Raw genomic sequence first — 57554 nt, 5'->3', positions numbered from 1 at the left:
TGCCGACCTCACCCGACTTTCTGCCGCGTCTCTTGGTGAACTACTCACGGCCCGCGAGATCTCGAGCGTCGAGGTCACTCGCGCACACCTCGACCGCATCGCCGCGGTCGACGGTGACGTGCACGCCTTCCTCCATATCTCGAAGGACGCGATCGACACTGCGGAGGGCATCGATGTGCTCCGGCGAAGCGGCGATCAGCTCGGTCCGCTCGCCGGCGTGCCCATTGCCATCAAGGATGTGCTCTGCACGCTGGATATGCCCTCGACCGCGGGATCGCGCATCCTCGAGGGCTGGATACCACCCTACGACGCGACGGTCGTGAGCCGACTGCGCCTCGCCAACCTGGTGCCGCTCGGTAAGACCAACATGGATGAATTCGCTATGGGGTCGTCCACCGAGCACTCCGCCTTCGGGCCAACCCATAACCCGTGGGACCTCGACCGCATCCCCGGTGGCTCCGGCGGTGGTTCGGCTGCGGCGGTCGCCGCTTTTGAAGCGCCTCTCGCACTGGGCTCCGACACCGGTGGATCCATCCGCCAGCCCGCTGCCGTCACCGGTTCGGTGGGTGTCAAGCCGACCTACGGCGGGGTGTCCCGCTACGGCGCGATCGCCCTCGCCTCCTCGCTCGACCAGGTCGGTCCCGTCGCCCGCACCGTTCTCGACGCGGCACTGCTGCACGATGTGATCGGCGGCCACGACCCCCGCGACTCGACCTCTCTTCGCGACGAATGGCCGAGTTTCGCGGCTGCCGCCCGCGCGGGCCAGCTGAAGCGTAACCTCACCGGCGTGAAGATCGGGGTCGTGAAAGAGCTCGACGCCCCCGGCTTTCAGCCAGGGGTGCATCAGCGCTTTCACGAGACGCTCGAGCTGCTCGCCGACAATGGCGCCGAGATCATCGAGGTGTCCGCGCCCAACTTCGAGTATGCGATCGCCGCGTACTACCTGATCCTGCCCGCCGAGGCGTCGAGCAACCTCGCGAAGTTCGACTCCGTGCGATTCGGGCTGCGTGTCAATCCGATCGGTGGCGGCACCGTCGAAGACGTAATGTCGGCCACCCGAGAGGCGGGCTTCGGTGCGGAGGTCAAGCGCCGCATCATCCTCGGTACCTATGCGCTCAGCGCGGGGTACTACGACGCATACTATGGCAGCGCGCAGAAGGTGCGCACGCTCATTCAGCGTGACTTCGCGGCCGCCTTCGACCGGGTCGATATCCTCGTGAGTCCGGCTGCGCCCACCACCGCCTTCAAGATCGGTGAGAAGATCGACGACCCGCTCGCGATGTATCTCAACGATGTGACGACGATCCCGGCCAACCTTGCGGGAATCCCCGGCATGGGCCTGCCGATGGGACTCGCCCCCGAAGACGGTCTACCCACCGGCCTTCAGCTCATGGCGCCGGCTCGAGCGGATGCCCGGCTCTACGAGCACGGGGCCGTCATCGAAGCCCTGCTCGAAGACAGCTGGGGCCACACCCTGATCAGCCGGGCGCCGGAGCTCGCGACGCGCTAGTCGGGATGGGTGCAGACCAACTCGGCCGGATCAGACAACGGCCGCGCGCTCACGGAACGCGACCATGTTCATCCGGTTGCCGCAGCGCACGCTGCAGTAGCGCTTCGAGCCATTGCGCGAGAAGTCGATGAGCACGCCAGCACAGTCCGGTGCTTCGCAGGTGCGAAGGCGGTCAGTGGCGTTCATGCGGATGACGTCGGCCAACGCGAGCGCCACCTCCACCCGAATACGCTCGGCGAGCGGCGCATCGGCGGCGGTCGCGTGCCAGTGCCAGCCGGATCCGTTATGCCGAGTGAGCTGGGGCAGGGCATCGGCCTCGTTCAGCATTGCATTCACCTCGGTGACCGCATCGTCTCGGCCGAGAGTCCAGATCGACCGGAGTTTCTGCCGGGTGAGGGCAACCTCGGCCCGTTCCGGCTCGTCGTGATCGATGCGACCGGAGTAGCGGAAGCGGGTGAGGATCGCATCGAGATCATCGACGGTCGTGAGTTCGTCGGCCCCGCTGCGCGAGGCGCGGGGATCAGTGTTGGCGAGCGCAACGGTGAATTCCAGCGTCTCTTCTGTGTCAGGGGCAAAATACAATTTGACTCCTTACTTTCGACCAGACTACCGTCAGCAGAATGAAGCGATCGTCCCCCTCCCTCGGCCTGGTCATCGCCGTGATCGCGGCGGCGACTTTCGGCATGTCTGGGGCTTTCATCAAGCCCCTTCTCGAGGCGGGCTGGAGCCCAGCCGCCGCAGTCACCGCCCGGGCGCTCCTTGGCGGTGTCGTGCTTCTGCCAATCGCCCTGGTCTCCCTTCGTAAAAAGTGGAGCGCGCTCTGGCGTGCCCGCTGGCGCATTGTGGCGATGGGACTCATCGGCGTCGCCGCCACCCAACTCGTGTACTTCGCCGCGCTGGAGCGCATCCCCGTGAACACGGCCATACTCATCGAATACATGGCCCCCCTTCTGCTGGTCGGCTTTGTCTGGGCCACCAGTCGGCGGATGCCCTCCGTCGTCGTGCTTATAGGCTCCGTCGTGGCCGTGGTTGGCCTCACTCTCGTGGTTTCGCCCGGTCGAAGCGGCAGTTTCGACCTCCTCGGCCTCGGCTTCGCGGCCCTCGCGACGGTGGGATGCGCGATCTATTACGTCGTCGCTGCGCGCCCGAGCGACGGGCTACCGCCGGTCGCCCTCGCGGCGTGCGGCCTGGTACTTGGCGGGCTCGTGCTCGGAATCGCCGGCCTCAGCGGAATCGTTCCGTTCACCGCAACCTTCGGCGCCGTGCACCTGCTGGGCACGACGGTGGCCTGGTGGTTTCCGCTGCTGGTGGTTGGAGTGCTCGCCACCGCGGTCGCCTACGCGACGAGTATCACCGCGACGGAGATGCTCGGCTCTCGCCTCGCCTCCTTCGCCGGTCTCCTCGAGGTGGTGGCGGCCGCTCTCTACGCCTGGATCCTCCTGGGGGAGAGCCTCAGCGCACTCCAGCTGATCGGAGGAGTTCTCATCCTCGTCGGCATCGGGTTCGTGCGCGCCGAGAAGAGGGGTGCTGCGACCATGCTGGAGCCGGGGGCGATCCCCGAGTCCGCTCCGGTGCACACCGCCCCGCTCCCCGCCGAACCCACCGTCACGCGCCCGTAGAATCGTCAGGTGGCTAAAGCTGAATTGATGGACTATGACCGAGCGATAGAACTCTTCGAGCCGGTGCTCGGTTTCGAGGTGCACGTCGAACTGAACACGAAGACCAAGATGTTCTCTGACGCGCCGAACTTCTTCGGCGGGGAGCCGAACACCAACGTGACGCCGGTAGATCTCGGTCTTCCGGGCAGCCTCCCGGTGGTGAACGAGCAGGCCGTGAAGTACTCGATCAGCCTGGGGCTGGCGCTCGGCTGCAGCATCCGCCCGTCCAGCCGGTTCGCGCGCAAGAACTACTTCTATCCCGACCTTGCCAAGAACTACCAGATCAGCCAGTTCGACGAACCGATCGCCTTCGACGGCAGCGTCGAGGTCGAGCTCGAAGACGGCCGACTGTTCCAGATTCCGATCGAGCGCGCTCACATGGAAGAGGATGCCGGCAAGCTCACGCATGTCGGAGGCGCGACCGGTCGCATCCAGGGCGCCGAATATTCGCTCGTGGATTACAACCGTGCCGGGGTTCCCCTCGTGGAGATCGTCACGAACATCATTTACGGTGCGGAACGCGATGCCCCGGAGCTGGCGAAAGCCTACGTCTCGACCATCCGCGATATTGTGCGCTCGCTGGGAATCAGCGACGCGAAGATGGAACGCGGCAACCTCCGCTGTGATGCCAACATCTCGCTCTCCCCGCGGGGGTCCGGAAAGCTCGGTACCCGCACCGAGACGAAAAATGTCAACAGCCTGCGCAGTGTCGAGCGCGCAATCCGTTATGAGATCCAGCGCCAGGCGGCCATCCTCGCCGACGGCGGCACGATCACCCAGGAAACGCGACACTGGCATGAGGACACCGGCGAGACCTCCGCGGGTCGCCCCAAGAGCGACGCGGATGACTATCGCTACTTTCCGGAGCCCGACCTTCTGCCGGTGGAGCCGTCGCTCGAACTGATCGAGGAGCTGCGGGCCGCGCTGCCAGAGGCGCCCGCCATCCGGCGACGACGCCTCAAGGATGCATGGGGATTCACCGACCTCGAGTTTCAGGATGTCGTGAACTCGGGCCTGCTGGTGGAGATCGAGGAGACGACCGCGGCCGGAGCTTCTCCGGCCCAGGCCCGCAAGTGGTGGACCGGAGAGATCGCCCGCCTCGCCAATGTCTCGTCGGTCGACCCGTCGACGCTGATTTCTGCGCTCGATGTCTCGGAGCTGATTGTGCTGATCGAGAATGGGGAACTCACCGACCGCCTCGCACGCCAGGTACTCGAGGGGGTGATCGCCGGGGAGGGAACTCCGTCCGCGGTCATGAAGTCCCGTGGGCTCGTCGTGGTGTCGGATGACGGTGCCTTGATCGCCGCGATCGATGAGGCTCTCGCGGCGCAGCCTGACGTGCTCGAGAAGATCCGCGAGGGTAAGGTGCAGGCGGCCGGAGCGGTGATCGGTGCAGTCATGAAGGCCATGAAGGGCACAGCGGATGCCGCGCGCGTGCGCGAACTGGTGCTGGAGCGCGCACAGCAGTAGAGCTCGAGCTCGTGCTCGTGCTCGTACTCGTACTCGTGCATCCGCTCCTGCTCGTGCTCGGGCATCCGCAAATCGACTTGGTAGTTGTTGCGACTTCGGGGGCCACCCAAGTCGCAACAACTACCAAGTCGATTGCGGGGGCTTCATCGGGCGGGAACTGTTCGCGGGGGGAGTGGGTATCTCCTGTGGTGTTCGTTTCTGGCGTTCGTTTCTGCGGTCGAAGACGCGCGCTCGTGCTCGCCGATTGCGTCACTTACAGTGGTGGGAGCACTCTTCACCCCGAGAATGGAGCCCCAGTATGACTGTTACCGCAACGCTTGAACTCGCCATCAGGCCCGAATCGGCGGAGGTTGCCACGGCGGTGATCCACGAGGTGCTCGAAGCGACGCGTGCGTTCCCCGGTAACCAGGGGGTCGAAGTGCTCGTCGATACCGAGAACCCGTTGCGGATCGTGCTGCTCGAGCGGTGGGAGTCGCTTGAGGCCGATGCCGCCTATCGCGCCTGGCGAGCCGGCGACGGCACGTCCAATCTGGGCAGCATCCTTAGCGGTCCTCCAGTTCTCGGGCTGTTCACCACCGCCTCAGGCGTATAGCAGTCACGCAGGCTGCCTTTCTCCCTGGACTTCGGGGATGATTCTGGAACACGTCGTCCTTCCCGTTAGCGCGGGCCGCAGCGCCGAGTTCGAAGTGGCTTTCGCGGAGGCGCGGCCGCTGATCGAAGCGTCCGCAGGATTTCTCGGGCTATCGCTCACACGCGGTGTCGAACATCCCGATACGTACCTTCTGCTCGTGGAATGGACCTCCCTTGGTGCCCACGAGACCGGGTTTCGCTGCGGGCCGCGTCCCGTGACATCCACCGATGGGCCGCATCGTCAGCTCTCTCAGCGAGCGACGCCCGCGCTGTGGGGGCGACTTGTTGCGAGTTCCTTCGCGCTACCCGGGGTTGTCGAGGGGCACAGCGCGGTCTCTCCTGCGAGTTCGCGCGCGGTGCTGCTTGCCTCGCGCCCGGAACTCCTCGCGCCCGGAACTTAGCTCGCGCCGCCGGGGAATGCGGTGGAGCCTGTGCACCTGCACGGGATGGATGACACGAGCATCCACCTCTGCATCCCGCCGGAGCGCGCCGCCGAACTCTGCGATCGAGGCTGGGCCGAGCCGCACCAGTATGCCGACCACGGCAGCGAGATCATGGTTTACGGCCCCCGCGACGAGTTCGAATGGGAGTTCGTGGTCGGGTTGATATCCGAGAGTGTCGGGTGGGCGACGGAAAGAAACGCCGAGGAGTCTCACCACTAAGCCTGTGCTTTAACGCTTGTACTTTCGTTCATAAAGATATATCGTAAACACATCGCAGAAGTTCTGCGATGGCTCACTATAAATTTCGACGCACCGCGTTCGACTGACACGAGCACAACGAAAGGCACTGCGATTATGAACCGTAATCATTCACACCCCCCTCACGTTTCCGATCACCATCCTCACCGATTCCACCATGTGCCGGGAGGTCACGGTCACGGCTTTCCGGGCGCTGGCTTCCCCGGCGGTTTCGAGCGTGGCGCATTCCCGGGAGGCGCCGGATTCGGGGGTTTCCCCGGCGGTCCGGGCTTCGGCCCACGCGGACCGCGCCGGGCAGGCAAGGGCGACATCCGTTCCGCGATCCTGTCCCTGCTTTCCGAAGCGCCGTCGAACGGCTACGGCCTGATCAAGGCTATCGCCGAGAAGACCGGCGGAGCCTGGCGCCCGAGCCCCGGATCGGTGTATCCCACGCTGCAGCAGCTCGTCGACGAAGAGCTCATCCTCTCGAACGGAGACGGTCGTAAGACTGAATTCGATCTCACGGATACCGGCCGTACCTATGTCGCAGAGCACGCGGATGACTTCGCGAAGGCCTGGGAGGCAACCCCTGGTCGCTCCGAAGCTGGCGGCGCATTCTTCGAGAGCGTCGGAAAACTGATGGGCGTCGCCCAACAGTTCCGTCACTCGGCGACCGATGCCCAGCGCGTTGCCGCGATCGCGAAGATCGACGAAGCGCGTCGAGCCCTCTACCTGATCCTCGCCGACTAGTGCACCCGACCAGTGGCCTGCCGCAATCGTGGTGGGCCACTTCGTCGTCAACGACGACTACCCTGTGAGCATGCGCTTGCTGCACTCCTGGTTCTTGGCTTCCGCGGCCGCGGCTGTCCTGGCCTACTCCGGTGTGCAGGCCGATCCATTCTCGATCGTGTTCGTCAGTATCGCCGCCGCCGCGATTGCCGCCATCGTGGCAGTGCGTTTCGCGGTGCTCGCTATCCGACATCGCGAGTTGACCATCGGTGCTCGCGCCCGTGCACACCGGCAGGCGCTGGGCCGTATCCCTGCGCCGCAGCATCCGCGCACGGCTGGCCGCCCGCGCCCCCGCGCCCCCGCGCAGTCGATCACGGTCACGTAGCGGTCCTGCCCTCGAGCGGATGTCGCGTGACCACACGGTCACCCCATCCCTTTCGACTGCAAGGACTTCTTCGTGGATCCATTTTCATTTCCTCCCTTGGCGGCTGTTCTCGAGGCCGCGTATCGCTTCGTCGAGGGCCTCGCCGCCCTGCTCCAGCCGATCGCCGGTGTCTCGAGCGCGGCACTGGCCATCCTCGTAATCACCGCCCTGGTGCGGACACTTCTCATACCGGTCGGGGTGTCCCAGGTGCGGGCCGAGTGCACCCGTCGTCGGCTCCATCCGCAAATACTCGCGCTGCAGCGTAGGCACAGAAAGGACCCGGTCACGCTTCAGCAGAAGATGGCCGAGCTGTACCGGGCCGAGAATACGTCCCAGTTCGCCGGCATCCTTCCGGCGCTTGCCCAAGCTCCGGTGCTGTCTGTGGTCTACACCCTGTTCGTAAGAAACACCATCGACGGGCACGCGAATGCGTTGCTCGCACAGCAGCTTTTCGCCGCCCCGCTCGGCGGGTCATTCCTGCACCTTCTTGCCGGCGGGGGCGTGGGCATCCTTGTTTATCTGGCGTTGTTCTGCGAGTTGGCTGCTGTCGCCTGGATCTCACGGCGAATTGCGCTCCGCCTCCAGCTTGTCGATACGCAAGCCCCGGCCTCCGCGGCCACACTCGCCCGAGCACTCAGTTGGCTGCCATTCGCGACGATCGTGTTCGCCGGGTTCGTGCCGCTGGCCGCGGCCCTGTACCTGGCAGCATCCGCAACCTGGACTCTCGGAGAGCGGATGCTGCTGCGCCGCTGGTACTGGCGCGGTCCCGAAAGAGCGGCACCCGTGGCGCCGATCCCCACCCGGTGACCGGGAATGCCAGAGTGCTGAACCTCAGCCGATTTTGCGCAGCAGTACAGTGAGCTGCGAGATCTCGTCAGCATCGAGGACTCCGTCGAGCCAGGCCTCCGAACGATTCGCGGCGAGTCCGGATGCCTCGAGCGCCAGAGCTCTGCCGTGGGAGCTCAGTCGGAAGTTACCGGCTTCGGTGCGCGCGATCCAGTCGAGCTTCTCCATCGGTTTGACGCGACGGAGGGTCTGCGACTGCGATTGGGAGAGCGCTGTGGCCAGGTCGGCGCGCGACAGTCCCTCCGCGCCAGCATCCCGGAGCAGCCCGAGTAGAGACAGGTCATTGAGCCACAATCCGACGCGTGACAGGGCCTTGTCGAGCGCCGACGTTGCCTCGGCATTGACTCGAGTGATCAGGATCAAAGCTTCGAGGGCGGGGGATGAGGAAGTCACCCTGTGATCGTACTTTCACCGGCAGCACCACCGACCGTGAGAAGTGGTCGATCACGGCCGACCGCGCGCTCGTCTTCGTAGAGTTCAGCGACCAGCGGCTCTATCGGCCGGATGACGGCGGCTCGACACCCGTGTCACTCACGCCGGCCAGCCGTGGCTTTCGATTCGGCGACATCAGCATCCGTGGGTCTCAAGTCATTGCGGTGCGTGAGGCTCACACGGAGGGCGCGGTCACGCGCGACATCGTGGCGGTGCAGCTCGATGGCACCGATGCGGATGACGAGGCCGGCATCCGCTCGCTTGCCTCTGGATCGCATTTTCTCGCTTCAGGCCCGACGGGGCCCGTCTCGCCTGGATCGGGTGGGAGTATCCCCAGATGCCGTGGGACGGCACCGAACTGCGGGTGACCGACCTGGAGAGCGGAGCGGTGACAACCCTCGCGGGATCAGTCTCGGAGAGCGTGCTGCAGCCGGAGTGGGTCGATGACGCCACCCTCACGATGATCAACGATCGCAGCGGCTGGTGGAACCTTTATTCCGTCACCCTGCAGGGCGAAGGTGCGGTGCTTCACCCCGAGGATGCCGAGTTCGGCGGTCCGCTCTGGCAACTCGGCGCGCGCACCTACGGGGCACTCGATGAGGCGCGTATCCTCGCGGTGCGTACCGTCGGAGACGACAGCCTGGTAATTCTCGATCTGGCCGTCGGAACTTCCGAGACCATCGACCTGCCACTGACCAGCATCCGGCTCGGCCCGCAGAGCGGAAGCCGGGTACTGCTCACCGGTGGCAGTTCGTCACTGGCCGGGGGGCTTCGCATGCTTGACCTCTCCGATGGGTCACTCACCGATGTGCGCCTCGATGTCGACGCCATGCCTGATCTCGCGTATGTGCCGCTCGCCGAAGCGCGCACCTTCCACGAGGCACGTGACGTCCACACTTTCGTCTACCCGCCCCGAAACGGCGAGTTCACGGCACCCGAGGGCGAGTCGCCGCTGCCTGAGGCATCCGCGGTGTATCAGGAGAGGTCACCGCTCACCCACGTCACCAGCCTGACAACCCCCGTTCTGCTGCTTCAGGGTCTCGACGACGAAATCGTACCGCCCACCCAGGCCGAGCTGTTTCGCGATGCGCTCGCGGCGAAGCGGCTACCCCATGTCTACCGGGCCTACAAGGGCGAGTCGCACGGATTCCGTCGTGCGGAAACGATCATCGACGCCATCGAGAGCGAGTTCTCGTTTTACGGCCAGGTGCTGGGCTTCGAGCCACCCGGCGTGCCGAGGCTCACCCTGTCGTAAAGGATTCGATCAGGTGCCGCTCAGCCCCGGCTCACCGATATGGCGTGAGTGTGCGGCAGGTCGCCGAAGGCCACGTTCTGGATGATGTCGAGGGTCACAGCGTCGGTCGTAAAGGCGAGCGTGTAGGTGCGAGAGAATGGCGTGCCGATATTGTGTGCCCGGATCACCAGGCTGTTCGGGGAGACCCAGGCTCCGCTCGCCCACACGCGGGCATCGGCGGATTCCACCCACTCTCCGTGCCCGAAGGCGAGCGGCGTGCCTCTGCCCTCACTGCCCTGTCGGGTAATCGTGAGCGCCCCCGTTTCCAGAGTCACCGAACTGAATTTCGGGTCATCGAACGAAAAGCGGATGCCGGCAACCCGGTCTGCCGTCGGTGAGATGGCCGCCCCCGCGATTGTCGGCAGAGTGAGAGCCGCCAGTGCGTCCCCAAGGGAGCTGGCCAGCGGGACCTCGGCCGGTGGCAACGGCGCGTCCCCGAACGCGGGAAGCAGGTGCTCCCACACGAGGTCGAGTGCGAGCTGCGCGACCGGAAGAGCAGAGGTGAGCACGACAACGGCATCCTGCTCCGGCAGCACGATGCAGAATTGCCCGAACGCCCCATCGGCGCGGTAGCCGGAAAGTCGATTTCGCCAGAACTGGAAGCCGTAGCCCTGCCGGCCATCGAGATCGTGATCGGTGCCCGAGGTGTCGACCTGTGCCGCAGTCGCCTCGTCTATCCACCCCGCGGGAACCAGTTGTCGGCCATTCCACTCGCCGCGCTGCAGCAGGAGTTGGCCGAAGGTCGCGAGATCTTCGGTGGTGATGCTGAGCCCCCAGCCACCGGCATCGATGCCGCGCGGACAGCTTTGCCAGGAGGCGCTCGTCATTCTGAGGGGCTCGAAGAGCCGCGGGGTGAGGTAGTCGAGCAGCCGCTCGCCGGTGAGCCGCTGGACGATCGCAGACAGCAGGTAGCTCGTGCCACTGTTGTAGACGTAGTGGGTGCCCGGCGTGAACACGAGTGGCTGGGCGAGGATGGCCCGAGCCCAGTTCTCCCCGTGCGACTCGTCGGCAAGAGACACCGTGTCGGTGGCGTGCCCGGTGGTCATGGTGAGCAGGTGGCGCACGGCCAGACTGGCGAGATTCGGGGTGATCTCGGTGGGGAGGTCGTCGGGCAGCAGGTCGACGATGCGGTCGTCGAGTGTGAGACGTCCCTCGGTGATCGCCAGTCCGACAGCCATCGAGGTGAAGCTCTTACTCACCGAGAACATCAGATGGGGATGCTCCGCCGCGTACGGCTTCCACCAGCCCTCGGCGATCACCCGACCGTGCCGCACGATCATCATGCTGTGCAGGCTGTCGAGCTGGGCATCCGCCTCGCGCAGGAAGTCGAGGATGGCGGAGGACGTGATGCCCTCGGCCTCGGGCGTACTGCGGGGAAGAAACGTCATGGCACCATTCTCGCGCCGGATCCGCCGACTCAGCGTCAGCCGACCGGCGAGGCCGCTGGCCTCAGGCGAATACGGCGGGAATTGTTGGGCCCGTGGTCATCCATCTCTATCTGGCCGTTGCGCGACTTGACAAACTCGGTGAAGGTCTTGTATCCGAGGGCCGACTCGTTGAATGCCGGGTCCATTCGGCGCATCTGGTTTTTGACCTCCGAGCTCGGCATCCACTCGCTGTCACTCTTGGCAATGCCGAGTCGAAGGGCCCGCATCATCAGGTTCGTGGCCGCTTTGGGAGAAAGCTTGATGGGCGCGTCATCGTCGGGCAGCTGGGTCTTCGATTCAGCCGAGGTGGCAGGCGGGCGCTCGGCTTTCGGAGGAGAATCAGATGCGCTTTTCGCGATCTCAGGTGCTCGATCCGTCGCCACCGGCACCTCCTCGTCCACTCCGGAGCTCGCGAGCCCGGGGAGGTCGTCGTAGTCCTGAAACTCGTCACAGGCGGCGACGAGCGATCGACTGGTGGCGCCGGCGACCCCGATTCCCACGACATAGCGCCCGAGCCGCTTGCAGCGCTGGGCGAGCGCGATGTAATCGGAATCCCCGGCGACGATCACGACGTGGGTCAGGTCGTCCAGACGAAACAGGTCTTCCACCACGTCTACCGCGAGCCGGATATCGGCGCCGTTCTTCATGGCCTGCGTGGTCGGGAAGAGTTGGGTGAGGTCCACCGCACGATCGATGAGCTGCTTCTGGTAGCTCGCATTCGCCTTGGCCGACCAGTCTGCGTAGGCGCGGCTGATCACGATGGACCCGAACGAAGAGGCGTAGTCGAGCACCGCGCCGAAGTCGACGGTCGCATCGCGCAGTCGAATGCCGACAACTCCCGCCGACTCTGGCCCGAAATTGCGGGCACCGTCGATGCTGAATTTGCGGGCACCGTGAAGCTGGTTGTACCGCGAGACGACGATGTTATCGAAGTCGATGTAGACGGCTACACGGGTGTCGCTTGGTTCAGGCATTCGGTGCCTCTCGGCTCGGTAGTGGCCAGTCTCGTAGCCCATATGTTAGAGGCCGATTTGCGCCGAGGCCAGACCGTTGGCTCACTTTCCTCTGATCTACTGGGAGTGAGGAAGGGCGTGGAATGACGGATGCACGAGCGAGTGCGCGCGCAATGACGCCCGATCCTCGTCGCTGGCGCGCTCTCGGAGTGCTGCTTCTCGGCCAGTTCGCCGCGCTACTCGATGTGAGCGTCACGAACGTGGCACTTCCGTCGATTGGTCGCTCGACCGGTTCAAGCCCATCCGAACTGCAGTGGATCGTCACCGGTTATGTGCTTGCCTTCGGCCTGATGCCGATCATCGGCGGTCGGCTCGGGGACATCGGTGGCCGGCGTCGCATCTTCATCATCGGCCTCGTCGGGTTCGTCACAGCGAGTGCGGCCGTTGGACTCTCGCCCGATCCGGTTTTCATCATCGTGGCCAGGGTGGTGCAGGGCCTTTTTGGGGGAGTGCTCGGACCTCAGGTTTCTGGCTACATCCAGAACGCCTTTCCCCGCGAGGAACGCGGGCGGGCCTTCGGGCGCCTCGGGCTCGCACTCGCCGCAGCGACGGCACTCGGTCCTGTTGTCGGTGGGCTACTCATTGCCCTCGGTGGACCGGAGTTCGGCTGGCGGCTCGTATTCTTCATCAATCTGCCGATCGGAATCACCGCCATCGTGCTGGCACTGGCCTGGGTGCGGGAGGCACGAGCTCCCACGGGAGCGCAGCGCCAGAAGCTGGACGTTCCCGGCGCGATCCTGCTCGGAATTGCCATCCTCTGTGTGCTCTTCCCGATCGTGGAGTTCAACACCCTCCGCTCGGGATGGATTTTCCTGTTGCTCCTGCCCGGTGCGGCCTTCGCTGCCCTGTTCCTGCGGAGAGAGGCGAGACTCACCGCCGCCGAAGAGTCCCCGCTGCTCGACCTCCGGCTTTTCCGCCAGCCGTCATTCACGATCGGGGTCACCTTCATCCTGCTCTATTTCTGCGGTTCCACCGGGCTCCCTCTCGTGCTCACGCTCTACTTGCAGCAAGGGATTGGGTTCGAGCCACTCCAGGCAGCCCTCGCCGTGACCTCCCTCGCCGTGGGCTCTGCGGTGTCTGCGCCGATCGCCGGCCGACTGGTGCCTCGCATCGGCCGGCCGCTGGTTGTCGTGGGGGTCACCCTTTTCATCATCGGCGCGGCCTGGATCGCGGTTGTTGTCGGGGCAGCGCCCACACTCACCGACCCGAGCGCGATCATCCTGCGTCTGGCCCTCCCGCTCTTCCTCATCGGGGTCGGTGGAGGTGCTGTGATCACGCCAAACCAAACACTGTCGCTGGCGGATGTCGACAGGCGAATCGGCGGATCGGCCGGCGGCGTGCTGCAGACCTCCCAGCGCGTCGGAGCCGCCATCGGGCAGGCGTCAATCGGGGCTGTGTTCTTCGCGCTCGTCGCTGGCAGTGCAGCTTCGACCGGGCCGGGCTCCCCAGCGCAGCATCCGCAGGACTTCTCGATGGCGTTCGTCGCCGGAGTCGTTGCGGCCACCGTGTTCTCACTTCTGGCACTTGGCTTTGGACTGTTGGATCTGCGGGCCACGCGCCGACGGCGATTCGCCGCGGAGCGCCGAGGCTGACCGCAGGGAATCGCCGGAGGCCAGTGCCGACCGGGCTCACCCTTGGCAGGCTCGTCATCGTCATTGCCATCAAGCCACAGTGCCGGGATGAGCGTACGGTGAGCGATATACGTCGCAAGCAGGGAGTCTCATGGACCAGCACTGGATCGCCACCGACTTCGGTGGACTCGACGTTTTTGAATTCGTTCCCGTGGAGGTTCCTGCCCCGGGCAGGGGCGAAGTGACGATCTCGGTGCGAGCCGCGGGCATGAATCCCGCCGATTTCAAGCACATCGCGCGCGGATCGGATCGGGCACTCCTGCCGATCCCCGTCGGTTACGAGGTTGCCGGTGTCCTCAGCGCGATCGGTGCGGATACGACGATCGCGTCGGGTGGCGGTGTGCTCGGTGATGAGGTGATCGCCTTCCTCGTGCAGGGCGGGTACTCGACGGCGATGACGGTCGACGCGAAAAACGTGTTCGCGAAGCCGGCCTCGCTTGGGTTCCCCGAGGCGGCGAACCTGCTGCTCGCGGCCACCACCGCCTCCGAGATGCTGCACGTAACCGGAGTAACCGCCGGAGAGACCGTGCTGGTGCACGGTGCGTCTGGAGCGGTGGGGGTGAGTGTCATCCAACAAGCGAGACTTTTGGGAGTTCGCGTCATCGGCACAGCGAGCCAGAGCAGCTTCCCGGTGCTCGAGCGCTTCGGCGCCCAGCCGGTCGTCTACGGGAGCGGACTCCAGCAGCGCGTGAGCGACCTTGCACCCGAGGGCATCGCCGCCTGTCTCGACACGGTGGGAACCGATGAAGCGGTGAATGTCTCGATCGCGCTGGTCGCGGATCGCAGCAGGATTGTCACGATAGCCGCAATGCAGCGGGCGGAGGGGGCGGGCATCCGACTGATCATGGGGGCCTTGCCCGCGAGTGCGGCGTATCGCCGCACCGTGCGCGCCGAGCTCATCGCGCTCGCGGGAGACGGCGGGCTGGTAGTTCCGATTGCCCGGACGTTTCCGCTCGCTGAAGCGATCGAAGCCCTCACGCTGCTCGAGGCCGGGCATCCGGGCGGCAAGATAGCGCTCATTCCGTAGCGGAGCAGCGGTGCAAATAACAGGCGCCGCGCGCTGCGGAGCCCAGGACCTGCGCAATCCCGAACGGCCGCGGCTCCGAATCATCCGTCACGATCAGGAAATGAGGAATCGAATGCCCGGACGCAGCGTGAGCGCCATTACGGAACTGATTGCCACCGCGTCGCTCGATCGCACCTGGGATATCGCAACGATGCACACACCGGTGGGCCTCTACCCGAGGGCCGGATTGCTCCCCGCTGTTGTGGAGGTGCGCAATCAGACTGGCGACTGGGACGGTGTCGGACAGACCAGGCAGCTCATGCTCTCCGATGGTGGCAGCGTGATCGAGCAAACGACCAACGTCGATCGCCTCGAATTCTTCGCCTACAACCTCACCGACTTCCAGAAGGTCTTCGGCGTCATGGTGGAGAGTGCACGGGCAGAGTGGACCTTCACCCAGGCGCCGAACGGCACCCTCATCCGCTGGCGGTACACCTTCCACTCGAAGCCGGGCTACGGCCTGCCGCTCGTCGCGATCATCAAGTTCCTCTGGGGCCCCTATATGAAACGCGTGCTTCCCGGGATCGTCCGGGAGATCGAGCGCTCGCGTTGATTACCCGCCTGTGCGCCGGGCAGCGCGCCGGCGGGGATGGCACTGCGGTTCGACGTCTAACCTGAGCGAGTGAGAGTAGTCCATCCGCTCGACCGCGAAATACTGCGCCTAGCGGTTCCGACACTCGCCGCTCTCGTCGCGGAGCCGCTCTTCCTGCTTGTGGACACCGCACTCGTCGGTCATCTCGGCAGCGTACCGCTCGCCGGACTCGGTATCGCAAGCGTGGTGTTGCAGACGGCGGTCGGATTGCTCGTCTTTCTCGCCTATGCCACCACCCCTGCTGTTGCGCGCCTGCTCGGAGCCGGAAATCGGACTGCTGCCGTGCGAGCCGGAGTGGATGGCGCGTGGCTCGCGCTCGCCGTGGGAGCCGTGTTGCTCGTGCTCGGGCTGCTCTTCGCGCCCGTTGTCGTGGCCGCCTTCGGGTCGGCTCCGGCGATCTCGGCTGCCGCCGTGAGTTACCTCACGATCTCCGCCTGTGGCCTGCCCGCGATGCTTTTCGTGCTCGCCGCGACGGGTTTACTCCGCGGGTTGCAGGACACCCGAACCCCCCTGAAGATTGTGACCGCGGGGTTCGCGGCCAATGCCGGACTCAACGCCCTGTTCATCTACGGGCTCGGCTGGGGGATCGCCGGATCGGCGCTTGGCACGGTCGTCGCCCAGTGGGGGATGGCCGCCCTCTTTGCCGTGTCGGTGATACGCGCGGCCCGAGCGACCGGGGCGCGGCTGCGGCCGGGGTTCGCCGGGGTGACCCTTGCCGCGACATCCGGGGGTTGGTTGTTCCTGCGAACCGCGTCCTTGCGACTGGCGATGGTCGCGACGGTGTTCGCCGCGAGTCTGCTCGGTGTCACCGGCCTCGCCACTCTGCAGGTGGCGCTCGCCGTGTTCTCTCTTCTCGCCTTTGTGCTCGATTCGCTCGCTATTTCCGGGCAGGCGATGATCGGGCACGGCCTCGGAGCAGCCCGGCCCGATCGGGTGCTGCTCATAACGCGCCGGTTGGTGCGGTTCGGAGTCCTCACGGGCCTGCTCGCCGCGGCCGTCATGGCAGCCCTCTCGCCCGTGTTCGGTCGGCTCTTCACCAGCGACGAGCCGGTGAACCGGGCGTTAGTGGCCGTGTTTCTGGTGATGGCGGTTGGCATGCCACTCGCGGGCTTCGTATTCGTCCTCGACGGTGTGCTGATCGGAGCCGGAGACGGGCGCTACCTCGCGCTGAGCGGCATCCTCAATGTGGCCGTCTACCTCCCGCTGCTGTGGTGGGGCGGCCAGCAGCACAGCGTTCTGGCCGTATGGACGGCCTTCGGTCTCGGCTACATCGGCGTGAGAGCACTCACGCTCGGGCTCCGTGTGCGAGGCACCCGCTGGCTCGGGACAGCCGCCACCTAGCCCAACTGGTGCCCCTTCACTGCGCCGGTGACGCAATATCGAGCGATCGCGAGTCTGGGCAGCATTCACGATGGGAGAGGATCGCATCACAGCGTTGATGTGTGCAGCACGTCACCCTGCGACCTCGTCACCGGGTCGACTTCCGCCACCGATGGTGCCGTGATCCGAGTTTCCTCAGCACCGTCAAGAGCATTTCCTGCCCGGGCGAGCTGTATCAGCGAGACAAGTTGTCGAAATTCAGGGGAGCGACGTAACTTACCCCGACGATTTAGATGAGCAACAGCCTCGCTTATTTGATTCCGGAGCGGGCAAGACCCTCAACAAAATATTTTTGGAATGCGATGAACAGGATGACAACGGGCAGTGTCATGAGCAGGCTGATTGCCATGATCCGTCCATAGTTCGAGGTGTATTGCCCCTGCAGGTCGCCAACGATCCCGATGGGGAGGGTGAAGAGCGCCGGGTCTCCGGAGAGGGCCACGAGAGGCCATCCGAACGCATTCCACTCTCCCATGAAGGTGAGAAGGGTGAGCACGGCAAGGAGTGGTTTACAGAGCGGTAGAACCACCGAGACAAAGATGCGGAGGTGGCCCGCGCCATCAACCCGGGCGGCTTCGAGCAATTCATCGGGGATTGCGATGAAAAATTGCCTGGCCAGGAACACGCCGAAAATTACTGCGCTCTCGGGGAGGATCACCGACCAGATATTTCCGTAAAGTCCAAGCGCGATGGCGAGTTTGAATTGGGGAACCATGATGGCTTGAGCGGGAATCATCATCGTTGAAAGCAACACGAGAAACAGCGGGTTCTTGCCCCGGAACTTTAGTTTGGCGAACGCGTAGCCGGCGAGCAGATTGCAGATGACGGTGATGATCGTTGTCAGGGTCGCTATCGCGAGCGAATTTTGGAACCACTTCCAGACCGGGAAGCGAACTATCGGATCGATGAAGTTACTGAGTGTGAAATGTTCTGGCCAGAGGTGCAGCCCGGGTGCATAGAGGTCGGCGCGGGTAGAAAAGGCTGTCGTTATCATCCAGTAGAGCGGGAAGAACATGACGAGGCTGATGATTATCGCCGCAGCCAAGCGCAGCCCGAGGAACTTGCCGTGTGATTTGCGGCGCGGCCCGGTCGCCACCGTGACCTCCATCGACTTGGTCGCCTCTATTGAAGACACTTCGAAAGCGCTAGTGAGAGACATTCGCTTCCTTCCTTCGCTTACTGATTGGGGGAAAAATGAGGGTGCGTGGGGTCAGTCGGTTTGATCGCGGCTGCTGCTGAAGCGCCACTGGATCGCCGTGATCGCGAGGGTGATGAGATAAATCGCGACACCGACTGCGGCGCCGTACCCGAGCAGCTGGGGACCGTGTTCATCGAAGCTCGTCCGATAGGCGTACGAGACAACCGTTGTCGTCGAGAATCCGGGGCCACCGCGGGTCATTGCCCACACGGTGTCAAAGACCTGGAACGAATAGATCATGTTCATAATCAGCAAGAAGAAGGTCGATGGTCCCAGAAGCGGAAAGGTGACCAGCCTGAATCGTTGCCACCCGGTGGCACCGTCGACGGTGGCCGCCTCCTGGACCGACGGATCGACCCCCTGGAGGCCGGCAAGATAAATGAGCATGTCGAACCCGACTCGTTGCCACAGGGTGACGAGGATGATGGAGGCCATCGCCCAAAACCCATCGGATTGCCACGCGGTTGGTGCGATCCCCACAGAGCCGAGAATCCTATTGATGAAGCCGTTGCTCTGGTCGAACATCCAGGCGCCGAGTACCCCTGTCGCAACCCCGGAGACGACGAGGGGAAGGAAGATGATGGACCGAAACAGTGTGCGACCGGGCAGCACCCCATTGAGCAGCACAGCGATTCCAAGACCGAGGATCATTCCGACCGGAACTGTGAAAAGCGTGAATATGCCGGTGTTGGTCATCGACTGCCAGAAGACCGGGTCCGTCACGAGCTTGACATAGTTGCCAAACCCAACCCACGACCATCCGCCGAGCGAATCCAGGTTTTGAAAACTGATCACAAAGGCGAAAATCAGGGGTAGCAGCGTGAATACAGCGATCATCACGATGTTGGGCAGCAGAAACATTCCTGCCGCCGACGAGTTAGCTCGTCGCAGCACTCCGCGTGAGCCCGCGAGTGGCACCGAGGCGGATCGTGCGGAAATACGTGTGGTCACGGGGGAAGCACGATCCGCTTCGGTTTTAGTCATTGCGGATGGCCTAGGACGCAAGCGCCGAAGTGATACCGCCTGCGATTGCAGAGATCGTGGCTGAGCTGCTTTGACCGTGGAATGCCAGTTCGAGTTGGTCCTGAAGCACGGTGTTGATCGTCGCGAACGACGCGACCGTCGATTCTTTGACGACCGTCGTGCTGATTGTCGCGGCCTGCTCGGTGAATACTTTCACCGCGTCTGGCCGGTTCACGTAGTCCAGTTTGGAGTTGGCGAGGGATTTGAGCGTTGGTAGCTCGATTGCCTGCTCACAGAAGTATTTCATCGAGTCCTCTGACACGAGAAACTTGAGGAACGCCGCAGCAAGCTCGGGGTTCTTGGTGTCCTTCCGGGCAACGATGGCATTCCCGCCCAGGTCGGAGGCTGCGCTCTTGTCCCGGGGCATGAAGGTTGTACCCCATTCCCCGCCCTTGTATCCGTCTTTCGGATCGGCGAGTTCCGGAATCAGGAAGTCACCGATGAAAGTCATCGGTACGGTTTGGTTGAGGAAGAAGTTGTCCGAGTAAACCGTGGTTTTGACGGTGTTATTGGCAGGGACCCATTTTTTATCAAAGAAGCTCTTCGTGAAGTCCATTGCTTTTGTCGCTGCTGCACTCGGGATCGCAGCCTTTTTGAGATCAGCCGTGAGTAGGGATCCGCCGGCCTGGTACAGGAACGATGACCACCGATACGCGCCCGCTGCCGTCCAGTCATAGGCGAAGGGATATTTCGAGTCAGGCAAGGTCTTGCGAAGCTTCGTGGCGACCTTCGAAAACTCGTCCCACGACCAAGCATCGGACAGCTTGTCGGGAACGGAGGTGATGCCCGCAGTTGCAAACGCGGCCTTATTGAACACGATAGCCGTGGTGTCCGTCTGGTGCGGAACCCCATAAGCGATGCCCTTGTACTTCACCGCCTCCCACAGGGCAGGCAGGAAGGCCGCACTTTCAGCGGCGCTGAAATACGGGGAGACGTCAAGCAAAACGCCCTTCGCGCTGTACTTACCAATCGTCGTGTAATCAACCCGAAAAATATCCGGCGCTGTACCTGAGGTGATTCCGCGGTCGATTCCCTGGAAGAATCCGTCATACGGAAGGATTTTCAACGTAATCGTCGAACCGGGGTTGGCTGCTTCAAACTTTTTCTTTGCATAGGCGAAGCCCGCCGTTTCCCCATCGCTGCCACCCCAAAAAGCAAAAGTGAGGGTGCCCTTCACCGCCCCGATTTTGGATTTCGACCCTGCCACGCCCCCGGAACTGGCAGCGGGGGAAGCGCTCGGCGCGCAGGCCGCGAGAGCGAGCAGGCTGGCTGCTCCGATCGAGCCGGCAAGAAGACCCCTGCGGGTCAGGTTCAGGTTGTCCATATGAATCTCCTCGGATAGGCGCGGTGGAAATTGGCGCAGGGGGTGGGGACGAAACGTTATGACGATAGGTCACTAGAGGTCAATAGCACTCGCCAAAGTGGACAGTACCTGTCATTTCTGATAAAATCGCGACTTTTTAGTCATCGGCGCCTCTCCGCCTGAAGCGCATTTTTTTCGATTGCCTTCGTCGATTCGTCGCTGAAGTGTGAGAATTCTCGGACTGCAATAGAGCTCATCGAATGCCGACAGAATGAATGCTTCGATACCGGCTCATTACACAGTGCAGGAGCGGAGAATGTCGACATGAGCGACCCCTCTCGAACTCCTGCGACGTTGCCCTTGGCTCTGGCATCTACGCTGCGGTCAGAATTTTGCCTTCGCGCGGAAACGGTCGAGCTCGTCTCAGGGGGGTTCGACCCCGCCGCCACCCTGTGGCGAATCGTTGACGAGGGCGGTCGAGGTTGGGCTGTGAAAGCAACCCAACGCGACTGTCGCTACGGGCTCGCTCTCGCATCCGCCGTGTCCCGCGACGGCTTTACCGGTGTCGTCGCACCTCGACTGACACGAGCTCAAATGCCCTGGAGTGAAACGGGGAAGTCCTTTGTCTCGGTAAGCCGATGGATTGACGGTGATGACGCGATGGCAACCGGCCTCAGACCCGACCAGTGGGGTGACCTGGGAATGATTCTCAGAGTTGTGCACGAACACCGCCCACCTCGATCCATCACCCCGGTTCGAAGCGGGATTAAGCGAACTGGCCAAAACGGCCGAAGTCGATTCAGGAAGCTCGACCAGTACTTCACTTCGCTCCGATTTCAAGGAAATACGGAGGATGATCCCGAGGCCGAAAGCCTCACGGACCTCTGGCGCGGACATCGTTCTCGTTTGACACGGCTCGACCGAATGGCGCGAGAGCTCAAAGCGTTGCGGACTCCCGCTCCTCGCGTTCCCTGCCACGGTGACCCGCACCTCGGCAATGTGCTGCTCGATGAGCACGGGCATCCCTGGCTAATCGACCTCGACGAGGCGACAACTGCCCACCGAGAGGTCGACATGGTTTTGATTGAACTCGGCGTGCTTCCGCGTCGACCAATCCGCCCTGCTGATCGTGACGCTTTTTGGAGCGGCTACGGAGCGTTCGACCTCGACGAGACACGCCTCGCCCGGTTCGGATGCATTCGCGCGTTGGAAGATGTAACCAGCGTGTTTCGCTCGCTCATCACGAGTTCAGACGTCGCGGAAATGGATAGCCTGCGTGCCACCCTCCACGACCTCCTCGGCCCGAAGGGCCTGATCGCGCTCGTCGAAGAGCGCTTCGGCGACTAGTAATACCCCTCCGGCGAGAAACCACTCGACGAGCAGGGTGCCGCAGCCGCTGCGGGGTAGATCCGGGTATGCAGGCCACACCCACAGGGCGATGAATCGGGACTCTCTTGGGTATTCGTGGATCAAATCACGGTTCACTGGTCCACGAATTCAGGACGGAGTTCGAGCCAAGCGGCGAACAGCGCACATCGAACAGCTGACCCGCGAGAGCCGGTCAGCGATGGTTCAGCCGCCGCACCACAGCACCCGCAATGAGCTGCACGACCTGCACGATCACGATCAAGATGATGATCGTCACCACCAGGTAGGGGATGCTGTATCGCTGATAGCCGTAGCGGATGGCGATGTCGCCGATTCCGCCACCCCCGATGGTTCCGGCGATAGCCGAGTAGTTGATCATCGAGATGACGGATGTCGAGAGTCCGAGCACAATTGCCGGGCGGGCCTCGGCGAGCAGCACCTTCCCGATGATCGTTCCGCGACGGGCACCGAGTGACTTTGCCGCCTCCACGAGTCCCTCGTCGACCTCCCGGAGCGCGATCTCCACGAGGCGGGCGAAGAAGGGGATGGCGGCGACAGTGAGCGGCACAGCGGCAGCGACTGATCCGATCGATGAGCCAACGATAGCGCGGGACACCGGAATGAGCAGCACCATGAGGATGATGAACGGCAGCGATCTTCCGACGTTCACCAGAAAGCCGAGCACCGCGTGGATGACCGCTCCGAGGCGGGGCGAACGGAACGGTTCGGAGATGATGCCACCGGTATCGGTACCGACGAGCACCACTCCGACCGCGAGCCCGAAGACGATGGTGAAGACCAGCGCGATCCCGACCATCTGGCCGGTCTCCGCGAGAGCCTGCAGCAGGATGGCGGGCATAGCCGACCAGTCGGTGATCATGCGCCCGATTCCCTGACTTCCGCGGACAGGGAACCGGCGCACCGGACCCCAGCAGACAGGACCTCGACGAACAGGCCGCTGTCGCGGAGTCGGGTGATTGGCGCAGAGTTGCGGTCGGCGTTGCCGGGGAGTTCCAGCCTCATCCGCCCGACTCGTGTACCGCCGACGACCTCGACCGCGGCACCGAGGATGTTCACATCGATCCCGAACTCGCGCGACAGCTTTGCGACGATCGGCTCCTCGGCCAGCTGCCCCGCATACATGATCTCGATCACCGTGTTGCCCTGGGCACCCATGCTCTCACCGAGTGGGAAGAGCGCGTGCGAGATCTTTGAGCCCGCGGTGTTGAGGAGGTCGATGATGTTGCCGCTCTCGACTATTCGCCCAGCTTCGAGGAGGGCCGCGGAGTGGCAGATGCGTTTCACGACCTCCATCTCGTGAGTGATGAGCAGCACGGTCAGCCCGAGCTGCACGTTGAGGTCTTTCACCAGCTCAAGGATGGAATCCGTGGTTTCCGGATCGAGCGAGCTCGTCGCCTCGTCTGAGAGCAGCACCTTCGGGTTACCCGCGAGCGCTCGTGCGATACCCACCCGCTGCTTCTGACCGCCGGAGAGCTGCGAAGGGAACGCGGATGCCCGATCCGCCAGTCCCACGAGGTCGAGGATCTCTGCGGCTCTTCCGCGCCGGGCAGCGCGGGCGACACCCGTGATCTCGAGTCCGAACTCCACGTTCTGCTGCACTGTGCGCGAAGCGAGGAGGTTGAAGTGCTGGAAGATCATCCCTATGCCGTGCCTCGCGGCGCGCAATCCACCGTCGGACAGTTTCGCCAGGTCCTGGCCATCGACGAGGATGCTGCCGCTCGTCGGTCGCTCGAGCAGGTTGACACAGCGGATCAGCGTCGACTTGCCCGCGCCGCTCTGGCCGACTACTCCGAAGATCTCCCCGCGTTTTACGGTGAGATCGATGCCGCGGAGGGCCTCGACCGGCAAGCTGTTCGCTCGCCGGTCGGGGTACACCTTATAGAGGTCGCTTATCTCGATCACGAATTTGCTCTGCTGCTCAGTTACGAGAGGGGATTATTCGGCCGGCCCGCTTGCTGAGGTAATAAGTCCCTTGTATTGCTTGTTGATGTAGGCCTGGGTCTCGGGCGAGGTCAGCACTTTGTATAGCGCTTGGATGCTCGGGTCGCTGACGTGGCCCTTCTTGGTGGCGAGCAGGTTCGTGTACTTAGTGCCCTCAACGCTCTCCTTGTAGATCTGTTCGCTGCCGGTGAGTCCGGCCGGGAGTGCGTAGGTGAGGTTGACGATGCCGGCGACGTTTTCGTCGATTGCGCGGGGGAGAGTTGCGGCATCCAGTTCCTGAAACTTCAGGTTCTTCGGGTTGGTGGCGATATCGCCGATGACACCGGTCGCGCCAGCCTTGACGGTGATCAGGCCCGCTTTTTGCAGGGGGGGAGTGAGCGGAGTTCATTGGGAAGGTCGCTCGGGATTGAGATGGTTTCGCCATTCTTGATCTGGCTCACCTTGGTGATCTTCTTCGAATAGAGAGCGAGCGCGGGGAAGTAGACCTTGCCGACGGGCACGATATCGGTTCCGTTGGCCTTGTTGAAGTTAGTCAAGAAGGGAAGGTGTTGGTAGAGGTTCGCGTCAATAGAGCCATCCTGCAGCGCCGAGTTCGGGGTGGTGTAGTCGGTGAACGAAGTCACTTGGATCTCGATGCCCGCCTTCTTGGCCTGGCCGCTCGATGCGACGTACTTGAGGACTTCGTCGGCGGGGAACGTGGCGCCGACCTTGACTGTCGTGATGTTCTTTGTCGCATTCGTTGACACGGGAGAAGACGTGGTGGCGCACCCGGTCGCGATGAGCGCGATGGTCGTCGCGGCGATGCCTACGGCAAAAATTCGGGTTTTCAACACGGGGCTCCTAGGGATTTACGGTAACGAGCTGAGATTGCGGACAGGCGCTGATCACTGACAACCGCTGACGATACAGACCCCCTGCTGGGTCGTCCTAAACGATGTTGCGTAGAGCTACGCCGTGTGACGAAGTTGTGGGTCGCGGGCACCAGACTTGAGGTCATGGCTACACCGCTGCACTTTTCTGCCTTTGTCATGAACACGAATTCACATATTCAGCACGGGCTGTGGCGGCATCCGTCAGCCCAGCAGGCCGACTTCAACGACGTGAACCTCTGGATCATGCTCGCGAAGAAACTCGAGGCCGGCAACTTCGACGCCATCTTCTTCGCGGATGTCGTCGGGCTCTATGGTCCCGTCAACGGCTCGTATGAGGTGAATGCGCGCGAGGGTCTTCAGATTCCGTCGAATGATCCGTCGGTGCTGCTCTCGGCACTGGCTGTCTCGACAGAGCGGCTCGGTCTCGCGTTCACGAGTTCCATCATCCAGGCGCACCCCTTCGAGTTCGCCCGCCGCGTGTCGACGCTCGACCACATCTCGAACGGACGGATCGGCTGGAACGTCGTCACGAGCTCGCTCGAGAATTCTGCCCGCAACTTCGGGATGGACCGCCTCATTGAGCACGACGAGCGCTACCGCTGGGCCCAGGAATACATGGATGTCGTCTACAAGCTGTGGGAGGGATCGTGGGATGACGGTGCACTGCTCAAAGATCGGGCGAACAGTATCTACGCCGACCACACGAAGATCCACAAGATCAATCACCGGGGGGAGCGGTACAGCGTCGAGGGTCCGCACCTGCCGTCGCCGTCGCTGCAGCGCACGCCGATGATCTTCCAGGCCGGGGCATCCCCGGCCGGTCGCGCCTTCGCGGCCCGTAACGCGGAGGGGGTCTTCCTGCTCTCGCCGACCCCCGAGATCGCGAAGAAAGACATCGACGCCACTCGAGCACTCGCCGTCGAGGCCGGCCGCAACCCCCGCGACATCCAGTTTCTGCAGGGGCTGACCTTCATCGTCGGTTCGACCGAGGAGGAGGCGAAGCGCAATGAGGAAGAGATCGACAGCTACATCTCGACGGATGGATTCCTCGCCCACATCAACATCGGATTGAACCAGGAGACGGGCACACCGCTTGATCCGGATATGCCGCTGAGGGACATCAAGCAAGAGGGAGGCCTGAGCCACATTGCCTGGCTGCGCCAGACCATGACCGACCGCGAACCGACGGTGCGGGACCTCGCACAGATTACGGCCAGGGTGCGCGGACGTTTTGTCGGAACACCGGAGCAGATCGCCGACCGCCTCGAGGAGTTCCAACGCGCAGGGGTCGACGGTATCAACGTGATGAACTGGACGATCCCCGGTTCCTACGACATCTTCATCGACGAGGTCATGCCGACTCTCGCCAAGCGCGGACTGGTGAAGGATGAGCCGTCCACCGGCACGCTACGCAGCCGCTTCAGCGGCCAAGACGAGCTGCTGCCGACCCACTACGGCCGGCAGTTCCGGGGCTTTTTCAGCCACTGACGACAGCTGCACCAGGTGATTGAGGATTCTCGGGACGAGAGATGGTCGAGCGCGCGTGGTGTATTCACGTGGTCGTAGCGGTGGGCTTTCGCCGACCCAGCATCCGCCTTTGCTGTCAATCGCTCGGCGAACGAGTGAGGCACGGGCGGGAGCGACTTAGGCTTGCCCGAACACCCTCGCGCCAGAGACAACAGCTCTCGGATCGGAACGACAATGACGTTACTCCTCAAGCCCGGTACCGACTGGCATACTGTCACCGACACCGCACGGCGACTCGCGCCCGAAGCCTTCGACAGCGATCGAATCCGCAACCTCATCGGGGGTGACTGGCGTTCTGTTGGCACCACGGGCGAGCACGTCAGTCCGGTCGACCAGTCACCGATCCTCGGGCCCCCGCGGGTGGACCACGATACCGCCGTCGCCGCCGTGGCCGACGCTGTTCGCCAGCACCGGGAGTGGGCCACCGTACCGCTTGACGACAGGGTCGCGAGGGTCAGGGCCGCTCTCGACGGGCTTCGTGACAGCCGCGACGCGATCGCGATGCTTCTGGTCTGGGAGATCGGAAAGCCCTGGAAGATCGCGTGTGCGGACATCGACCGTTGCATCGAGGGTGTGGAGTGGTACCTCGGCCAGATCGGACGGCAACTTGAGGGTCGGCGACCCTTGTCGGGCCCGGTCTCGAACATCGCATCGTGGAACTATCCGCTGAGCGTTCTGGTGCACGCCGAGCTCGTGCAACTGCTTGCGGGCAATGCGGTCATTGCTAAGACTCCCTCACAGGGCGGCTTTCACGCACTTACGCTGGCGCACGCGATGATGGCACGTGCCGGCCTCCCCGTTACGCTGCTGTCCGGCGTTGGGGCCGAGCTGGCGGATGCTCTCGTCTCCTCACCGGATCTCGGCGCACTCGCATTCGTGGGTGGGAGGTCGAATGGGCGCGCGGCGGCCATGACCCTCGCAAATTTCGACAAGCGACACATTCTGGAGCAGGAAGGGTTGAACGCCTGGGGTATTTGGGACTACTCGAATTGGGATGAGCTCGCACCAATCCTCCGCAAGGGCTTCGAGTACGCCAAACAGCGCTGCACGGCCTACCCCCGCTATGTGGTGCAGCGGCGACTATTTCCGGCGTTCCTCGAGATGTACCTGGAGATGATCGGAAACCTTCGGTTCGGGCATCCGCTGGCTGTCGAGGATGCCGCAGATGACCTGCCGGATCTCGAGTTCGGTCCCGTGATCCAGAAAGTCAAGGCCACCGATTTGCGAGCCCAGTACGACGAGGCGATAACGATGGGTGGTATCCCGCTCTATCACGGGGATCTGTCCAAGGGAAAGTTCCTGCCAGGGCAGGACGTCGCCGCCTACGTCGCGCCGGCCTGTGTGCTCGAGCCACCTCGAGCATGGTCCCTGCACCACTCGGAGCCATTTGGACCGATCGACTCCATTGTTTTGGTCGACACCGAGGCGGAATTCATCGCCGCGATGAATGTCTCGAACGGCAGTTTGGTCTCCTCTGTCGCAACGGATGACCGTGCGTTCGCCGCGCGCGTGCGGGAAGAAGTGCATTCCTTCAAGTTCGGCATCAACCGCGCTCGTTCCCGTGGTGACCGGGAAGAGGTGTTCGGTGGTCGCGGTGCCTCGTGGCGTGGCGCATTCGTTGGGGGGGACCTGCTCGTCGACTCCGTCACCGAAGGCGAACGGCCGCTGTTCGGAAACTTCGTCGACGGGTCACGGTATCCGGACACGCTTGACGGCTGACGTTGGGCTTGTGCACTTGTCGCTGATGCAACCAATATGGTCTGGTGAAACATCGTCACACCCGGATAATTTCAGGCGTATTTCGACAAATGCGTGAACATCGGACGGGGAATGGTGCGCCGATACCATCTTCCCGGCATGGTGCAGGTATGGATCAGGGTGCGCAGGCAGCCGGGCTGCTCTGCGATCGTATTTCGGGCGAGCGCACACCGGCGGGGCGGGTCAGGACCCTTCCGGTGAACCTCGTTGTTCGCCAGTCAACATCCACACCACGGGAGAACAAGCGCTCATGAACGGTTCTGTTGAAATGCCCCATTTCACCGCTGGCCGAGGGGGAGTGATTGTGGTGGGAAGCGTGACGGTAGACGTGACCACCTTCTCGACACGGCTTCCCCTCCGCGGTGAAACGATTCTCGGCGACGACGTCACTCTGGTTCTCGGCGGTAAAGGGGCGAATCAGGCTGTCGCTGCGGCCCGGGCTGGTGCCCGCTCCGCACTGGTGGGGTGTGTCGGTTCTGACGCCTTCCAGTCCCTGGTAATGGAGGGGCTTCGCTCAGAACAAATTGAGCTTGACCACGTCAGTGTGATGCCGGGCGCAACTGGCGTCGCCCAAATTCGAGTGGATGCGAGCGGCGAGAACGACATCGTGATCGTGCCGAAGGCAAACGCGCTGCTCGACCTCGACCATGTCAGCGAAGCCATACGCGCCTTGGCTCCGACATCGTCCGTGATGCTCACTCAGCTGGAAATTCCCCTGCCGACGGCGATGCACGCGATTCGGCGTGCTCGCGCGGCCGGTCTGATCGTGGTGCTCGATCCGGCCCCCGCCGCGACGCTCCCCGATGAGATATGGGCCAGCATTGACATCGTCACGCCAAACGAGACCGAGGCATCGACGATCACGGGAGTCACGGTTACCGACGCGGAGAGCGCAGCGATGGCTGCGCGATGGTTTCTCGACCGGGGAACCCGAACAGCGGTCATCACCCTGGCCTCTGCCGGCGCGGTGCTCGTCACTGCCGATGGAAGCACGACATTTGAGGCTGTCCGGGTTGAAGCGATCGACACGACCGCGGCGGGCGATGCTTTCGCGGGATACCTTGGTGCGGCTCTGGCCGCGGGCGATTCGCTGGAAACGTCCATTATCCGTGCCATGACTGCCGGAGCCATCGCGGTCACTCGCCGCGGAGCCTCACCGAGTCTGCCCTTCGCAGCGGAGGTCGACGCCCTGGTCAACCGACCGGCGGTAACTGCACCTCCGGATTCCGGCCAACCGCCTGCGACTCAGTGAACCTGAACCCCTGAATCCTTCACGGTCACCCACGCCCAAATTCAAAAAGCTGAAACTCAAAGAGGAGCAACGGAGCGAACATCAACGCGCAACTCTCCCGTGTCATTTCGGGCACTGGGTACACCGATCGCATCGTGGTCACCGACGCTTGGCTTCCGATTCTGGCCGGAGTGTAGCGAATCGACCTCGCCTCGGGCCCGGTTCGCCCTGCTTTCCCGACGTGCTCGACACGGTCCTAGCCGAGAGGGCCGTTGAGGGTGCGATTGCGTCCGACATCGCTGGGCTACCGCGATAGCGCACGAGTCCGGCATTGAGTGTGGCAAGCGGCCCGTCATTCACCTTTCGGGTGACCCGCCCCGCGGCATGAGCGCGCGCTGTGCGGAACGTCGACGAAGATGCTCGGTGATCAAACGCACTCAAGGCAGGCTGAGGCGAGCTACTACTCAACGTCTTTCGTCATCGCACCGATTGCACCAACGTCCCGGGCAAGTGCACCTCGCGTGATGCCTGTGGCATTGATAAAAATGGAACTCTAAAGGCACGGTGGTTTCTGATACCGCCTGCTACCCGGTCACGGGATTGATCCGTTGAGTGCCATCGTTGGCTGTGACTTCGACTTCCTGCACATCCGTGTTCAGATAAAGGCAAATATTTGCCTCGGCACTCATGGCGTCGAGAATGACCACGTCCGAGAGGTGAGGATTCCCTTCGGGATTTCTAAGCCCTCATTAGCCTGAGCTGCGGGGCGCATTGGTCACCCCGTTTCGACGTGAAGAGGGCATGATCACGCCGAGCGACAAAAAAAATCAGTCGAACACCGAGAAAAAAATAGAAGGGGTTATCTTTTTCCGATGAACGCGGTGGCTTCGGCAGCGGTCTCGGGCATCCGCTGAGCAACTAACAACCACAGATAGCCCATGACAAGCGACTGGCCGGGGCGCGTCCGAACAGTGGTAACACAGCGTCGCTTGTCGTAGAGCGCGTCTGCAGCTTAATTTCCGCTTCGCGACCGAGGGGTGTGTTTGCTGTTTCTGGCACGAGGACGGTGTGCGCACCGACACTGGCAGCACGTCGCAAAATCTGTCGAGCCGCAGGATCATCCCCCGAGTGCACGATCATGATTGCGATGTCTCCCGGCTTCATCAGCGACCCCTGGACGGTGGCCGCTTGCACGCCCGAATCCAGCCACGCCGGCCGGCCGATCCAGAAGTGCCGCATGTGCAACTCGATCGCGGCCAGAGAGTCGCCCCATTTTCCGTACATAAGGATCTGCTTGGCAGCCACGATGAGGTCGGCGACCCGCGAAGCCGCTTCGGTGTCGACGACTTCCGACGCACGGCGAAGGGAGTGAGACTGTACAGCCCTGACGACATCGAGTACCCGCTGGGGGTTATCGTCTGCACGAACATCCCTCCCAATGTCGTCCATCCATCCTGCTTCGACTCCGCGCCCCGATTCTCGTGCGAACGCAATTCGCAGTTGCGGAAACCCGTCGAATCCCAGGAGCTTCGCAAGACGCGTGACGGTCATCTGCGAGACTTGAGCGGCCGCCGAGAGGTCCGTGATCGACATCTCGCCGAGGGCATGACCGTGGCCAACAATAAAGTCCGCCAGCCGCACGGTGGCTCAGGAAGCGGTGAAACGCGCTCCTTCGACGAGCCGCATTGGATCAGGCGCCTATGGACGTAGCGATTCCGGTGCTCGCCCTTTCAATGGCCTGCTGGTCACGGATCTCATGCCATCCAACCTTCCGAATGGCCACCCGGCTCACCTGGAGCGAAGGCGCAGCGCGCCTCGGACACCACCCGGCGCAAGTCTGAACGCCGGGAGGGGTCCTGCCCCGCAAGCGGCCGTCCCAATTCCGTGCTGGGCGAAGTCGATTTCCAGGTGTGTGAGGCCGTCCGGCACGAGTTCGTGTGAGTGGCGGGCCGCCGTCAGCGCCTCGGTGGACCACATTCGGCTGCTCACCTGGAGATTGACACCTTCGACAGCAAAGGATGTTCCGGTGGCGTCCTGGAGGCACCAACGGCTCACTCCGCCTCGAGAGCCGTTCTCTTGTGGCCGAACATAGTCGACAGAAAGGTCGCGGATGGCGTGCGAAAAAGTCCCCCACCGCTGGCCCTGACCGGTATCGGGATAAGACTGTCCTGGCCCGAAACCAACCCAGGAGACGTTTTCGAATCGGTCGGGAAGGGTCAAGACGACCCCCACCCTGGGCAGAGTCGTTGGCCAGTCGCCCTCAGGTTCGAAGGCGAATTCAAAAAGTAGCGAGTCGCCGTCGCTGGACCAGCGCATCGTGACTCGTGCCCGATGATCCTGCCCGGCAACTCCGATCACACTCGTAACAGTGAGCGCGTCAGATCCAGGAATTACTTCAATTGTTCGGCGTACCAAACGGTCAAGGCCGGACTCCCGCCACCGCTGCTCCTCTGAGATCGATTGACCTTCGTTCCACGACACCCCTAGGTCATTGTCGGTGGGAGCACGCCACAGGATAACCTGAAGACCGGTCACTTCTGTTCCAGCGAACTGAAGGAGATCACCTGTGCGTCGGTCGAAAATACCACGCCCTAGTTCAATGCTTCCCTGTCGCTGAATGCACTCGGTGAGGGCGCCGTCGAGAACTGGGACAAGTGGTGCTGCGGGCCGCGATTGAATCCACGCGATTTCGTGACCGGCGTCTGCCCAGGGTGAGGGCGAGGCAAGCCTGGCACTGAGGGTCACGACCCCTCCCTCTGCTACTGCTGCAAGGAGGCGCGGTGGGAGGGGGTGGAGCAGTGACGTGCGCGGAGCTACCTCGATCCGTCCAATGACGCCCTGGAATATTGCCCCAGAATAGGACTCGGAAATCCAGTCGAAGACCAGATTGCGAAGGTCGTCAAAATCGTAAAGGTTGTGGATCTCTAATAACCCGATCTCCAGATTGAGCTTCATCCTGATCGGCTCGATCACTTTCTTGAAGTCGATGAGGCCGGGCCGGGGGATGCGATTCGGCGAGACGAGTCCGTCGATGACGAAACCACCGTCATGGAGCGGCTCGCCGAAGTCGCCACCATAGGCATAGCCGGAATTGGCATCGGCGCCGGATTTTCGAATACCGTGCTCCAGCCACTCCCAGACAAAGCCTCCCGCCAAGCGCGGGTAGTTTTCAAAAAGCGATTGATACTCGGTAAGGCCTCCTGGGCCGTTGCCCATGGCGTGGGCGTATTCGCACAAGAGGAAGGGAAGACTGCGTCGATGCGCGTCAAGGGCTGGGTCGTCGAGCGATTCTTCCTCGAATCGACCAATGGCTGCTGTCTCATCGTGGGAGGCGTACATCCTCGAATACACGTCGACGAAGTAACTGCGCTGGTCACCCTCGTAGTGGATCAAACGCGACGGATCGCGGTCTTTTGCCCAAGCCGCCATCGCCTCGAGGTTTTCGCCATGGCCAGCTTCGTTTCCGAGTGACCAGAAGAGGATGCTGGGGTGATTCTTGTCTCGCTCAACCATGCGCCGCATCCGGTCGAGGAGCGCGTCATGAAAAGCCGGGTCGTTACTCGGGTTCTCCCGCCATTCATTCAGTTCAAAGCCGTGGGTCTCCAGATCGCATTCATCAATCAGGTAAAAGCCGAGCTGATCCGCAAGCTCAACAACGTCGGGGTGCGGAGGGTAGTGCGAAGTTCTGATGGCGTTTATGTTGTGCTGCTTCATCAGATGGAGTTCGGCCACCACTGTGTCGTAGGGCACCACTCGGCCAAAGTCGGGATGGTGTTCGTGTCGGTTGACCCCCCGAAGAAGGATCGGGCGGCCATTGAGCAGGAGGGTCGAGTCAGCCACCGAGACCGTCCGGAATCCGATCGGAATCGTCACGGTCTCGAGCGGTGTGACGATTTCGAGGTCGTACAGCGTTGGTTGCTCAGCTGACCACGGCTCGGCGTGTTCTACTGCAATCGTTTGGCCAGCGATAAGCCCGTCAAGTCCGAGTGTCTTGATCCGCATCTTCGCGCCGACAGGCCCATCGAGCTCAACCGACAGGTGCCCGCCCGCCTCATCAAACGCCGTCTGGACGAAAATATCCTCTATCGAGCCGGTCGGATGCGCGAGCAATGTCACGCTCCGAAAAAGACCGGGAAGCCACCACATGTCCTGGTCCTCGATGTAGCTCGCCGCAGAGAACTGGACGACGCGGACCGTAAGAACATTTGCTACGGAACGCAGGATGCCTGAAACATCAAACTCCGTCGGAAGTCGACTCCCGCGAGTCGTTCCTAGTTGCAGACCGTTCAACCACACCTCTCCTGCGGAATCGATTCCGTCGAAGCGAAGCAAGGCCCCATTCTGAAACTCGGAGCTGGCATCGAAGACGCGCCGATGATCGCCCACGGGATTATCGTCAGGAGGTAATGGAGGTTCAACGGGAAACGGATAAACGACGTTCGTGTAGGCAGGGGTCCCATGGCCGTGGATCGGCATCGAGTAACTCGAAGGGACGGGGATACTTCCCCAACCCTCCACTGACGTACCTCCGAGGTCATCTGGCGCGTCGACAACTCTCGCCGTCCATCGGAACGACCACTCACCGTCAAGCACGAGCTCCGGCAGTGTGGTTCGAAAACGCGCGCGAGCAGGATGGTTCCCATAGCCCGGTCCAGGATTGCTGAGGTCGTCGCGAGAAACGCCTGCAAATGTGGTGTTCATGTCGGTATTCCTTTTTTATTTCTCGGCCAAGAGGCCTCGTGCGGTAGCTGCGGGGTGCCAGTCACTGGTTTCCTTTAGGGCGGGGCGAGTCTTTTGAGTCCGCTGCGACTCATTGCCTGCTCAAGTCGTTTTTGGAGAACGAGAAATACCGCGAACAACGGTGACTCATAGTCTTTCCACGACCAGACGAACGAGAGGATGCCCAGAGCGCTGAGAACGGGCACGGCCTTCGGGAAATAGATTCGATGAAAAAATCCCATTCGCTTGCCCCGTCGGTCCTCACCGCGTCGGCGTATTCGGCCGGCAGCCCGAAAAAGTACTGGCGCATATAAAAGGTGCCGAGTCCCGCGAACATAGCGGGCAGACAGAGGGCGCGGAGGCGATCGTATGATCCAAGGTTCTGCAAATAGATGAACCTTGGCACCGACAGGTGCTATTTGTTTGTAGGCGGTGAGGTTTGAGTCGATGACCAGTCTCGGTAGCTTCTCGACTGCAAGCCGGCGAAACGAATCGGGGTCGACGTACTTCTCGGCGTCGTTTGTGAGCATCCCCGAAACGATCGTGTCGTCATCGACGAGGCTTTCGAGCGCAGGGAGGCGGCCGGCGGACAGCATCAGCCATGCACCCTCAATGATCCAAAACGAGAGGAATTCCCACTCGAGTTCCTGGCGCTGAGATTTCTCGCTGACAGCTATGAAGTCGCCGCAAAGACCAGTTTTCCAGAACGTACCTGACTGCACGCGGGGGAGTGGGGCAAACGAGACGGTGAAGTCGTGAGGGTAGCTGACGATCTCATTGAGATGGCGCGACAGGACTTCGGTCCACGAATAGGCCTCACCAGTTCGAATCATCTCGTGTCCGGTTCGCAACGAGTTCCGGAAGAAAGGATCGGAGAATTTCAAGTTTCCCGACTTCGTGTGCCAGTGGTTGGGACCTAGGGCGATTCGCGCGATGTCGACAATGGCTAACCCACCGCTGACCGCGGCAACTTCCGACATTCTCATGGAGTTTTGACGAAACTCAGTCAGATCCCGTTCCTGTGGGAGGTCGAAGAATACTTTCTCACGTAGCGCATCGTTCACGATAGAGATCAGGGGAGAGCGTCTCACGGAGAGAACTCTGACCTTGCCTGCTACCCGAAAAGACTTTGGTATCGTGTTACCAAGATATCCGGTAATTCTTTCGTCGGCCCGGAGGCGTTCCGGTAGGTCTGCCATGATGCCGGACGAGGACCGCTGAGCCAGCGACTTGACCGAATACGTGAAGGAAGCATCGATGTCGCTTCCATCCTTCAAAGCAGTGTCGACTTTCAGATTTCCGTCGTTAGTGTCGACGTATCGGGTAAGGACGACCTCTCTACTCGGCTGAGATCTTTCGAACGCGTCGATTAGTGCTTGCTCACCTGAGACGGCAGGCTCTGCGATCCAGACATGTAGTGGGTCCGAAGCATTCGATCTACCAGTCGTGGCTCGGCTTCCAGCAGCCACGAAAGGTGTGGATTCGATTTCGGTTGACCCTTCAAGACCGCGCGTGTCGTGACACCGCCCGCAGTAACGGTCTTGAGCGTGAATTTCCCTTGATTTCGCCACCGGAAAATTTCGGCGAAGATCATCTGTCGAAGAGCTAAAAAACAAAATGGTAGCGAATCCTTTTTCCTACATCAACGGTCAATTGAGGACGCTCTAGCAGGGTGGCATCCTGATTTCGTCCAGACTAGTACCGTGCTGACCTCGGGTTGGCGCCGGAGTTAGGCCAATCGCCCTTCACTGGAAGAAAACACTGCCAGCACTCGACTGCTCTGGTCCAACTCAGTTTCTCTGCGCCACAATGTTCGCGAAGCAGGTGTCCGGGAGCCACCATAAACTATGTGTTTTGGTCGGGTGTTGGAACGGACATTACTCTTCATTATGACGATCGCGGCGAGCATGTGCCGCACGGTCCGCAGCACTGCCGTCGTGGCGAAAGCCTTCGGTTGTGTCGGGGTCGTGTGTGCTTTCACATCGGGCCGATCTCCGTCCCATCGTGTGGACACGATCGATACGGCTGTCAACGGCGGTGATCCTACGACACCTCTGTATCGGTGCTTTGTCCAGTGTTTCCGTAAGTTCGATCATTTACGCCCCGGCACCGTGATGCATACACTCTCCCCTGAGGGGAGAAAACCTCTCAGTATTAGCCCCAGCACGGCACCCACAAATCACAAAGATGGTGGTCGACATTCAGGTCGAGTCACTTCGCATCCCAGCCAGCATTGAGAGCTTGCGCTGGAAGCGGATGTGACAGCACTCCGACCGTCCCGACCGCCAGCAAACGTCAGCACATTCGTCTTCACACTCAACGAGGAGTCACCCATGAAACGCAGCAGAACGATCGCCGTGATCACCGCGCTGGCAGCTGTGCTTGCAACTTCAGCTTGCACGGGTACGTCTACCCCACAGTCCTCCGTGTCTTCGGATACGGCGAAGCTCACGTTTTGGACGTGGGTTCCGGCACTGGACAAAGCCGTGAATCTCTGGAACAAGGAGAACCCTAAAATTCAGGTCACGCTTGAGCAAACCCCATCAGGAAGCGGGGGAACATATGCCAAGATGCACGCCGCCCTCAAAGCGGGCAAAGGTGCACCCGATCTTGCTCAGATCGAGTACCAGGAGTTGCCAGGATTTGTCTTGGAAAACGGGCTGGTGGATCTCAAGCCGCTGGGAATGGATGTCAGCGGCAGCAAGTTCGTCGATTGGCAGTTGGCTCAATCGACTTTTGGCAAATCCATTTACGCCGTGCCACAGGCGTCCGGACCGATGGGGCTCTACTACCGGGAAGATATCTTCTCCTCCCTTGGGCTGAAAGCTCCGGCCACGTGGAGCGAGTATGCGGCGGATGCGAAAATTATCCACGACGCCAACCCTAACCAGTTCATCAGTACCTTCCCCCCGGGGAACTCGGCGTGGTTCACCGCCCTCGCCTGGCAGGCCGGCGCGAAATGGTTTGGTCGCAGCGGGGATACCTGGACGGTAAACATCGACTCCGCGGTGACCCTCAAGGTCGCTTCGTACTGGGACAAGCTGCGGGAGTCAGGTCTGATTAAGACAGAGCCGGACTTCGCAAACGGTTGGTACAGCGACCTTCAGAAGGGCAATATCATAGCGTGGCCATCCGCCCAGTGGGGTGGACCAATGATTGCCGGAAACGCCCCCACAACGGTGGGTAAGTGGAAAGTAGCACCGCTACCCCAGTGGGGCGCGAAATACGCGTCCGCGAACTGGGGCGGCTCAAGCACCGCAGTGCTGAAGGGCACCTCCAATGCAAAAGCGGCATTGAAGTTCGCGGTCTGGCTCAACTCCGACCCGGAGAGCGTGAAATTGCTCACTGCGGGCGGCTACGGCTGGCCGGCCACGAAGAACGCACTCGCAGGGTCGTCCCTGGACGCACCGGACCCGTTCCTCGGTGGTCAAAACGCCAACAAGGACGTGTTCAGGAAGTCGAATTCCTCGATCGACACCTCCTGGGGATGGATTCCCACAACCGCGAACACCTACACCCACTTGAACGACGGCTTCCAGGCCGCCATCGAGGGCAAAGGCACATTCGTGGATGCGGTCAAGGCCGCCCAAACCGCGACGATCGCTGACCTCAAGGCAAAGGGACTCAAGGTTCGCGCCGGTTCGTAACGGAGAAGGTCCGGCCGGGTCACCGAGCGTGCCCCGGCCGGTCCCCGCTACCGCCCCACCAGAATGACGCAAACCCATCCACGAATCGAAACGGAGAATTCAAGTGGCGACATCCACTCGCTCTCGAAATCGTATGACGGTAGCCGGACTGCTCGGGCCATTCCTGCTCATCTTCACGCTCACCATGGTTTTGCCGCTTCTCGTCGCACTTTACGACAGTGTGACGGGGGTTGAGCGTTCCGGTGCCTTTGGCGAAGGCGGCGCAAGTCCCGTCTTTGTCGGGTTGACGAACTACATAACCGCCCTCAGCACGCCGGCATTCGTCGAAAGCCTCGGACGGGTATTACTGTTCGCCGTCGTCCAGGTGCCTATGATGATCCTGCTCGCGACGGCCCTCGCTCTCCTGCTCGATGCGGCCTCGGCGTGGGGTGTTCCCTTCTTCCGTTCCGTGTATTTCCTCCCCTACGGAGTGCCGGGGGTCATCGCATCAATTCTCTGGGGTTTTCTTTACACGCCGGGGCTGAGTCCGCTAGTGAGCCTGGGTTCTGCTGTCGGCCTGCACATCGACTTCCTGGGTGGAGGTTCGGTGCTTTGGTCAATCGCCAATATTGTGACCTGGCAGTATGCCGGCTACAACATGCTGGTGATCGTCGCGCAATTGAAATCCATCGATTCGGACCTGTTCGAGGCCGCATCCATTGATGGCGCGAATGCGTGGCAAATGATCACTCGAATAAAGTTGCCCCTGATCCGGCCCGCCATCGTGTTGACGACAGTCTTTACAATCATCGGTACCATCCAGCTCTTCGCGGAACCGCTCGTTCTGAAGCCCCTCTCCAGCGCCATCACCTCGAGCTTCACCCCTAACCTCTCGGCCTACAACGAGGCATTCACGAACAACAACTACAGCCTCGCCGCCGCAGAGTCCGTGCTCCTTGCGTTAGTCGCGTGTGCGTTCTCCTTCGGCTTTCTCAAGCTCGTGACACGACGCGGGGGAGAATCATGACTGTGGTCACTGCGCCCGTTTCTCCGGCTGACGAATCGACCGTACAGAAGTCATCAGGTTTAGCGGATGCCCCCCGCAAGATCCGCCGTAGCCCCGCATGGAGAATTGGCGTCACCGCAGCGCTCGCTGTTGCCATGATCTATTTCCTGTTTCCGGTCTATTGGCTCGCCATTGCAGCAACAAAGTCGACGAGCGACCTTTTCGGGTCATCCGGACTAGTCCTCAATAACCCGCAGCTCCTGAGCAACCTGGCCAAAGTTGTGACCTACGACGGGGGCATATTCGCAAGATGGGCACTCAACAGTGTTCTCTACTCGGGGATAGGCGCGCTCGTCGCCACGGTCTGCTCTCTCGCCGCCGGATACTGCCTCGCAAAGTTCGATTTCCGCGGTCGCGAAGCGGTGTTCAACATCATTCTCGCCGGGGTGATGATTCCGGGCACTGCGCTTGCTCTTCCTCTGTTTCTTTTGATGAGTCAAGTCGGGTTGGTGAACACCTACTGGTCGGTGCTGTTGCCATCGCTCGTCAGCCCCTTTGGCGTCTACCTTGGCCGCATTTACGCGAAAGCTGCGGTGCCGGACAGTCTCTTGGAGGCGGCTCGACTCGACGGAGTGGGAGAGTTCCGTATTTTTCTCACCCTTGGTTTCCGCCTCATGATGCCGGCAGCCGTGACAGTGTTCCTCTTTCAGTTCATTGGAATCTGGAACAACTTTTTCCTCCCACTCGTCATGCTTTCGGACCAAAGGCTGTATCCCATAACCCTGGGGTTGACGCAGTGGCAGAGCATCTCCGATCGTCATCCAGAGCTCTACCAACTCGCTGTAGGGGGCGCATTCCTCTCTGTTATCCCGATCATGATCGCGATAGTCAGCCTGCAGCGATTCTGGAAGGCAGGGCTGACCGAGGGAAGTGTCAAGGGGTAAGCGCGCGTGACCTGCTCGTCCTATTAAATAAGAAAGAGCCATGACCTCCTCTCAAATTCCCGCACACCTTCCCCGCAAACTGGCGATAAGCCTGTGGGATTTCACCTGGTACACCCAGACAACACAGGGTGAACCCTTTGCCGATCTCGATCGTGCGTTTGCTGAAGCTGTTGACCGTGGCTATAACACCGTTCGGATTTGTGCCGCGCCGCTGCTCCTCTTCGGCGAGCACGATATCGATACGACCGCGCTTCGCTTTGTCAATATGGGTGGCGACACCGGCCAGCGTACGCGCTGGTATGACGCCACCGGCGGCGCCGTTATTGATGGACGAGCACACCTCCGCGCTTTATTCGAGGCGGCCAAACGCAACAAGTGTTTTGTCATCGTCTCATCGTGGGAGTACCAGCAGAGTCCGGCGTTTTTGGCGGATTCGTCCTGGCACGACATGTTGAGTGCGATCCCCGCCGACGAGCGTCATGAGGCACTTGCGCGTGCGGAGGCCCGCTTGGTCAGCTATCTGGCGGCCGAGGGATTGGATGACCGAATCGCATACGTGGAAATTCACAACGAGGTCGATCTATCGCGCCTGGCGGAGGTTACCTCGGACAGCGTCGACACATTTTGGGCACAGCGCCCGTACCTCGAAAAGGCGCTCGCGATGCTGCAGGATGCTCATCCGAATGTTTTGTCGACCGTGTGCTACGGCATTCCGCCCTATCTCGATCTGGCGTCCGTTCCTGACAACGCGCAAGTCGCGCATCAACACATTTACGTCTATGGCGTGCTCGGCGCTCTCGAAGCATGGGCGCAGGTTCGAGCATCCCCTCCGACGTTTCCCACCGATGAACTCAAATCACTTCTTCGGGAAGATGCGCCGACATTTTCCGAGTGGACGACAACGATCGAACCGTGGCGCCTCGAGGCGACCGGAATTTCTACCAGCATGTTTTACGCCTACGACTGGGTGGATCCGATCGCCTGGGATGCCTGGCTGTATCGGCATTTCGCTCAGTTTGAGACGGCCATGCTCCAGGCTATTGACGCACGGCTTGAGGCTGTTTCAATCTGGGCTGGACACCATGGCGTGCCTGCGGTGATTGGCGAGGGCTGGATCGGTTATACGCCGCTCGAGGCGGACTTCGAAGACGGCGCAGTCGGCCAGTTCGTGGCCGCTCACGCGGTGCAGCGCTGCATCGAGCTCGGCTACTGGGGCACTCTCACGGGTTCCAACTCAGCCCCACATCATCCCGGCTGGAACAACCTTAATTTTCAGCGGCGCATGAACAGGCTCTTTCTCACGGCGCATTAGTGCCATCCGTGTCTGGTCAAGGAAGCAAGCCAGGCAGAGTCTCTTTTACATGGTTTCGTCTATATAAAAATTTGTAGAGCCTATTTTACATCTCATTGACACTGTTACTTACAGTCGGTTCGTCTAGGTAAGTCCCCGAATAGTGCATTCCGATCGCCCACAAGCCAACTCTAAGGTCGTGTCATGCCCAACGAAATGCCCGCCGAGGCGTCCCGGATTTTCCTTCCCCCGATTCCTCAAGATCTGGCGGACCATCGTGTGGCGGCCTGGTCGGAGCCGCTCAGCATCGACACCTACCTGCCGGAGCTGCCAGATCAGTTTCCTGCCTTCCTGGAGTCCCGGGTGTATCAGGGATCGTCCGGGCGGGTGTTCCCCTTGCCCTTTATCGAAAGAGTGAGCCAGACAAAAGTTGCGCACCTGTGGCAGGCCGTCCACCTCGAAAATGAGTGGCTCCGCTTAGTAATTCTTCCGGAGCTCGGCGGTCGAATTCACATCGCGTATGACAAGTCAGCCGGGTATGACATATTTTATCGAAATAACGTGATCAAGCCCGCGCTCGTGGGTCTTGCTGGGCCGTGGATCGCGGGCGGCGTCGAGTTCAACTGGCCCCAGCATCATCGACCGGCAACATTCCTTCCCACCGATGTCAGCATCGAGCACGAAGCGGATGGTTCAGTAACAGTGTGGTGTTCGGACCATGATCCGTTCGCTCGCATGAAGGGAATGCATGGCATTCGTCTTCGTCCGGATAGTTCGAAAATAGAAGCGCGAGTGCGCCTGTATAACCGGTCGGAGACGCGCCAGACGTTTCTCTGGTGGGCAAACGTGGCTGCCTCGGTGAGCGATGACTACCAGTCTTTCTTCCCTCGTGACGTCAACTACGTGGCCGATCACGCCAAGCGCGCCGTTGTGAGCTTCCCCCAGGCGCGATCGTCCTACTACGGGGTCGACTATCCGTCTCGGGTCACCGCCGAGCACCTCGATGCTGATCGTTTGGATTGGTATCGAAACATCCCGGTCCCTACCTCTTATATGGCGATGGCCACCCGGGGAGAGTTCTTCGGTGGCTACGACCATGGTCGTGATGTCGGATTTGTGCACTGGGCCAGCCGGGATATTTCTCCGGGGAAAAAACAGTGGACATGGGGAAACGCACCATTCGGATGGGCTTGGGACAGGAACCTCACTGATGGCGATGGACCCTATGTTGAATTAATGGCCGGTGTGTACACCGACAACCAACCCGACTTCGCCTATCTGTCTCCGGGTGAGACAAAATCCTTTAGCCAGTTCTGGTATCCAATCAGCAAGATCGGTCCAGCGCACGAGGCGACGGCGGATGTGGCGGCACGGCTGGATCTGATCGACTCCGGCGCGCGGATCGGTATTGTTGCGTCCGAGATCATCTCTGGCGCGCGAGTCCGCGTTAGTAGCGGTGACGAGGTCATCTACGAGGTCGTTCGGGATCTGTGGCCGAACGAGCCATTCGTCTACGACGTTACTGTCGTAAACTCTTCGGCGCTCGAACTGGTCCTGACCATCACCATGGGGGAGTCGACCCTCCTTAGGCTCAACTCCCGAATGCAGGATTTAGCCACTGACGAACCGCACCATGCGGTCGAGCCAGCCGCCCCTGCCAAAGTCGCTACCGTCGACGAGCTCGTGCAGATCGCGAGTTACCTCGATCAGTATCGTCACGCAACGCGGATGTCGGAACCGTACTGGCAGGAGGTCCTGGCCCGTGATCCGGATGAATCGCGTGCTACCGCTGCCCTGGGGGCATTGCTGTACGCACGAGCCGACTACGCGGGTGCGAATGAACTACTCACCCGCAGTGTCCGGCGACGCACGGAATGGGCCTCCACCCCGGTTGATGGCGCGGCGCACTACCTGCTCGGGTTGACACTCGTCAGGCTGGGAAGAGGGCGAGAAGCGATGGATGCTCTCGCTCGCGCGTCCTGGGACGCCGCCTATTCGGTCCCTGCGCGCTTCCTGCTTGCACGAGAACGATCCAAAGCTGGCCAGTTTGATGTGGCGGTGGCGATGCTTCGCGAAGTAGTGGACGCCGATCGACAGCACCTGCAGGCCGCAGACCTGCTCGCCATTCTGCTGCGGAGGGCCGGGGCCGAGGCCGAGGCGGACACAATACTTCACGAAACCCTCAGACGGGATCCCCTTGACGCTTGGGCGTTGCACCTCGCCGGAGAAATCGTGACAGGCGATGCCACGATACTTCTGGATGTCGCGCTCGAGTACGCGGCAGCAGGACTACTGGAAGAAGCCCTGGTGACGCTCGGCGAAGCTGCCGGCCTCCTCCCGAATCTGGCCGGTGGGCAGGTTAATGTCGGGCCGATTATCGAGTTTCACCGAGCAGCTGTGTTGCGCCGTGTAGGTCGAGCGAGCGAGGCGAACGATGTTCTCGACGCTGTCAGCCGTGCCTCAGCGAGGCTGGCTCTTCCGTCTCGCCTCGATGATGTCGATGTGCTTCAGTCGGCGCTTGATCACGGGCCGGTCAACGCTCTCGCGTCGGCGCTTCTCGGGCATTGGTATTACGACCGTCGGCGGTATAACGAGGCCATTGCCCTGTGGGAGCGCTCGCTCGACTGCGCGCCCACGGGGCAAATTATCGCTATCGTCCACCGCAATCTGGGCATAGCCTCTTACAACGTATTGCGTGACCCTGAGGCCTCTTCGCACCATTACCGCCTTGCACTTGAGGATGATCCAAGCAACGCAAAGCTCTGGTGTGAATTCGACCAGCTCTGTGCTCGTCGAGGAATGACCAGCCGTGACCGATTCGCGCAGCTGGAAAAGCGGTTCGATGTTGTCTCTCAGCGAGACGACCTCACCGTCCAGTACGCGCAGTTACTCATCGACCTCGGCCGGGCCGCGGACGCGCACAGCGTGCTCGCGGGACGGCAGTTCCAGCCGTGGGAGGGCGGTGAGGGTCAAGTTCTTGCCGTGTGGGAGCGTGCCGCCCACGCCCGTGCGCACCAGGCCATGACTTCTGGACAACCCCATCGGGCGATAGAAATTCTGCTCGAAGCGCTCCACCCGCCGATCACCCTCGGCGAAGACAGGCATCCCTTGGCCAATGTGTCCGAACTGGAAGTTGCCCTGGGGGATGCGCTGGCTGCTTCTGGCGACCAGCTCGAGGCCGAAGCGCACTGGCAGCGAGCCGCCCAATCGACCGGTGACTTCTCTCAGATGGCGGTAGCCCGATTCAGTTCTCGCACATACTTCGCCATTGTTTCTCTGCGGCGACTCCATCAAGATCACGAGGCAGACCATCTTTCTGAGGAACTCCGTGCCTGGGTGGAGGACTTCGCACGCACTCCGGCTGAGGTCGATTTCTTTGCCACGAGCCTCCCTTCGATGCTTCTCTTTGTCGACCCCCCAGAGGTCGATCGCGACCGCGAGGTAGCGACCATCCGCGCCCAACTCTTCTCGCTCCGCGAGAGCGCCAGAGCGTAGGCGAGGCGAGGGAAGGTGAGGCATCATCGGCCCCAGAAATTACGGCTTGTTGTCAAAGTTCCTGATCTAGCTCAACGCTGAACTATATGGAGGCATCATGAATATTCACCACCCGCCGCGGCCCGTTGGTTTGGGAATGAAGCGCCGCAGCTTTCTCGGCGCGGCCTTGGCTGGTGCGGGTATCGTCGCACTTCCGGCCTGGCCGTCGCTCGCTCAGGCAGCAGCTGCCTCGGCAGCGACCGGCGCGCCAGTGCTCGATAGCCACCCAGCCACCGAGCCTTCGGGAACACATATTCGGCGGGTCGGCGAGACCAACGTGCTCTTCTCTTATGGGGCTGTCGTGCCGAGCTTCGCAGGTTGGAACAATCGGGAACCAGAACGGCGATACGTCGACCTCGACGGCCAGTGGCGTTTTTCGGCCGATCCTGACGCAAGTGGCCTGAAACGTGGCTGGAACTCGGCCGATTTTGATGATCAGTCGTGGCAGACCATCTCTGTGCCTTCCGCGTGGGATCTGTTAGACACTCCAGGTTTTGGCACTCTTGACGGTAGTCACTTCGGCGAAGGTACTGCCTTTCTCGACGGATACGCTTGGTTTCGTCGCACATTCAAAGTTTCCGGTGCAGGACAGAATCGACATCTGCGACTCAATTTTCTCGCGGTCGGCTATAGCGCGGAAGTCTGGCTCGACGGCGTGCACCTCGGTAAGCACGAGGGGGCGAATACTCCGTTCTCGATGCCGGTGCCCCGGTCTATCGCGAGCAGACAGAGCCATTCGTTAGCCCTGCGAGTCTTTCGGCGTGCGTCGTACAGTTCGTACGGCGCTGCGGGTCAGCCTGTCTCCGACGACCGCGAAATTCCGTATAAGCCAGTCGACTACTGGCCCTATGCGGGGATCACCCGGTCGGTGTGGCTGGAAAGCGTCGCCTCTGTATCGGTGAGTAAAATTCTCGTGGCTGCGGCGAATGGGATTCTGGATGTGCGGATCATTCTCGAGAACGATAGTGCCACCGACTTCGTCGGCAGCGTGCGGCTTGACCCCGGGATCGATTCGCTTTCCCCTCCCGTGTCGACACCGGTAACGGTTCCGGCTGGCTCGGTTCTCGTGGTTCCCATCACAATCTCTCTCCCGCACGCGCCGACCTGGAGCGCCGAAGAACCGAAGTTGTTAACCGCACGAGCCACGCTGTTCGGCGATCCGCACACGGGAGTCGACCGCAATCTTCCGGTGGACGGATTATCTACGAGCTACGGTGTTCGTAAACTTCAGGTGGCCGACGGCAAGCTCCTCATGAACGGCTCTCCTCTTTTCCTAAAAGGTACGAGCTGGCACGAAGAGAACGCCGAACACGGCCGAGCGATGACCATTCCGGATTACGACGTCGAATTGGGCCGAGTGCTCGACATTGGCGCGAATTTCATACGAAACACCGTCTACAACCGTCATCCGTACGTGTACGAGTGGGCCGACAAGCATGGCGTCATGGTTATGGATGATATCGACACCATGTGGCTGAATACCACTCAGGAACGGGAACAGACCGAGGCGTACGGACTGGCGCGGGCAATGGCGCTCACCATGGCCTGGAACCAGCACAATCGCCCCTCGGTAATCCTGTGGGGTCTACAGAACGAGTCCGAGATCGATCCTCTGGGCGCCCCGGTGTATCGCGCGTGGCTCGCGGATCTGAAAGCCGCAGTGAAGGCCGTCGACCTGACTGGGCGCCCCGTGACGTGGTCGTCGATAACAACCGACGACCCCGCCTTTGACCTCGCCGACGTGATCGGATTCAACGAGTATTACGGGTACTTCTATGGCGAAAGTTCCGATCTCGGACCGGCCATCGACCGGGTGCACGCCGCCTACCCCGACAAGCCGATCTTAATCACCGAAAATGGAACCTGGGCACTGGCCGGAAATCATGGAAGCGCAACTCAGCAGGGCACTGAAGAGTGGCAAGCGGCCTACATTGCCGAGCACTGGAAGCAGGTCGTTGCTCGCCGCGAATTCACGGTGGGCTACACACTGTGGGTGCTCAAGGATTACAAAGAACGCTTTGGGTACAACCAGGCTTACAACGGCGTATCCATTATGGGGTTGGTTACTTTTGATACCGGCCGGCAGAAGCTGGCCTATGACACGTTCAAATCGTTTCGAGTCGAATGAAAGCTCAACCCTTGTCATGCTTGCGATAGGCGGATGGACTTTGTCCATGCACCTTCTTAAATAGTCTCGCAAAATAGAACGAATCCTCATAGCCAACTGCGCGCGCAATCTCTTCTACAGACATTGCCGTCGTGTCCAGAAACTCGCGGGCATTCGACATTCTCAACTGCGTTTGAAAGTGCAATACAGCGAACCCGGTGTGGCTCCTAAACAGTGTGGCAAAGTGCGAATTGCTCAGCCCAGCCATCGCAGCAAGATCGGTGACGCTGACTCGCTTGTTGGCATGGCTCCGAAGATAATTGGCGGCCTGCTCGATCGCCGCCCCCGTTCCGCCAACGCTCGACCTGTCCGAAGCCAACAGGGCCATCAGGTGCCAGGCAGCGCCCGCGGCGGAAAGCAGGCTCGAATCAGTCGTGTCGCGCTCCATCCACTGAATTACTTCGGCAACGAGCGAGACCGTCGCGTACATGTCCGACAGGGTCCTGACCGGCGCCTCGATGGTCATGCCGGCATAGGACAAAAAGCCGTCGATATCGAGACCGTCAACATGAAGCCACCATAGAGTCCACGGATCGTGCGCATCTGCGCCGTATGAATGCACCCTGTGTGGTGGGAGGATGATTGCCTGTCCGGCATGCACGTCGAATCTGCCCTCCTCTGTGCTGCACCAGCCCTTGCCTTTTGAACAAATGATCACGACCGCCTGGCTGATCGGTACTCGGCGAATCCTTCCATGCGAACGTGCCTCAGGAAAATATCCGCAATCCGTGACCACGAGGTGCGACATGCCGGGCTTCGACATAACTTCGCGAACTCTGGGACGTGGCAGGACCAGCATTTTTTCGCCGGGGAATCCGTCGGGGATTGCTCGTGCCGGATCAGTGAAAAGCGTCAACTTTCGCTCCAGTTCGTCCCGGTCTGGTGGGGATTATGGCTTCGGCAGCGACGGGACCGTCGCTGTCCGTCGTGCAACGCTCGCATGAAGTCTGTTTGCGGAGGCGTGGAAAACCGAACCTCCACACTAATGGCACCGACAGAGCAGGCTCAGTCAGTGCGGGAGATCTGCTGCCAGATTTTGCCCGCCTCTTTGGCCAATTGGTGTGTCAAGACAAAAGATTATGAGCAAATTCCACACCCAGAGACGCGCGACCCCTATATTGGCGGCAATCTAATCACCCGATAAGGCGTCACCACCGCTTTCATAGATACGAGGAAGAACATGCCAAGCCAGACACACACTATGGTCGCCCTCTCGTCGCCCGGTGATAAAGCCTATGAGCAGGCCGTTGCGTGCTACAACCTCGACGCCCATCTTGACCCCGCTCATACCGTGATCGCGACTTGCGCAACCGACGTTATCAACGCTATCCTGACCTCCCGTAATTTGGGGATTGGTGTTCGCGCGCAGGCCACTGGACATGCTGCGATGTCAGCCAGTCCGATGCACGGGGATCTCCTCATCTCGACCCAGCTTGACGAATCGGTCATCATCGACCCCGTCGCTTTGACCGCACGAATTTCTGCGGGTACCTGTTGGTCAAGCGTCGTTGATGCGGCCGCTGCCCACGGACTGATCGCCCTGCATGGCTCCAGCGGCACGATCGGTGCAATCGGATATTTACTTCGCGGTGGCCTCAGCTTTTACGGTCGGCTTCACGGGATCGCGGCAAACTCGCTTCGCTCAATCACCATCGTGATTGCCACCGGCGAAACCATTGAGGTCAGTGCAACAAGCGTCCCGGAGCTCTTTTGGGCGCTTCGCGGCGGCGGCGGCGGGTACGGCGTCGTGGTGGGTGTAGAAATCCAGCTTTTTCCGATGGCGCACGTTATCACCGGGCAAATCGCCTGGAAAGCCAGCGACGCTGCGGTGATCGCGACTCTCTGGAAGAAGTGGACCGAAACGGCGCCACCCGAAGCGACCACGAGTCTTCGGATGCTGAATCTGCCTCCCGTCCCCGGCATGCTCCCGGAGGTACTGACCAGTGGGCAGATTCTCATGATCGACGGGGCCATCAGCGTTTCGACCCCCGGAGACCTCGATGCGGCCCACCAGATTCTCGACGATTTTTTGGGGCCACTGCGCGGGGCGATTGAGCCGATCTTCGACTCGTGGGCCGTCGCGCCGCCCGCCGCGCTGCCGCATACCCACCTGGATCCCCCCTTCCCGGTGCCGTCCGTCTCGGATCATCTCGTGCTGGATTACCTCGATGATCTGGCGTTGGGGCGCATCCTCGACGCCGCCGGTGCCCAATCCTTCCTCCTCATGTTCGAGCTGCGCCAGCTCGGCGGTCGGCTTGCTGAGCCCGCAATTACGGGAGGTGCATTCGACCGCGTACGCGGCAGCTTTTCCTACTTCGGAGTCGGTCTGCTTGCCACGCCAGAATCACGGGAGAATATCGTCGCCGACTTGGCGGCGTTGCGCGGCGTCATGAGCCCCTGGAGCACCGGCTTCACTCTCCCCACATTCGCGGAAAATGCTGCGGCACCGCAACGCACACTCGATGACGCAGCCTTCGCCCGGGCGGCAGTGCTTCGTGCGAACATCGATCCGACGGGAATATTCGCCCACGATATTTCTCCCGTGCGAGCGGACTCATAGCCCGCATAAGACAGAAGCGCGCGCTGCGCAGAAGCCCGCGCTACGCAGAAGCCAGTCGCTGCTCGTCGACGCTGTTACCGCCGTCGACGACGATGACCTGTCCGGTCACGTAGGACGCGCCCGGGGTTGCCAGCCACGCGATCGCCGAAGCGACCTCGTCGGCCGTTCCGCTTCGACCCGCGGGAACATGCGCACCTTCGAGCGCTTCGGCCGGCAACTGGGAACCGGTCGCAATCCAGCCGGGGGCGACCGCGTTCGCCGTGATCGCGGCACCCGCTTCGTCCACCGCGAGGGCTCTGGTGAGGCCGACGAGACCAGCCTTTGCCGCGGCGTAAGCTATGTCGCCGCGTGATGCCATAACCGGCCCGGTCACGCTCGCCACCGTGACGATTCGACCCCAGCGCGCCGCACGCATCCGGGGAAGAACGAGGCGGGTCATGTAGAACGCGCTTGACAGGTTGAGCGCGATGCTGCGATCCCATTCGTCCGGGTCCATGAGCGCGTCACCGGAGAGTATCTCGGTATCGCCCGTCGAGACCATGCCGGCGTTATTCACCAGGATGTCCGGTACCACGGATGCCGCCGCCAGCGCCTCACCCAGCGCGACGGCGAGCGCAGCCGACTCGAGCCGCGCAAAGAATCCATGAGCATCGATTCCGATTTCACGGAGCTCGTTGACTCGATCATGGATCCGATCGGTCGTGCCGGTGATCGCGACAGAGGCTCCGAGTTGACCGAGCGATCGTGCGGAGGCGAAGCCGATTCCTGTCGGGCTTCCCGCCCCGGTTACCAAAGCTGTGCGCCCTGAGAGGTTCCATGTGGAGGGGAGTGTCATACCGACCATGGTATCCAGCCAAGAGGCAGCGCCGAGGACGCGTGATGCGTGACGGAAGCACGGATCTGGATGCTCCGAGCGCCCGCGGCACTTCTCGAAATATCTACGTGCGGGATTAGGAGCCGGCGAGCCAGAGGTCTGGTCCGAACACCTCGTAGTGGATACGCTCGGCCGGCACTCCGGATTCGAGCGCCTGCGACCTGAGACTGCGCATGAAGGGCAGTGGGCCGCACAGGTACACCGACGCATTCTCGGGAATCGCCACGTTGGCCAGGGACATGAAGCCGTCGTGCGCCTCGTCGCCGTCGCTGGGCACTTCCAACCAGAGTTCGAGTTCGGCTGCTTCGAGCAGAGCGACATCCTCGAGCATCTGATCCCGCAGTGCCCAGCGCTCGAGAGTGCTCTCGGCGTGAAGAACGAGCACCTCGCGCCTGGATCCCTGGTCGGCGAGAGACCGAAGGATGGATGCACTCGGCGTGCAGCCGATGCCGGCTGAGGCCAGCACGAGGGGGCTGTCGCCCGTACTCAGCGTGATATCCCCGCAGGGGTTGGAGAGAATCAGTTGATTCCCGATCTGCACGTCGCGGTGCAGGGCGGGGGAGACCTCGCCGTCCGCATCCAGCCTCGTCGTGAACACGCGGGTGTCGGTCCCGGCGCTGGCGGACAGGGAATACTGGCGCACCTGGTGGATGCCGTCGGGCATCCGTACCGTGACGCTCACGTATTGGCCGGGCAATGACGGCGTGACGGGAGTGTCGTCTGCCGGCTCCAGGGTGAAGGTCACCGCGTCGATTCCCGCAGCCTCTTTAGCCACCACGACCCAGGGTGCCAAGGGGTGATCGCTCGCCGCAGCGGAGTAAAGGCCACTTTCCAACTTGATCAGCGCGTGTGCCATCAGCCAGTTGACCTCGGTCCAGGCGTCGACGATCTCGGGGGTGATCACCTCGCTGAGCTCCTCGGCAATCGCCTCAAACAGGTACTGGAACACCACGTCGTACTGCTCCGGGCGGATGTCGAGGGACACATGCTTGTGCGCGATGCGGGAGAGCATGGCTTCGGGGGTGGTCTGCGGATTGTTGACCAGGTGCGTCGCGAAGGCGGCAATGCTGCCAGCAAGCGCCTGCTGCTGGGAGCCGTTCTTCTGATTCGAGCGGCTGAACAGCCCGTCGAAGAGTTCGGGGTGGGCGGCGAACATGCGACCGTAAAAGTTTCGGGCGATCACCGGCATTCGCTCCCCGACGAGAGGGAGAGTTGCGGTGATCAGGGGGAGGGATTGGGCCGAGAGCATGCTGACTCCTTTGCGGTGCCGAATGATCTCTTAAACTAGTATTTTAAATACTAGTTAATTACAGGGGCTAGTAAAAGACTCGTGTCTCTGGTTGATTATGCGGCTGACTGGCGATCACAACGGCGTCCAAATCGGAGTAGAACGCCTCCCGTGCCCGGCGCAATGCACCCCGCACCCCGCACCCGTCGAGCAGCGGACACGGGCCATTGGGGGTGATGCATGCGGCCAGATCGAGGCGAGTGTCCAGTTGGCGCAGGAGCCAGCCGATCGTGGCCTTGCGACCCTCGGCGCTGATCCGCACCCCACCCGAACGCCCACGGGCAACCTCCACGAGCCCGAGTTCGCGCAGTCGGATGATGGCCTTGCTCACGTGGTTGTAGGGCGTCGCGATGGCTTCCGATATTGCCCGGGAGGTCATTATCGCAGCCTCGGGAGAGGCCGCCAGCAGCATGACTACGCGCAGGCAGACATCCGAAAATGCGTTGATCCTCATGTGACCACAGTAGGGGCGTGCTGGACTCACAACGGTTCGTCGCCAGACCATGACTCGGCGTACCCGGGCGAACCTCGGCACAGGCGCTAGGCTCCGGATGCGGTGTCGGTCGACCCCGGTCAGAGAGGAAATCCATGAGCGCTCGCTTCGAAGAACTGGACTTCCAGCCGACCAGCATGGGGGATCTCACCCTGCGAAGGAGAGTTGAACCCACCCTCGGCGTCGACGTGTTCGAGGTGAAACTGGGGGAAGAATTCCTCATGTCCAGTTTATTCACCGTGGCAGAAGAGGAGCTCGCGAATCTGGGTCTTGCGGCTGTCGAGGCAACGAATCTCGATGTTCTGGTCGGCGGCCTCGGCCTCGGCTACACGGCGGTCGCGGCCCTCGCCGACGATCGCGTGCGCTCGCTCACGGTGATCGACACCCTGCCTGCCGTGATCGACTGGCACCTGCGCGGCCTGCTTCCAGTCTCGGCGGCGCTCACGGAAGACCCGAGAACAGCACTGGTGCTCGACGACTTCTTCGGCCTCATGCGTCGACCGCCGGATGCGGCATCCGTCCGCTACGACGCGATCCTGCTGGATGTCGACCACTCGCCCCGTCACCAGCTTGACCCGAGCCATGCTGATCTGTATACGTCCAGCGGCATGGAAGCGGTCTCGCTGCACCTGCAGGCGGACGGCGTGTTCGCGCTGTGGTCTGATGATCCGCCCGACGAGGAGTTTCTGACACGAGCATCGGGGGTATTCGCCGCGGTGCAGGCGCATGTCGTCGATTTCGATAACCCGCTTACCGGTGGGACCTCATCCAATACCGTGTACGTCGCAACAATGCGCTGAACCTCCCGATCCTGGCCACAAACCGACGGGACCTTCGGCCCTGCGACGGGGGGACCATCGGCGTTGACTCAGGGGTACACGACAGGAAGGTCATGCCATGAAAGCCCTCGTCTACAAAGGTCCCGGCCAGAAAAGCTGGGAGGATGTTCCGGATCCGGTGATTCTCGCGCCGACCGATGTGATCGTCAAAATGGTGGCGACCACGATCTGCGGCACCGACCTGCACATCCTCAAAGGCGACGTCCCGGAGGTATCCGTCGGTCGGATTCTCGGTCACGAGGGTATCGGCGTGATCACCGAAGTCGGTGACAGCGTCAGCCAGCTGGCCGTCGGAGACCGCGTCATCCTCGCCTGCGTCAGTTCCTGTGGTCAGTGCTCAAACTGTCGCAAAGGTCTCTACAGCCACTGCCTCAGCCCGGAGGGAGTCGCGGGTATCGGGTGGATTTTCGGCTACATGATCGACGGCACCCAGGCTGAATACGTGCGCGTGCCGTTTGCCGAGAATTCGGTGTACAAGGTACCGGAAGGGGTCACTGATGCCGAGGGTATCCTGCTCTCCGACATCCTGCCGACGGGCTTTGAGATCGGTGTGCAGTACGGCAAGGTGACGCCGGGAGATGTCGTTGCCGTGATTGGTGCAGGCCCGGTAGGCCTCTCCTCGGTGATGACCGCGCGGCTTTACGGCCCGTCCAAGATCATCGCGATTGATCTCGATAATGCTCGGCTGGCTCGCGCGAAGGATTTTGGGGCGACCGACACCGTGAACTCGGGCGACGCGGACTGGAAAGAACAGGTGCTCGCGCTCACCGACGGACTGGGAGTGGATGTCGCGATCGAGGCCGTCGGCGTGCCCAACACGTTCACCATGGCGACGGATATCGTGCGACCCGGCGGTCATGTCGCCAACATCGGGGTGCACGGCAAGCCCGTCGAGCTCGCGCTGAATGAGCTCTGGATCAAGAACATCGATATCTCGATGGGCCTCGTGAACACCAACACACTCGGGATGTTGCTGAAACTCGTTGCGGAACACAAGCTACCCGCCGACAAGTTCGTGACTCACGAGTTCACTTTCGAGCAGATGCTTGAGGCCTACGACGTCTTCGGCCATGCCGCGCAACACGATGCGCTGAAGGTGCTGATCCACTGATCAGGGGCGATGAAAGAGCGGGCCGGTCTGTCACGGGGTGGCACGTCGGCCCACTCTCACGGGTCTCGCCTTTTGGTTGTAGCGTCAAGTAACCAACTAGACTGCGCGGATGGATGATCCCCGCTGGCTGACCCCGGAGCAACTGCATTCCTGGATTCGACTGGTCTCGGTAGTTGAGTTGCTGCCCAGCATCCTCGATGCGCAGCTGCAGCGGGATGCCGAGCTCACACACTTCGAGTACTTCACCCTTGCCAGGCTCTCGGAGGCGCCGGAGCGCACCCTGCGCATGACGGCACTCTCCGCCGCCACAAACGCGAGTCTTGCTCGCCTGTCGCATGTGATTGCGCGGCTGGAGCGGCGCGGATTCGTGGAACGCACACCGTGCCTCGAAGACCGTCGCGCGACCAATGCGTCGCTCACCGAGCTGGGGTGGCGAAAAGTCGTCGAAACGGCGCCGGGCCATGTCGCCACCGTGCGTGACTCAGTGATCGACGTGCTGGATCAGTCGGATGTCGCCGACCTCGACCGCATCATGGGTCGCATCCTTTCGAGGCTCGATCCGACCAACCGATTGCGTAGCTGGGGCGCCGAATAGCTCGACATCCTGAAGGTCCGCAACGTGAGGCGTTCAGTCAGCTGCAACGAGGCCGGGGCGTATACACGGGCGCACTGTGGGAGCTAGGTGCTGCGGAGTGCCGTGCCCGAAAAGACGCTGTGACCCGCCGTCGAGCCCCTTGTGTTTGCGGTCGGCCCGGGCCACAGTCCACCATGACCCCACTGGCGATCGAGCGAGGAGAATCCGATGGAAGACAGTTCAGAAGCAGGCCCAACGGTGTTCGTGTTGTTCGGTGCGACCGGCGACCTCGCCAAGCGGATGGTGATCCCGGCGTTTTTCGAGCTAGCGAAGCACGATCTCTTGCCGAAGAAATGGCTCCTGGTGGGAAACGGCCGTGGCGACGTCTCGCACGAGGACTTTCGCGAGCACGTGAGCGAGGTTCTCACCGAGTTCGGTCCGAAGCCCGAGGAGGGGCCCTGGGAGGAGTTCAGCGCTCATTTGCGATTCGCCGGCGGGGGTTTCAAGAAGTCCGATCCGGGGTCCCTCCTCGATGTGCTCGCTGACGCGAAGGACGAACTGGGCGATAACGTGCAGTTCATCCACTATCTTGCAATTCCGCCGACTGCCTTCATCACGGTCACGGAGGGACTCGGGGAACACGATCTCGCCGAGGGTTCACGCGTTGTCTACGAGAAACCCTTCGGCACATCCCCCGCGAACTTTCGGGAGTTGGATGCTGCGGTGCACCGAGTGCTCGAGGAGCACCAGGTCTTTCGCATCGACCACTTCCTCGGCAAAGAAGGCACGCAGAATCTGCATGCGCTGCGCTTCGGCAACGGACTGTTCGATACCGCCTGGGACCGTGATCACATTCGAGCAGTGCAAATTGATATTCCCGAGACCCTCGACATCGACGATCGGGCGGAGTTCTACGACGAGACCGGGGCGCTTCTTGACATGATCGTCACCCACCTGTTTCAGGTCGCCGCCGAGATCGCGATGGAACCTCCGCTGTCGATGAAGCCCGACGACTTGCAGTCCGCCCGGGAGTCGGTGATCGCCGCGTTCCGGCCCCTGTCGCGAGAGGATGTGGTGTTGGGCCAGTTTGAGGGCTACACCGACACTCAGGGAGTCGCAGCGGACTCGACCACCGACACTTTCGTCGCCGCTCGACTGTGGATCGACACCGATCGCTGGCGCGGCGTGCCGTTCCTGCTGCGCACGGGAAAGCAACTCGCCAAGGACGCCCAACAGGTGAGCATCATTTTTCGCAAGCCGGCTGACGGACCGTTGAGTCATGACGCCCCGGTTGTCGGCAACGTACTCACGGTGACGCTCGCGGGCTCCGGCGCGATTGATCTTCGTATGGTCGTGAAGGAACCCGGTGCAGGGTTCGAGCTTGCCACCGGCACGACGGCACTTCCGTTATCCGAGGTGACCGATGCGGACCCGCTGCCGCCCTACGTCAAACTCATCAACGACGTAGTGCTTGGCGATCGCTCGCTGTACACCCGCCCAGACGGCCTCGGTCACGCCTGGGAAGCGATCGCTCCGATTCTCCAGAACCCGCCAACGGTTGTTCCCTACCCTCGAGGATCATGGGGACCGGATGCCGCGGCGCAGCTTGCGGAACCGGATGGCTGGCTTCTCGGGCAGTAGTGGCGCCTGCTATTTGCCTATTTACCGAGAGCGATGGTGCCGGCGATAGCGATGAGTTCAGCCTCATCGACCGTGATACCCGCGTCGAAGAGGCGCACTCGCAACTGGGTGAGCAGGTCTTCCTGCGGTCGGAGGGTGACATCCGCAGCGACCTGGCTGGCGAGGCCGGCGATCTTTTGGTCACGGGTCGCGTCGCCGCTTCCCTCCTGCACGGGCTCGTTCAGTTCACCGGCTTCAGTCATGCGTTCCACTCTCTTTCGGTCTGTTCCAGCGTATCCGCACCGGTGTTGGTTTTCGCATGGCGGCACCCGATGCGAAGTCTTCGGCGAGAACTCTGGTTAGTCGAGCCCGCTGGGTATCCGCCAAAATAGACGCGGTCACGATCGGCCAGCCGGCTCTCACCAGGTTGTCCACATCTGCCTAAAGCGGGTCGGTGAGCGACAGCTCCCACACTGCGAGACCGTGCAGGTTACGACTGAGTGCGAGGGCTTTACGCTCCGAAAGAGAGCGTGAGTCAGACCACCAAACCACTGTGTCATCCGGAAGTGTCGCGGTCCACTCCGCCTCGGTTGGGTTCCAGCGGGCGAGGTCGCCGGCGAGGGTGCGAGAGTCGTCATCGCTCAGCTGCCTGCCGTCCGAGCCATTTCCGGGCCAGGCGTAGCCGTAGCCGGCCACGCCCAAGTCGATGTGGGCAGCGGGAACGCTCGCGGCGAGGAGGGCATCGAGTGCGGTGGTGGCCCAGGGAAGTCCGCCGACCGGGCCGGGCTTCGACCAGGTGGGACCGTGCTGGTCATAGGCCATCAGAACCACCCGGGAGAGCAGCGGCGTCAACCGCGCGAAGTCGTAGCCCGCACCGAGGTAACGCCCGGGGGACTTCTCGGCCGTTACGGCCATCGACACGGATTTCGGAGCGCCGAGCGACTCGTGCAGCTGGGTGGTGAACGCTGCGAGTCCCGCAGAGTCATTGAGGGTAAGCGATTCCAGATCGATCTGCACTCCGTCGAAGCCAGCGACGGCGACCAGGGTGACGAGCTCGGTGATCACCGCGTTGCGGTGCTCGGGGTTGCCCAGTAGTGCGGTCGCGATCTTCGATGAGAAGTCGTTGGTGATGGTGTCGTAATTGCTCACCAGAAGCTCGGCAGTGAGCCCGCGAGCATTGGCGGCCGCGACAAGGGCGGTCGCAGTCGCTGGAAGCTTCGACACGCCATCGCCGGTTGGGGAGACCACCACCCCATCGATGCCGATTGTCGTGATGGCGTGCGTATCACGGTCGAGCGAGATGGCGTTCGCTCTGTCTGGCACCACATACAGCTCGGTGGGTATTGCTGGCGAGGTGCCCGTCGCGGTCGAGGTCGCGCGGGGCGTGGCGGTCGCCGCCGCGCATCCGCTCATCAGAAGAAGCCCCGCGACTAAACCGAGCGAGGCGACGATTTGACTCTTCACACCGACCCCGTTCGCTCTTCGTCGACCCCTGCGGTCTCGCTCCAGAGTAGACGGGCCCCCCGGCCGAAGCGAACCGGCGGCGCCGCGGCAGCCTGCCCCCAGCGTCGGGACGGGAATTGCAACGAGCTTGCTTTTCCAGCCCGTGACAGTTGCCTCCCCTGAAGTGGTTATGTGTGTCGTTGGGCCTCACAAGACGGGTGCATCAGGTTGCGTCTGCCCTGATTGTCGCGAGGCTGCGAAGATCGCGGAACACCCCGCGAATCCGCGCTCTGCTGGCCCTCGCGAAGAGTCACTCCAGTGGTCGGGCACCGAACGTGCCGCTCGGCTCGGGATGACCGACCGCACCCTTGGCCGGGACAGGGAGGGGTGGCGTGAGCATGGCTACCGCATCGAGGCGCAACGCGGGCACTTCAGGCACCG

General features: G+C 61.8%; 51 protein-coding genes (2 of these 51 cut by a window edge). 30 read left to right on the top strand and 21 right to left on the bottom strand.

Going from position 1 to position 57554, the window contains the following annotated elements:
- Positions 1–1510 carry the 3' portion of an Asp-tRNA(Asn)/Glu-tRNA(Gln) amidotransferase subunit GatA gene (gatA, locus tag RCH11_RS02940; RefSeq protein WP_327055502.1) on the top strand. 20 nt of this gene lie to the left of the window's left edge, so 1510 of the gene's 1530 nt are visible here — the last part of the coding sequence; its start codon lies beyond the left edge, outside the window; its stop codon occupies positions 1508–1510.
- A 30-nt stretch (positions 1511–1540) separates the two neighbouring features.
- Here gatA and RCH11_RS02935 read toward each other — a convergent pair whose 3' ends face one another.
- Positions 1541–2092, bottom strand: a complete 552-nt coding sequence (locus RCH11_RS02935) for a CGNR zinc finger domain-containing protein (RefSeq protein ID WP_327055501.1) — start codon at positions 2090–2092, stop codon at positions 1541–1543.
- 38 nt (positions 2093–2130) lie between these two features.
- Here RCH11_RS02935 and RCH11_RS02930 point away from each other — a divergent pair, with 38 nt between their 5' ends.
- From RCH11_RS02930 to RCH11_RS02895, 8 genes are all read left to right on the top strand, one after another.
- Entirely contained in the window at positions 2131–3129 is a 999-nt protein-coding gene (locus RCH11_RS02930; RefSeq protein ID WP_327055500.1) for an EamA family transporter, read from the top strand.
- A gap of 9 nt (positions 3130–3138) precedes the next feature.
- Positions 3139–4638: an Asp-tRNA(Asn)/Glu-tRNA(Gln) amidotransferase subunit GatB gene (gene gatB, locus RCH11_RS02925; protein ID WP_327055499.1), complete on the top strand. Its 1500-nt coding sequence runs from the start codon at positions 3139–3141 to the stop codon at positions 4636–4638.
- 298 nt (positions 4639–4936) lie between these two features.
- A complete protein-coding gene (locus tag RCH11_RS02920; RefSeq protein ID WP_327055498.1) occupies positions 4937–5230 on the top strand; it encodes a putative quinol monooxygenase in 294 nt (97 codons plus the stop codon).
- Between the two features lie 37 nt (positions 5231–5267).
- Positions 5268–5669 carry an antibiotic biosynthesis monooxygenase family protein gene (locus RCH11_RS02915; protein WP_327055497.1) on the top strand — a complete coding sequence of 134 codons (402 nt, stop codon included), beginning with the start codon at positions 5268–5270 and terminating at the stop codon, positions 5667–5669.
- 21 nt (positions 5670–5690) lie between these two features.
- Positions 5691–5930: a luciferase domain-containing protein gene (locus RCH11_RS02910; protein ID WP_442788991.1), complete on the top strand. Its 240-nt coding sequence runs from the start codon at positions 5691–5693 to the stop codon at positions 5928–5930.
- A gap of 135 nt (positions 5931–6065) precedes the next feature.
- Entirely contained in the window at positions 6066–6698 is a 633-nt protein-coding gene (locus RCH11_RS02905) for a PadR family transcriptional regulator (RefSeq protein ID WP_442788990.1), read from the top strand.
- A 70-nt stretch (positions 6699–6768) separates the two neighbouring features.
- Positions 6769–7062: a hypothetical protein gene (locus tag RCH11_RS02900; RefSeq protein WP_327055494.1), complete on the top strand. Its 294-nt coding sequence runs from the start codon at positions 6769–6771 to the stop codon at positions 7060–7062.
- A 72-nt stretch (positions 7063–7134) separates the two neighbouring features.
- Positions 7135–7908 (top strand): YidC/Oxa1 family membrane protein insertase, encoded by a 774-nt coding sequence (locus RCH11_RS02895; protein WP_327055493.1) that lies wholly within the window; start codon positions 7135–7137, stop codon positions 7906–7908.
- 24 nt (positions 7909–7932) lie between these two features.
- On the opposite strand, the gene RCH11_RS02890 is transcribed toward RCH11_RS02895, so the two are convergent.
- Positions 7933–8340, bottom strand: a complete 408-nt coding sequence (locus RCH11_RS02890) for a hypothetical protein (RefSeq protein ID WP_327055492.1) — start codon at positions 8338–8340, stop codon at positions 7933–7935.
- Between RCH11_RS02890 and RCH11_RS02885 the strand changes: the two genes are divergently transcribed.
- Positions 8328–8747 carry a hypothetical protein gene (locus RCH11_RS02885; protein WP_327055491.1) on the top strand — a complete coding sequence of 140 codons (420 nt, stop codon included), beginning with the start codon at positions 8328–8330 and terminating at the stop codon, positions 8745–8747. The genes RCH11_RS02890 and RCH11_RS02885 overlap by 13 nt on opposite strands.
- On the top strand, positions 8717–9634 hold the full coding sequence (locus tag RCH11_RS02880) for a prolyl oligopeptidase family serine peptidase (RefSeq protein WP_327055490.1): 918 nt from the start codon (positions 8717–8719) through the stop codon (positions 9632–9634). The genes RCH11_RS02885 and RCH11_RS02880 overlap by 31 nt, the downstream gene beginning before the upstream one ends.
- 20 nt (positions 9635–9654) lie before the next feature.
- Here RCH11_RS02880 and RCH11_RS02875 read toward each other — a convergent pair whose 3' ends face one another.
- Together RCH11_RS02875 and RCH11_RS02870 are read right to left on the bottom strand one after the other, a co-directional pair.
- Positions 9655–11061 carry a serine hydrolase domain-containing protein gene (locus RCH11_RS02875; RefSeq protein WP_327055489.1) on the bottom strand — a complete coding sequence of 469 codons (1407 nt, stop codon included), beginning with the start codon at positions 11059–11061 and terminating at the stop codon, positions 9655–9657.
- A 35-nt stretch (positions 11062–11096) separates the two neighbouring features.
- A complete protein-coding gene (locus RCH11_RS02870) occupies positions 11097–12074 on the bottom strand; it encodes an NYN domain-containing protein (protein WP_327055488.1) in 978 nt (325 codons plus the stop codon).
- 122 nt (positions 12075–12196) lie between these two features.
- On the opposite strand from RCH11_RS02870, the gene RCH11_RS02865 reads away from it, so the two are divergent.
- The 4 genes from RCH11_RS02865 (at position 12197) to RCH11_RS02850 (ending at position 16743) form a co-directional block, all read left to right on the top strand.
- On the top strand, positions 12197–13705 hold the full coding sequence (locus RCH11_RS02865) for an MFS transporter (RefSeq protein WP_327055487.1): 1509 nt from the start codon (positions 12197–12199) through the stop codon (positions 13703–13705).
- 130 nt (positions 13706–13835) lie between these two features.
- Positions 13836–14771: a quinone oxidoreductase family protein gene (locus RCH11_RS02860; RefSeq protein WP_327055486.1), complete on the top strand. Its 936-nt coding sequence runs from the start codon at positions 13836–13838 to the stop codon at positions 14769–14771.
- 112 nt (positions 14772–14883) lie between these two features.
- Positions 14884–15363 carry an SRPBCC family protein gene (locus RCH11_RS02855; protein WP_327055485.1) on the top strand — a complete coding sequence of 160 codons (480 nt, stop codon included), beginning with the start codon at positions 14884–14886 and terminating at the stop codon, positions 15361–15363.
- 69 nt (positions 15364–15432) lie between these two features.
- On the top strand, positions 15433–16743 hold the full coding sequence (locus RCH11_RS02850) for an MATE family efflux transporter (protein ID WP_327055484.1): 1311 nt from the start codon (positions 15433–15435) through the stop codon (positions 16741–16743).
- A 289-nt stretch (positions 16744–17032) separates the two neighbouring features.
- On the opposite strand, the gene RCH11_RS02845 is transcribed toward RCH11_RS02850, so the two are convergent.
- From RCH11_RS02845 to RCH11_RS02835, 3 genes are read right to left on the bottom strand one after another with little or no spacing between them, the layout of a single operon-like run.
- Positions 17033–17941 carry a carbohydrate ABC transporter permease gene (locus RCH11_RS02845; protein ID WP_327055483.1) on the bottom strand — a complete coding sequence of 303 codons (909 nt, stop codon included), beginning with the start codon at positions 17939–17941 and terminating at the stop codon, positions 17033–17035.
- Between the two features lie 51 nt (positions 17942–17992).
- On the bottom strand, positions 17993–18964 hold the full coding sequence (locus RCH11_RS02840) for a carbohydrate ABC transporter permease (protein ID WP_327055482.1): 972 nt from the start codon (positions 18962–18964) through the stop codon (positions 17993–17995).
- A gap of 10 nt (positions 18965–18974) precedes the next feature.
- On the bottom strand, positions 18975–20327 hold the full coding sequence (locus RCH11_RS02835; protein WP_327055481.1) for an ABC transporter substrate-binding protein: 1353 nt from the start codon (positions 20325–20327) through the stop codon (positions 18975–18977).
- A 303-nt stretch (positions 20328–20630) separates the two neighbouring features.
- Between RCH11_RS02835 and RCH11_RS02830 the strand changes: the two genes are divergently transcribed.
- Positions 20631–21653: an aminoglycoside phosphotransferase family protein gene (locus RCH11_RS02830; protein WP_327055480.1), complete on the top strand. Its 1023-nt coding sequence runs from the start codon at positions 20631–20633 to the stop codon at positions 21651–21653.
- 214 nt (positions 21654–21867) lie between these two features.
- Here RCH11_RS02830 and RCH11_RS02825 read toward each other — a convergent pair whose 3' ends face one another.
- From RCH11_RS02825 to RCH11_RS02815, 4 genes are read right to left on the bottom strand one after another with little or no spacing between them, the layout of a single operon-like run.
- On the bottom strand, positions 21868–22554 hold the full coding sequence (locus RCH11_RS02825) for a methionine ABC transporter permease (RefSeq protein WP_327055479.1): 687 nt from the start codon (positions 22552–22554) through the stop codon (positions 21868–21870).
- Positions 22551–23597 carry a methionine ABC transporter ATP-binding protein gene (locus RCH11_RS02820; protein WP_327055478.1) on the bottom strand — a complete coding sequence of 349 codons (1047 nt, stop codon included), beginning with the start codon at positions 23595–23597 and terminating at the stop codon, positions 22551–22553. Before RCH11_RS02820 ends, RCH11_RS02825 begins: the two co-directional genes overlap by 4 nt.
- A 33-nt stretch (positions 23598–23630) precedes the next feature.
- Entirely contained in the window at positions 23631–23945 is a 315-nt protein-coding gene (locus RCH11_RS18130) for a MetQ/NlpA family ABC transporter substrate-binding protein (protein WP_442789000.1), read from the bottom strand.
- Positions 23946–23983: 38 nt separating this feature from the next.
- A complete protein-coding gene (locus RCH11_RS02815) occupies positions 23984–24469 on the bottom strand; it encodes a MetQ/NlpA family ABC transporter substrate-binding protein (protein ID WP_327055477.1) in 486 nt (161 codons plus the stop codon).
- 162 nt (positions 24470–24631) lie between these two features.
- Here RCH11_RS02815 and RCH11_RS02810 point away from each other — a divergent pair, with 162 nt between their 5' ends.
- The 3 genes from RCH11_RS02810 (at position 24632) to RCH11_RS02800 (ending at position 29045) form a co-directional block, all read left to right on the top strand.
- Positions 24632–25996 carry an LLM class flavin-dependent oxidoreductase gene (locus tag RCH11_RS02810; RefSeq protein ID WP_327055476.1) on the top strand — a complete coding sequence of 455 codons (1365 nt, stop codon included), beginning with the start codon at positions 24632–24634 and terminating at the stop codon, positions 25994–25996.
- Between the two features lie 213 nt (positions 25997–26209).
- Entirely contained in the window at positions 26210–27754 is a 1545-nt protein-coding gene (locus tag RCH11_RS02805; protein WP_327055475.1) for an aldehyde dehydrogenase family protein, read from the top strand.
- A gap of 307 nt (positions 27755–28061) precedes the next feature.
- Positions 28062–29045, top strand: a complete 984-nt coding sequence (locus RCH11_RS02800; RefSeq protein ID WP_327055474.1) for a ribokinase — start codon at positions 28062–28064, stop codon at positions 29043–29045.
- 897 nt (positions 29046–29942) lie between these two features.
- On the opposite strand, the gene RCH11_RS02795 is transcribed toward RCH11_RS02800, so the two are convergent.
- From RCH11_RS02795 to RCH11_RS02785, 3 genes are all read right to left on the bottom strand, one after another.
- Complete coding sequence (locus tag RCH11_RS02795) at positions 29943–30665, bottom strand: MurR/RpiR family transcriptional regulator (RefSeq protein ID WP_327055473.1); 723 nt, start codon at positions 30663–30665, stop codon at positions 29943–29945.
- A 147-nt stretch (positions 30666–30812) separates the two neighbouring features.
- Positions 30813–33725 (bottom strand): glycoside hydrolase family 2 TIM barrel-domain containing protein, encoded by a 2913-nt coding sequence (locus RCH11_RS02790; RefSeq protein ID WP_327055472.1) that lies wholly within the window; start codon positions 33723–33725, stop codon positions 30813–30815.
- Between the two features lie 74 nt (positions 33726–33799).
- Entirely contained in the window at positions 33800–35020 is a 1221-nt protein-coding gene (locus RCH11_RS02785) for a hypothetical protein (RefSeq protein ID WP_327055471.1), read from the bottom strand.
- A gap of 1056 nt (positions 35021–36076) precedes the next feature.
- Between RCH11_RS02785 and RCH11_RS02780 the strand changes: the two genes are divergently transcribed.
- The 6 genes from RCH11_RS02780 to RCH11_RS02755 all read left to right on the top strand — a co-directional run bounded on the left by RCH11_RS02780 (position 36077) and on the right by RCH11_RS02755 (position 46272).
- Entirely contained in the window at positions 36077–37390 is a 1314-nt protein-coding gene (locus tag RCH11_RS02780; RefSeq protein ID WP_327055470.1) for an ABC transporter substrate-binding protein, read from the top strand.
- A 133-nt stretch (positions 37391–37523) separates the two neighbouring features.
- The gene (locus tag RCH11_RS02775) at positions 37524–38396 is read left to right on the top strand and encodes a carbohydrate ABC transporter permease (protein WP_327055469.1); all 873 of its coding nucleotides are present in this window, start codon (positions 37524–37526) and stop codon (positions 38394–38396) included.
- Positions 38393–39319 (top strand): carbohydrate ABC transporter permease, encoded by a 927-nt coding sequence (locus RCH11_RS02770; protein ID WP_327055468.1) that lies wholly within the window; start codon positions 38393–38395, stop codon positions 39317–39319. Before RCH11_RS02775 ends, RCH11_RS02770 begins: the two co-directional genes overlap by 4 nt.
- A 40-nt stretch (positions 39320–39359) precedes the next feature.
- Positions 39360–40631, top strand: a complete 1272-nt coding sequence (locus tag RCH11_RS02765) for a cellulase-like family protein (RefSeq protein ID WP_327055467.1) — start codon at positions 39360–39362, stop codon at positions 40629–40631.
- 183 nt (positions 40632–40814) lie between these two features.
- Entirely contained in the window at positions 40815–44105 is a 3291-nt protein-coding gene (locus RCH11_RS02760) for a DUF5107 domain-containing protein (protein WP_327055466.1), read from the top strand.
- Positions 44106–44241: 136 nt separating this feature from the next.
- Complete coding sequence (locus RCH11_RS02755; RefSeq protein WP_327055465.1) at positions 44242–46272, top strand: glycoside hydrolase family 2 protein; 2031 nt, start codon at positions 44242–44244, stop codon at positions 46270–46272.
- A gap of 4 nt (positions 46273–46276) precedes the next feature.
- On the opposite strand, the gene RCH11_RS02750 is transcribed toward RCH11_RS02755, so the two are convergent.
- Positions 46277–47167 (bottom strand): AraC family transcriptional regulator, encoded by an 891-nt coding sequence (locus tag RCH11_RS02750; RefSeq protein WP_327055464.1) that lies wholly within the window; start codon positions 47165–47167, stop codon positions 46277–46279.
- A gap of 324 nt (positions 47168–47491) precedes the next feature.
- Between RCH11_RS02750 and RCH11_RS02745 the strand changes: the two genes are divergently transcribed.
- The gene (locus RCH11_RS02745; protein ID WP_327055463.1) at positions 47492–48871 is read left to right on the top strand and encodes an FAD-binding oxidoreductase; all 1380 of its coding nucleotides are present in this window, start codon (positions 47492–47494) and stop codon (positions 48869–48871) included.
- A gap of 40 nt (positions 48872–48911) precedes the next feature.
- Here the strand turns inward: RCH11_RS02745 and RCH11_RS02740 are convergent, their stop codons facing one another.
- The 3 genes from RCH11_RS02740 to RCH11_RS02730 form a co-directional block, all read right to left on the bottom strand.
- Positions 48912–49706 (bottom strand): SDR family oxidoreductase, encoded by a 795-nt coding sequence (locus RCH11_RS02740; protein ID WP_327055462.1) that lies wholly within the window; start codon positions 49704–49706, stop codon positions 48912–48914.
- A 115-nt stretch (positions 49707–49821) separates the two neighbouring features.
- Entirely contained in the window at positions 49822–50994 is a 1173-nt protein-coding gene (locus tag RCH11_RS02735; protein WP_327055461.1) for a globin domain-containing protein, read from the bottom strand.
- A 67-nt stretch (positions 50995–51061) separates the two neighbouring features.
- Positions 51062–51487, bottom strand: coding sequence for an RrF2 family transcriptional regulator (locus tag RCH11_RS02730; protein WP_327055460.1), 426 nt, complete (start codon positions 51485–51487; stop codon positions 51062–51064).
- A gap of 134 nt (positions 51488–51621) precedes the next feature.
- Between RCH11_RS02730 and RCH11_RS02725 the strand changes: the two genes are divergently transcribed.
- The 4 genes from RCH11_RS02725 (at position 51622) to zwf (ending at position 55691) form a co-directional block, all read left to right on the top strand.
- Positions 51622–52326, top strand: coding sequence for a spermidine synthase (locus RCH11_RS02725; RefSeq protein WP_327055459.1), 705 nt, complete (start codon positions 51622–51624; stop codon positions 52324–52326).
- Between the two features lie 97 nt (positions 52327–52423).
- Positions 52424–53476 (top strand): zinc-dependent alcohol dehydrogenase family protein, encoded by a 1053-nt coding sequence (locus RCH11_RS02720; protein WP_327055458.1) that lies wholly within the window; start codon positions 52424–52426, stop codon positions 53474–53476.
- A gap of 109 nt (positions 53477–53585) precedes the next feature.
- Complete coding sequence (locus RCH11_RS02715) at positions 53586–54071, top strand: MarR family winged helix-turn-helix transcriptional regulator (RefSeq protein ID WP_327055457.1); 486 nt, start codon at positions 53586–53588, stop codon at positions 54069–54071.
- A gap of 207 nt (positions 54072–54278) precedes the next feature.
- Positions 54279–55691, top strand: coding sequence for a glucose-6-phosphate dehydrogenase (gene zwf, locus RCH11_RS02710; RefSeq protein WP_327055456.1), 1413 nt, complete (start codon positions 54279–54281; stop codon positions 55689–55691).
- A gap of 17 nt (positions 55692–55708) precedes the next feature.
- Here zwf and RCH11_RS02705 read toward each other — a convergent pair whose 3' ends face one another.
- From RCH11_RS02705 to RCH11_RS02695, 3 genes are all read right to left on the bottom strand, one after another.
- Positions 55709–55933, bottom strand: coding sequence for a hypothetical protein (locus tag RCH11_RS02705; RefSeq protein WP_327055455.1), 225 nt, complete (start codon positions 55931–55933; stop codon positions 55709–55711).
- 178 nt (positions 55934–56111) lie between these two features.
- Positions 56112–57134: a glycosyl hydrolase family 18 protein gene (locus tag RCH11_RS02700; protein ID WP_327055454.1), complete on the bottom strand. Its 1023-nt coding sequence runs from the start codon at positions 57132–57134 to the stop codon at positions 56112–56114.
- Positions 57135–57423: 289 nt separating this feature from the next.
- Positions 57424–57554 carry the 3' portion of a hypothetical protein gene (locus RCH11_RS02695; protein WP_327055453.1) on the bottom strand. The gene runs 7 nt beyond the window's last position, so the window shows 131 of its 138 coding nt (coding positions 8–138); the start codon falls outside the window, past its right edge; it ends in the stop codon at positions 57424–57426.

It is taken from the genome of Glaciihabitans sp. GrIS 2.15 (assembly GCF_035984695.1).
GTDB lineage: Bacteria > Actinomycetota > Actinomycetes > Actinomycetales > Microbacteriaceae > Lacisediminihabitans.
This window is presented reverse-complemented; position numbering and strand designations above follow the sequence as displayed.

Excerpts from the sequence above, each read along its gene's own strand:
- RCH11_RS02780 (WP_327055470.1), top strand. The coding sequence starts at position 36,077 with ATGAAACGCAGCAGAACGATCGCCGTGATCACCGCGCTGGCAGCTGTG.
- RCH11_RS02920 (WP_327055498.1), top strand. The coding sequence starts at position 4,937 with ATGACTGTTACCGCAACGCTTGAACTCGCCATCAGGCCCGAATCGGCG.
- RCH11_RS02875 (WP_327055489.1), bottom strand. The coding sequence starts at position 11,061 with ATGACGTTTCTTCCCCGCAGTACGCCCGAGGCCGAGGGCATCACGTCC.
- RCH11_RS02825 (WP_327055479.1), bottom strand. The coding sequence starts at position 22,554 with ATGATCACCGACTGGTCGGCTATGCCCGCCATCCTGCTGCAGGCTCTC.
- RCH11_RS02900 (WP_327055494.1), top strand. The coding sequence starts at position 6,769 with ATGCGCTTGCTGCACTCCTGGTTCTTGGCTTCCGCGGCCGCGGCTGTC.
- RCH11_RS02715 (WP_327055457.1), top strand. The coding sequence starts at position 53,586 with ATGGATGATCCCCGCTGGCTGACCCCGGAGCAACTGCATTCCTGGATT.
- RCH11_RS02770 (WP_327055468.1), top strand. The coding sequence starts at position 38,393 with ATGACTGTGGTCACTGCGCCCGTTTCTCCGGCTGACGAATCGACCGTA.
- RCH11_RS02930 (WP_327055500.1), top strand. The coding sequence starts at position 2,131 with ATGAAGCGATCGTCCCCCTCCCTCGGCCTGGTCATCGCCGTGATCGCG.
- RCH11_RS02805 (WP_327055475.1), top strand. The coding sequence starts at position 26,210 with ATGACGTTACTCCTCAAGCCCGGTACCGACTGGCATACTGTCACCGAC.
- RCH11_RS02835 (WP_327055481.1), bottom strand. The coding sequence starts at position 20,327 with ATGGACAACCTGAACCTGACCCGCAGGGGTCTTCTTGCCGGCTCGATC.
- RCH11_RS02735 (WP_327055461.1), bottom strand. The coding sequence starts at position 50,994 with ATGCTCTCGGCCCAATCCCTCCCCCTGATCACCGCAACTCTCCCTCTC.
- RCH11_RS02880 (WP_327055490.1), top strand. The coding sequence starts at position 8,717 with ATGCCGTGGGACGGCACCGAACTGCGGGTGACCGACCTGGAGAGCGGA.
- RCH11_RS02755 (WP_327055465.1), top strand. The coding sequence starts at position 44,242 with ATGAAGCGCCGCAGCTTTCTCGGCGCGGCCTTGGCTGGTGCGGGTATC.
- RCH11_RS02905 (WP_442788990.1), top strand. The coding sequence starts at position 6,066 with ATGAACCGTAATCATTCACACCCCCCTCACGTTTCCGATCACCATCCT.
- RCH11_RS02745 (WP_327055463.1), top strand. The coding sequence starts at position 47,492 with ATGCCAAGCCAGACACACACTATGGTCGCCCTCTCGTCGCCCGGTGAT.
- zwf (WP_327055456.1), top strand. The coding sequence starts at position 54,279 with ATGGAAGACAGTTCAGAAGCAGGCCCAACGGTGTTCGTGTTGTTCGGT.
- RCH11_RS02860 (WP_327055486.1), top strand. The coding sequence starts at position 13,836 with ATGGACCAGCACTGGATCGCCACCGACTTCGGTGGACTCGACGTTTTT.
- RCH11_RS02840 (WP_327055482.1), bottom strand. The coding sequence starts at position 18,964 with ATGACTAAAACCGAAGCGGATCGTGCTTCCCCCGTGACCACACGTATT.
- RCH11_RS02720 (WP_327055458.1), top strand. The coding sequence starts at position 52,424 with ATGAAAGCCCTCGTCTACAAAGGTCCCGGCCAGAAAAGCTGGGAGGAT.
- RCH11_RS02885 (WP_327055491.1), top strand. The coding sequence starts at position 8,328 with ATGAGGAAGTCACCCTGTGATCGTACTTTCACCGGCAGCACCACCGAC.
- RCH11_RS02800 (WP_327055474.1), top strand. The coding sequence starts at position 28,062 with ATGCCCCATTTCACCGCTGGCCGAGGGGGAGTGATTGTGGTGGGAAGC.
- RCH11_RS02915 (WP_327055497.1), top strand. The coding sequence starts at position 5,268 with ATGATTCTGGAACACGTCGTCCTTCCCGTTAGCGCGGGCCGCAGCGCC.
- RCH11_RS02790 (WP_327055472.1), bottom strand. The coding sequence starts at position 33,725 with ATGAACACCACATTTGCAGGCGTTTCTCGCGACGACCTCAGCAATCCT.
- RCH11_RS02740 (WP_327055462.1), bottom strand. The coding sequence starts at position 49,706 with ATGACACTCCCCTCCACATGGAACCTCTCAGGGCGCACAGCTTTGGTA.
- RCH11_RS02705 (WP_327055455.1), bottom strand. The coding sequence starts at position 55,933 with ATGACTGAAGCCGGTGAACTGAACGAGCCCGTGCAGGAGGGAAGCGGC.
- RCH11_RS02725 (WP_327055459.1), top strand. The coding sequence starts at position 51,622 with ATGAGCGCTCGCTTCGAAGAACTGGACTTCCAGCCGACCAGCATGGGG.
- RCH11_RS02760 (WP_327055466.1), top strand. The coding sequence starts at position 40,815 with ATGCCCAACGAAATGCCCGCCGAGGCGTCCCGGATTTTCCTTCCCCCG.
- RCH11_RS02855 (WP_327055485.1), top strand. The coding sequence starts at position 14,884 with ATGCCCGGACGCAGCGTGAGCGCCATTACGGAACTGATTGCCACCGCG.
- RCH11_RS02775 (WP_327055469.1), top strand. The coding sequence starts at position 37,524 with ATGACGGTAGCCGGACTGCTCGGGCCATTCCTGCTCATCTTCACGCTC.
- RCH11_RS02845 (WP_327055483.1), bottom strand. The coding sequence starts at position 17,941 with ATGTCTCTCACTAGCGCTTTCGAAGTGTCTTCAATAGAGGCGACCAAG.
- RCH11_RS02870 (WP_327055488.1), bottom strand. The coding sequence starts at position 12,074 with ATGCCTGAACCAAGCGACACCCGTGTAGCCGTCTACATCGACTTCGAT.
- RCH11_RS02765 (WP_327055467.1), top strand. The coding sequence starts at position 39,360 with ATGACCTCCTCTCAAATTCCCGCACACCTTCCCCGCAAACTGGCGATA.
- RCH11_RS02830 (WP_327055480.1), top strand. The coding sequence starts at position 20,631 with ATGAGCGACCCCTCTCGAACTCCTGCGACGTTGCCCTTGGCTCTGGCA.
- RCH11_RS02865 (WP_327055487.1), top strand. The coding sequence starts at position 12,197 with ATGACGGATGCACGAGCGAGTGCGCGCGCAATGACGCCCGATCCTCGT.
- RCH11_RS02730 (WP_327055460.1), bottom strand. The coding sequence starts at position 51,487 with ATGAGGATCAACGCATTTTCGGATGTCTGCCTGCGCGTAGTCATGCTG.
- RCH11_RS02810 (WP_327055476.1), top strand. The coding sequence starts at position 24,632 with ATGGCTACACCGCTGCACTTTTCTGCCTTTGTCATGAACACGAATTCA.